52 protein-coding genes are annotated in these 43,599 nt (G+C 36.6%); 23 read left to right on the forward strand and 29 right to left on the reverse strand.

Going from position 1 to position 43,599, the window contains the following annotated elements:
- Positions 1–423 precede the first annotated feature (423 nt).
- Positions 424–1,104 carry an MgtC/SapB family protein gene (locus tag AC3WVA_RS06005; protein ID WP_048528454.1) on the forward strand — a complete coding sequence of 227 codons (681 nt, stop codon included), beginning with the start codon at positions 424–426 and terminating at the stop codon, positions 1,102–1,104.
- A 94-nt stretch (positions 1,105–1,198) separates the two neighbouring features.
- Entirely contained in the window at positions 1,199–2,194 is a 996-nt protein-coding gene (locus AC3WVA_RS06010; protein ID WP_048528452.1) for a potassium channel family protein, read from the forward strand.
- Here the strand turns inward: AC3WVA_RS06010 and AC3WVA_RS06015 are convergent.
- Positions 2,181–2,594, reverse strand: a complete 414-nt coding sequence (locus AC3WVA_RS06015; protein WP_048528449.1) for a YugN-like family protein — start codon at positions 2,592–2,594, stop codon at positions 2,181–2,183. The genes AC3WVA_RS06010 and AC3WVA_RS06015 overlap by 14 nt on opposite strands.
- Positions 2,595–2,703: 109 nt before the next feature.
- Positions 2,704–4,056, reverse strand: a complete 1,353-nt coding sequence (locus tag AC3WVA_RS06020) for a glucose-6-phosphate isomerase (protein ID WP_048528447.1) — start codon at positions 4,054–4,056, stop codon at positions 2,704–2,706.
- A 275-nt stretch (positions 4,057–4,331) separates the two neighbouring features.
- Between AC3WVA_RS06020 and AC3WVA_RS06025 the strand changes: the two genes are divergently transcribed.
- Complete coding sequence (locus tag AC3WVA_RS06025) at positions 4,332–4,565, forward strand: DUF378 domain-containing protein (RefSeq protein ID WP_000105789.1); 234 nt, start codon at positions 4,332–4,334, stop codon at positions 4,563–4,565.
- Between the two features lie 112 nt (positions 4,566–4,677).
- On the opposite strand, the gene yugI is transcribed toward AC3WVA_RS06025, so the two are convergent.
- The 3 genes from yugI to AC3WVA_RS06040 form a co-directional block, all read right to left on the reverse strand.
- Positions 4,678–5,022: a S1 domain-containing post-transcriptional regulator GSP13 gene (gene yugI, locus AC3WVA_RS06030; protein ID WP_000003767.1), complete on the reverse strand. Its 345-nt coding sequence runs from the start codon at positions 5,020–5,022 to the stop codon at positions 4,678–4,680.
- A 254-nt stretch (positions 5,023–5,276) separates the two neighbouring features.
- A complete protein-coding gene (locus tag AC3WVA_RS06035) occupies positions 5,277–6,467 on the reverse strand; it encodes an aminotransferase (RefSeq protein ID WP_098346637.1) in 1,191 nt (396 codons plus the stop codon).
- Positions 6,464–6,961, reverse strand: coding sequence for an Lrp/AsnC family transcriptional regulator (locus AC3WVA_RS06040; protein ID WP_048528438.1), 498 nt, complete (start codon positions 6,959–6,961; stop codon positions 6,464–6,466). Before AC3WVA_RS06040 ends, AC3WVA_RS06035 begins: the two co-directional genes overlap by 4 nt.
- 265 nt (positions 6,962–7,226) lie before the next feature.
- Between AC3WVA_RS06040 and AC3WVA_RS06045 the strand changes: the two genes are divergently transcribed.
- Positions 7,227–8,219: a 2-hydroxyacid dehydrogenase gene (locus AC3WVA_RS06045; protein WP_098881445.1), complete on the forward strand. Its 993-nt coding sequence runs from the start codon at positions 7,227–7,229 to the stop codon at positions 8,217–8,219.
- A gap of 108 nt (positions 8,220–8,327) precedes the next feature.
- Positions 8,328–9,167: an alpha/beta fold hydrolase gene (locus AC3WVA_RS06050; protein WP_048528432.1), complete on the forward strand. Its 840-nt coding sequence runs from the start codon at positions 8,328–8,330 to the stop codon at positions 9,165–9,167.
- A 29-nt stretch (positions 9,168–9,196) separates the two neighbouring features.
- Here the strand turns inward: AC3WVA_RS06050 and AC3WVA_RS06055 are convergent, their stop codons facing one another.
- On the reverse strand, positions 9,197–9,448 hold the full coding sequence (locus AC3WVA_RS06055) for a YugE family protein (RefSeq protein ID WP_000537642.1): 252 nt from the start codon (positions 9,446–9,448) through the stop codon (positions 9,197–9,199).
- Positions 9,449–9,565: 117 nt separating this feature from the next.
- On the opposite strand from AC3WVA_RS06055, the gene AC3WVA_RS06060 reads away from it, so the two are divergent.
- Positions 9,566–10,717, forward strand: coding sequence for a MalY/PatB family protein (locus AC3WVA_RS06060; RefSeq protein ID WP_098520311.1), 1,152 nt, complete (start codon positions 9,566–9,568; stop codon positions 10,715–10,717).
- A gap of 158 nt (positions 10,718–10,875) precedes the next feature.
- Here AC3WVA_RS06060 and sodC read toward each other — a convergent pair whose 3' ends face one another.
- Positions 10,876–11,415: a superoxide dismutase [Cu-Zn] gene (sodC, locus tag AC3WVA_RS06065; RefSeq protein WP_048528426.1), complete on the reverse strand. Its 540-nt coding sequence runs from the start codon at positions 11,413–11,415 to the stop codon at positions 10,876–10,878.
- Between the two features lie 68 nt (positions 11,416–11,483).
- Positions 11,484–11,660 (reverse strand): hypothetical protein, encoded by a 177-nt coding sequence (locus tag AC3WVA_RS06070; RefSeq protein ID WP_048528424.1) that lies wholly within the window; start codon positions 11,658–11,660, stop codon positions 11,484–11,486.
- Between the two features lie 168 nt (positions 11,661–11,828).
- Between AC3WVA_RS06070 and kapB the strand changes: the two genes are divergently transcribed.
- Positions 11,829–12,212, forward strand: a complete 384-nt coding sequence (gene kapB / locus AC3WVA_RS06075; RefSeq protein WP_048528421.1) for a kinase-associated lipoprotein KapB — start codon at positions 11,829–11,831, stop codon at positions 12,210–12,212.
- 41 nt (positions 12,213–12,253) lie between these two features.
- Here kapB and kapD read toward each other — a convergent pair whose 3' ends face one another.
- Complete coding sequence (gene kapD / locus AC3WVA_RS06080) at positions 12,254–12,877, reverse strand: 3'-5' exonuclease KapD (RefSeq protein ID WP_492321828.1); 624 nt, start codon at positions 12,875–12,877, stop codon at positions 12,254–12,256.
- Positions 12,878–13,166: 289 nt separating this feature from the next.
- On the opposite strand from kapD, the gene AC3WVA_RS06085 reads away from it, so the two are divergent.
- A complete protein-coding gene (locus tag AC3WVA_RS06085) occupies positions 13,167–14,492 on the forward strand; it encodes an ArsB/NhaD family transporter (protein ID WP_048528417.1) in 1,326 nt (441 codons plus the stop codon).
- Positions 14,493–14,550: 58 nt separating this feature from the next.
- On the opposite strand, the gene AC3WVA_RS06090 is transcribed toward AC3WVA_RS06085, so the two are convergent.
- A complete protein-coding gene (locus tag AC3WVA_RS06090) occupies positions 14,551–15,018 on the reverse strand; it encodes a hypothetical protein (protein ID WP_000390064.1) in 468 nt (155 codons plus the stop codon).
- A gap of 118 nt (positions 15,019–15,136) precedes the next feature.
- On the opposite strand from AC3WVA_RS06090, the gene AC3WVA_RS06095 reads away from it, so the two are divergent.
- Together AC3WVA_RS06095 and AC3WVA_RS06100 are read left to right on the forward strand one after the other, a co-directional pair.
- A complete protein-coding gene (locus tag AC3WVA_RS06095) occupies positions 15,137–15,850 on the forward strand; it encodes a DNA alkylation repair protein (RefSeq protein WP_098346633.1) in 714 nt (237 codons plus the stop codon).
- 346 nt (positions 15,851–16,196) lie between these two features.
- Positions 16,197–17,573 (forward strand): glycine--tRNA ligase, encoded by a 1,377-nt coding sequence (locus AC3WVA_RS06100; protein ID WP_000287154.1) that lies wholly within the window; start codon positions 16,197–16,199, stop codon positions 17,571–17,573.
- A 41-nt stretch (positions 17,574–17,614) separates the two neighbouring features.
- Here AC3WVA_RS06100 and AC3WVA_RS06105 read toward each other — a convergent pair whose 3' ends face one another.
- Positions 17,615–17,998: a hotdog fold thioesterase gene (locus AC3WVA_RS06105; protein WP_001140608.1), complete on the reverse strand. Its 384-nt coding sequence runs from the start codon at positions 17,996–17,998 to the stop codon at positions 17,615–17,617.
- 95 nt (positions 17,999–18,093) lie between these two features.
- On the opposite strand from AC3WVA_RS06105, the gene AC3WVA_RS06110 reads away from it, so the two are divergent.
- Together AC3WVA_RS06110 and AC3WVA_RS06115 are read left to right on the forward strand one after the other, a co-directional pair.
- Positions 18,094–18,837 carry a DUF3298 and DUF4163 domain-containing protein gene (locus tag AC3WVA_RS06110; protein WP_098346632.1) on the forward strand — a complete coding sequence of 248 codons (744 nt, stop codon included), beginning with the start codon at positions 18,094–18,096 and terminating at the stop codon, positions 18,835–18,837.
- A gap of 50 nt (positions 18,838–18,887) precedes the next feature.
- Complete coding sequence (locus tag AC3WVA_RS06115) at positions 18,888–19,481, forward strand: biotin transporter BioY (RefSeq protein ID WP_048528406.1); 594 nt, start codon at positions 18,888–18,890, stop codon at positions 19,479–19,481.
- A gap of 45 nt (positions 19,482–19,526) precedes the next feature.
- Here AC3WVA_RS06115 and galU read toward each other — a convergent pair whose 3' ends face one another.
- Together galU and AC3WVA_RS06125 are read right to left on the reverse strand one after the other, a co-directional pair.
- Complete coding sequence (gene galU / locus AC3WVA_RS06120; protein ID WP_048528477.1) at positions 19,527–20,414, reverse strand: UTP--glucose-1-phosphate uridylyltransferase GalU; 888 nt, start codon at positions 20,412–20,414, stop codon at positions 19,527–19,529.
- A 108-nt stretch (positions 20,415–20,522) separates the two neighbouring features.
- Complete coding sequence (locus AC3WVA_RS06125; protein ID WP_048528404.1) at positions 20,523–22,247, reverse strand: phospho-sugar mutase; 1,725 nt, start codon at positions 22,245–22,247, stop codon at positions 20,523–20,525.
- Positions 22,248–22,390: 143 nt separating this feature from the next.
- On the opposite strand from AC3WVA_RS06125, the gene cdaS reads away from it, so the two are divergent.
- Complete coding sequence (gene cdaS, locus AC3WVA_RS06130) at positions 22,391–22,996, forward strand: sporulation-specific diadenylate cyclase CdaS (protein WP_048528402.1); 606 nt, start codon at positions 22,391–22,393, stop codon at positions 22,994–22,996.
- A 108-nt stretch (positions 22,997–23,104) separates the two neighbouring features.
- Here cdaS and pepA read toward each other — a convergent pair whose 3' ends face one another.
- The 5 genes from pepA to AC3WVA_RS06155 all read right to left on the reverse strand — a co-directional run bounded on the left by pepA (position 23,105) and on the right by AC3WVA_RS06155 (position 27,583).
- The gene (gene pepA / locus AC3WVA_RS06135) at positions 23,105–24,589 is read right to left on the reverse strand and encodes a cytosol aminopeptidase (protein WP_048528401.1); all 1,485 of its coding nucleotides are present in this window, start codon (positions 24,587–24,589) and stop codon (positions 23,105–23,107) included.
- Positions 24,590–24,717: 128 nt separating this feature from the next.
- A complete protein-coding gene (gene spsC / locus AC3WVA_RS06140) occupies positions 24,718–25,344 on the reverse strand; it encodes a stationary phase survival protein SpsC (RefSeq protein WP_141539468.1) in 627 nt (208 codons plus the stop codon).
- 86 nt (positions 25,345–25,430) lie between these two features.
- On the reverse strand, positions 25,431–25,748 hold the full coding sequence (locus AC3WVA_RS06145; RefSeq protein WP_000027015.1) for a YuiB family protein: 318 nt from the start codon (positions 25,746–25,748) through the stop codon (positions 25,431–25,433).
- Positions 25,745–26,251, reverse strand: a complete 507-nt coding sequence (locus AC3WVA_RS06150; protein WP_098346629.1) for an NUDIX hydrolase — start codon at positions 26,249–26,251, stop codon at positions 25,745–25,747. The genes AC3WVA_RS06145 and AC3WVA_RS06150 overlap by 4 nt, the downstream gene beginning before the upstream one ends.
- Before the next feature lie 123 nt (positions 26,252–26,374).
- Positions 26,375–27,583 carry an NAD(P)/FAD-dependent oxidoreductase gene (locus AC3WVA_RS06155; protein ID WP_000856608.1) on the reverse strand — a complete coding sequence of 403 codons (1,209 nt, stop codon included), beginning with the start codon at positions 27,581–27,583 and terminating at the stop codon, positions 26,375–26,377.
- Between the two features lie 462 nt (positions 27,584–28,045).
- Between AC3WVA_RS06155 and AC3WVA_RS06160 the strand changes: the two genes are divergently transcribed.
- From AC3WVA_RS06160 to AC3WVA_RS06170, 3 genes are all read left to right on the forward strand, one after another.
- Complete coding sequence (locus AC3WVA_RS06160) at positions 28,046–29,035, forward strand: NAD(P)/FAD-dependent oxidoreductase (RefSeq protein WP_141539469.1); 990 nt, start codon at positions 28,046–28,048, stop codon at positions 29,033–29,035.
- Positions 29,036–29,161: 126 nt separating this feature from the next.
- The gene (locus tag AC3WVA_RS06165) at positions 29,162–29,638 is read left to right on the forward strand and encodes a GyrI-like domain-containing protein (RefSeq protein ID WP_098520312.1); all 477 of its coding nucleotides are present in this window, start codon (positions 29,162–29,164) and stop codon (positions 29,636–29,638) included.
- 175 nt (positions 29,639–29,813) lie between these two features.
- Positions 29,814–31,061, forward strand: a complete 1,248-nt coding sequence (locus AC3WVA_RS06170) for an MFS transporter (RefSeq protein WP_078418163.1) — start codon at positions 29,814–29,816, stop codon at positions 31,059–31,061.
- Between the two features lie 17 nt (positions 31,062–31,078).
- Here AC3WVA_RS06170 and AC3WVA_RS06175 read toward each other — a convergent pair whose 3' ends face one another.
- A complete protein-coding gene (locus AC3WVA_RS06175) occupies positions 31,079–31,960 on the reverse strand; it encodes a helix-turn-helix domain-containing protein (protein WP_098346626.1) in 882 nt (293 codons plus the stop codon).
- A 79-nt stretch (positions 31,961–32,039) separates the two neighbouring features.
- On the opposite strand from AC3WVA_RS06175, the gene AC3WVA_RS06180 reads away from it, so the two are divergent.
- On the forward strand, positions 32,040–32,501 hold the full coding sequence (locus AC3WVA_RS06180; protein ID WP_098346625.1) for a 2-thiouracil desulfurase family protein: 462 nt from the start codon (positions 32,040–32,042) through the stop codon (positions 32,499–32,501).
- 27 nt (positions 32,502–32,528) lie between these two features.
- On the opposite strand, the gene AC3WVA_RS06185 is transcribed toward AC3WVA_RS06180, so the two are convergent.
- The gene (locus AC3WVA_RS06185; RefSeq protein ID WP_098346624.1) at positions 32,529–32,882 is read right to left on the reverse strand and encodes a YxeA family protein; all 354 of its coding nucleotides are present in this window, start codon (positions 32,880–32,882) and stop codon (positions 32,529–32,531) included.
- 105 nt (positions 32,883–32,987) lie between these two features.
- Complete coding sequence (locus AC3WVA_RS06190) at positions 32,988–33,095, reverse strand: methyltransferase (protein WP_098346641.1); 108 nt, start codon at positions 33,093–33,095, stop codon at positions 32,988–32,990.
- A gap of 402 nt (positions 33,096–33,497) precedes the next feature.
- Between AC3WVA_RS06190 and AC3WVA_RS06195 the strand changes: the two genes are divergently transcribed.
- On the forward strand, positions 33,498–34,061 hold the full coding sequence (locus tag AC3WVA_RS06195) for a GNAT family N-acetyltransferase (protein WP_098346623.1): 564 nt from the start codon (positions 33,498–33,500) through the stop codon (positions 34,059–34,061).
- A 146-nt stretch (positions 34,062–34,207) separates the two neighbouring features.
- Here AC3WVA_RS06195 and AC3WVA_RS06200 read toward each other — a convergent pair whose 3' ends face one another.
- From AC3WVA_RS06200 to AC3WVA_RS06210, 3 genes are all read right to left on the reverse strand, one after another.
- Entirely contained in the window at positions 34,208–34,561 is a 354-nt protein-coding gene (locus AC3WVA_RS06200) for a HesB/IscA family protein (protein ID WP_000573828.1), read from the reverse strand.
- A gap of 41 nt (positions 34,562–34,602) precedes the next feature.
- Positions 34,603–35,469 carry a diaminopimelate epimerase gene (dapF, locus tag AC3WVA_RS06205; protein WP_492321829.1) on the reverse strand — a complete coding sequence of 289 codons (867 nt, stop codon included), beginning with the start codon at positions 35,467–35,469 and terminating at the stop codon, positions 34,603–34,605.
- A 244-nt stretch (positions 35,470–35,713) separates the two neighbouring features.
- Positions 35,714–35,953 carry a YuzB family protein gene (locus AC3WVA_RS06210; protein ID WP_000595026.1) on the reverse strand — a complete coding sequence of 80 codons (240 nt, stop codon included), beginning with the start codon at positions 35,951–35,953 and terminating at the stop codon, positions 35,714–35,716.
- Between the two features lie 352 nt (positions 35,954–36,305).
- On the opposite strand from AC3WVA_RS06210, the gene AC3WVA_RS06215 reads away from it, so the two are divergent.
- The 4 genes from AC3WVA_RS06215 (at position 36,306) to AC3WVA_RS06230 (ending at position 39,275) form a co-directional block, all read left to right on the forward strand.
- Positions 36,306–37,376, forward strand: coding sequence for an NAD(P)/FAD-dependent oxidoreductase (locus tag AC3WVA_RS06215; RefSeq protein ID WP_098346622.1), 1,071 nt, complete (start codon positions 36,306–36,308; stop codon positions 37,374–37,376).
- Positions 37,377–37,606: 230 nt separating this feature from the next.
- Positions 37,607–37,780: an aspartyl-phosphate phosphatase Spo0E family protein gene (locus AC3WVA_RS06220; RefSeq protein WP_048528376.1), complete on the forward strand. Its 174-nt coding sequence runs from the start codon at positions 37,607–37,609 to the stop codon at positions 37,778–37,780.
- A 54-nt stretch (positions 37,781–37,834) separates the two neighbouring features.
- The gene (locus tag AC3WVA_RS06225) at positions 37,835–38,494 is read left to right on the forward strand and encodes an ABC transporter ATP-binding protein (protein WP_098346620.1); all 660 of its coding nucleotides are present in this window, start codon (positions 37,835–37,837) and stop codon (positions 38,492–38,494) included.
- On the forward strand, positions 38,478–39,275 hold the full coding sequence (locus AC3WVA_RS06230) for an ABC transporter permease (protein ID WP_097843794.1): 798 nt from the start codon (positions 38,478–38,480) through the stop codon (positions 39,273–39,275). Before AC3WVA_RS06225 ends, AC3WVA_RS06230 begins: the two co-directional genes overlap by 17 nt.
- Before the next feature lie 92 nt (positions 39,276–39,367).
- Here AC3WVA_RS06230 and phnA read toward each other — a convergent pair whose 3' ends face one another.
- From phnA to AC3WVA_RS06255, 5 genes are all read right to left on the reverse strand, one after another.
- Entirely contained in the window at positions 39,368–39,709 is a 342-nt protein-coding gene (gene phnA, locus AC3WVA_RS06235; RefSeq protein ID WP_048528370.1) for an alkylphosphonate utilization operon protein PhnA, read from the reverse strand.
- Positions 39,710–39,944: 235 nt separating this feature from the next.
- Positions 39,945–40,739 carry a DUF2628 domain-containing protein gene (locus tag AC3WVA_RS06240; RefSeq protein ID WP_098346640.1) on the reverse strand — a complete coding sequence of 265 codons (795 nt, stop codon included), beginning with the start codon at positions 40,737–40,739 and terminating at the stop codon, positions 39,945–39,947.
- Positions 40,740–41,068: 329 nt separating this feature from the next.
- Entirely contained in the window at positions 41,069–41,746 is a 678-nt protein-coding gene (locus AC3WVA_RS06245) for a CPBP family intramembrane glutamic endopeptidase (protein WP_098346619.1), read from the reverse strand.
- A 94-nt stretch (positions 41,747–41,840) separates the two neighbouring features.
- Entirely contained in the window at positions 41,841–42,635 is a 795-nt protein-coding gene (locus AC3WVA_RS06250; protein WP_098346618.1) for a nucleotidyltransferase domain-containing protein, read from the reverse strand.
- Between the two features lie 53 nt (positions 42,636–42,688).
- A complete protein-coding gene (locus tag AC3WVA_RS06255) occupies positions 42,689–42,997 on the reverse strand; it encodes a YuzD family protein (RefSeq protein WP_000248595.1) in 309 nt (102 codons plus the stop codon).
- Between the two features lie 206 nt (positions 42,998–43,203).
- Here AC3WVA_RS06255 and AC3WVA_RS06260 point away from each other — a divergent pair, with 206 nt between their 5' ends.
- Positions 43,204–43,440, forward strand: coding sequence for a NifU family protein (locus AC3WVA_RS06260; RefSeq protein ID WP_000431159.1), 237 nt, complete (start codon positions 43,204–43,206; stop codon positions 43,438–43,440).
- Positions 43,441–43,599: the final 159 nt, after the last annotated feature.

Genomic DNA, 43,599 nt, shown 5'->3' on the forward strand with positions numbered 1-43,599 from the left:
AGGATCAAACTCTCCAATAAAGTTAGTTTGTCTAGCATCTAAAATAAAAATTGACGTTTCACGTTGTTTGTTTCGTTCAGTTTTCAAAGAACTACTTGGCCGCTCATTTGCGACTTCCTTATGTTAACATCTTCGTTTTTCGATGTCAACTAAGTTTTTCAATTTCTTTTTTGTCGTTTTCTGCGTTTCCGCATCAGCGACGGTTATTAATATATCATGGTAAAAAATGAAATGCAACACCTTTTGAAAACTTTTTTTAAATTAACTACATTTCTTTTTTAATATCATATACTTAAACGAAATATCTCTTTCATTTCTACGAGATTCCTACATATATTCTATATAAAGTCACTCTACCCAAAAACATTTCTTTCTATAATAAATGTTTTATTCATATACCATATCATACAAGGAGGAATACATATGGACTATACCGATTTATTAATCAAACTAGGTCTCTCGGCTATTTTAGGATTCGCCATCGGTTTAGAGCGCGAATTAAAACGGAAACCACTTGGTTTAAAAACTTGTTTAGTGATTTCTATTATTAGTTGCCTCCTGACGATTGTTTCTATTAAAGCAGCTTACAATTTACCACATACTGATCATATGAATATGGATCCCCTTCGACTTGCTGCTCAAATTGTATCAGGAATCGGTTTTTTAGGGGCCGGTGTTATTTTACGTAGAGGAAATGATAGTATTGCAGGGTTAACGACTGCCGCTATGATTTGGGGTGCTTCTGGTATCGGTATTGCTGTTGGGGCCGGATTCTATATAGAAGCAATTTTCGGGATGTGTTTCCTTATGATTAGTGTTGAACTTATACCACTAACAATGAAGTTTATAGGACCAAGATCATTTCGCCAACGTGATATCGCAGTAAAACTTGTTGTGCGAAATATGGACAATATCCCAATTGTAATTGAAGAAATAAAAGAAATGGATATAAAAGTTAAGAACATGAAGCTAAAAACATTAGAAAATGGCTCACACTATTTACATTTAAAATTATGTATCGATCAAAAAAGACATACCGCTGATGTTTACTACGCCCTCCAGCATCTTGAAAGTGTTCAACAAACTGAAGTGGAAAGTATGTAACGTAAAACAAACTCTCTTTTAAATTAGAGAGTTTTTCTTTTTTCTATAATGGTAACAATGAATGTAGCCCTGCAAAGTAAGGAGGAATAAGAGTTTGAAATCCCGTCCGAATTTAGTAGATACATTTCGTGATTCCATTATTTTTCGTTTAATTTTCTTTATTGTTGTACTTACTGCTTTTTCCGGCTTTCTTATACATAGATTAGAACCATCGCACTTCACTACATGGTTTGATGGAGTTTGGTGGTCAATCGTTACAATTTTCACCGTTGGCTACGGTGACTTTGCCCCGCATACAACGATGGGTAAACTTATCGGTATGGGTATTATTTTATTTGGAACCGGATTTTGTTCTTATTATATGGTGTTGTTCGCTACTGATATGATTAATAAACAATATATGAAGGTTAAAGGAGAAGAAGCTGCAACTTCTAATGGTCATATGATTATTGTCGGCTGGAATGAACGGGCAAAACACGTTGTAAAACAAATGCACGTTTTACAACCGAACCTTGATATCGTTTTAATTGATGAAACACTTTCTTTACTTCCAAAACCATTTCATCATTTAGAGTTTATAAAGGGGTGCCCCCATCACGATCAAACTTTATTAAAAGCTAATATTACAACAGCTCACACTATATTAATAACAGCTGATAAAGAAAAAAATGAAAGCTTAGCAGATACACAGTCCATTTTAAACATATTAACTGCAAAAGGGCTCAACCAAAACATTTACTGCATCGCTGAACTTCTTACTTCTGAACAAATACAAAATGCAACGAGAGCTGGTGCATCAGAAATTATAGAAGGAAATAAATTAACGAGCTATGTATTTACCGCTTCTCTTTTATTTCCTTCCATTTCAGGCGTACTATTCTCACTTTACGATGAAATCTCTGATAATAAGTTACAACTAATGGAGCTTCCTCCGTCTTGCACCGGACAAACTTTTGCAAATTGTAGCTATACCCTTTTAAAACAAAACATTCTCTTACTAGGTATAAAGCGCGACGAACAATATATGATCAATCCCGTCCATTCCTTTGTTCTCATTGAAAGCGACATACTGATCGTTATTCACCATTAAGAAAATGTTTTTCTAGTTCCTGCATGAGCACTTTCCCAATATTGATATATTTTCTTTTCACTTCTCCATCTGGATCTTTCGGCTCAGCAAATTGGTCCATTCCGCTCGTTCCGGCTGCTAGAGTATTTACATGATCATCTAGTTCGTCTTGATATACGTGCGAAAGAATATACGGCGTTCCAAGACGAACGATTACACCAGGTACATCTAGCTCTCCATCTACTGCTGTAAATGGCACTCGCAGAAATTGATAGCCATCTTCTTCATCGATTTTATAATCAAAGCATCCTTTATCATAATCCCAATTGCCACCAATGCTATATCCAAGTGGCTTCATTATCTCTTCTAACTTATATAACGCATATGTACGTCCTTCTAAATTTGATTGAATTGGAATCAAGCCCATCCCTCCTAGTCTTTTTCTTTAGCATACCCACTCTAGTTTGAATATACTGATGGACTTTTCGATAAAATAATAAAAAAGCGACCGGATTCCGGTCGCTTTTTTATTATTTTAAACGCTCTTCTAATTCTGCTTTTAACTCTTCAAATCCTGGTTTACCAAGTAAAGCAAACATGTTTTTCTTGTATGCTTCTACTCCTGGCTGATCAAATGGATTTACGCCTAATAAGTAGCCGCTCATCGCACATGCTTTTTCGAAGAAGTATACAAGGTAACCGAATGTGTACTCATTTAATTCAGGGATATTTACGATTAAGTTCGGTACTCCACCATCGCTATGTGCAAGTAATGTACCTTCGTATGCTTTTGTGTTTACGAAGTCTACAGTTTCACCAGCAAGGTAGTTTAATCCATCTAAATCGTTTTCTTCTGATTCGATTGTTAGTTCATGTGTAGATTTACCTACTTTCAGAACTGTTTCAAATAAGTCACGACGACCTTCTTGAACATATTGACCTAATGAGTGTAAGTCAGTTGAGAAGTTAGCTGAAGATGGGAAAATACCTTTTTGATCTTTTCCTTCACTTTCACCAAATAACTGTTTCCACCATTCAGCGAAGTATTGAAGTGCTGGCTCATAGTTAACAAGCATTTCAATTGTTTTTCCTTTATTGTATAACGCATTACGAACTACCGCATATTGGTAAGCTGGGTTTTCTTCTAGTTCTGATGCACTGAAGTCACCATGACCAGCAGCTGCACCTTTCATCATTTCTTCAATATTTAAGCCACTAACTGCGATTGGTAATAAACCAACTGGCGTTAATACAGAGAAACGTCCTCCAACATCATCTGGAATAACGAATGTTTCGTAACCTTCGTTATCAGCTAATGTTTTTAATGCACCACGTGCTTTATCTGTCGTTGCATAAATACGTTTGCGGGCCTCTTCTTTTCCATATTTCTCTTCTAATAACTTACGGAAAATACGGAATGCTAGTGCAGGCTCTGTTGTTGTACCTGATTTGGAAATAACGTTAATAGAGAAGTCTTTACCTTCTAATACATCCATTAAATCTTTCATGTAAGTGGAGCTAATGTTTTGTCCAACAAATAGCACTTGTGGAGTTTTACGTTGTTCTTTAGAAAGTGTATTGTAGAAAGAATGGTTTAACATTTCGATTGCTGCACGTGCTCCTAAGTAAGAACCACCAATACCTACAACAAGTAAAATGTCAGAGTCAGTTTTAATTTTTTCTGCGCATTTTTGAATGCGAGCAAATTCTTCTTTGTCATATTGAAGCGGAAGGTCTACCCACCCAAGGAAATCGTTCCCAGCTCCAGTTTTTTCGTGGATTGCGTGATGTGTTACTTTCACTGCATCACGTAAATAAGTGATTTCATGTTCACCGATGAAGGATAACGCTTTAGAATAGTCGAACGTTACATGTGTACTCATCTTTTTCCCTCCAATTATGGATATGTATTTCTGTATTCACTTTAGCGAAACTGAAGTTGTAAATCAAGCGATTCAAACATTGTAAACGTAACCAATATATATTTTTTAGAAAAAGTTCATTTTTTGCATAAAAATTCGCATTTTTCGGTATAGATGTATATACATCCTTTTTCTTATATTTTTTATGTATAAAAACAACATAACTACACCATTCTATAAAAGAGTTAATTAACTCATCGCTTGCTCATGCTTCACAATTAAGGGGGGGCTTTTTCATGAGTACACTACAACGTATCGCATTAGTCTTTACTGTAATTGGCGCTGTGAACTGGGGACTAATCGGGTTCTTCCAGTTTGACTTAGTGGCAGCCATTTTCGGTGGACAAAACTCAGCTCTTTCACGTATTATTTACGGCATCGTCGGTATTTCTGGGCTTATCAATCTTGGTTTACTCTTTAAACCATCAGAAAATCTTGGCACTCACCCAGAAACGAACGAAATTCGCTAGTCAGTATGTCCTTACTCCACCTCCGACATACGAATATGATTGCATGCAATCATATTTGCAAATATATATCATAAGAAAAAGTAAAAGAGGAACGCTCATATGCGTTCCTCTTTTACTTTGTTAACTCGGACTCTTCAATCCATTCTGTTAGCTTTTCTCGCAGCGTATTAAATCCGTCCTTAGATGGATTCGGTATAAGAATCCGTCCTTGTTTTCTTTTCGCCGCTTTTAACGATAAACTCATTTTTCTGTGTTCTTCATCAATTGAAAGTACTTTTACTTCTACTGTATCGCCGACTTTTAAAAAGTCATGAATATCCTTTACATATCCATTTGTAATTTCAGATATATGCACAAGCCCTTGTGTTTCTGCATCTAACGCTACAAATGCACCGTAATCTTGAATCCCAGTCACTTTCCCTGTTACAACCACTCCTGTTGTATATTGTTCTGACATATGAAACACTCCCATACGTTTACCATTTTCTCTACAATTGTAGATAGCAAAGCAGATGATTTATTGTTAAATATCCGATTAGTTAATACGTACCCTAAGTAAAGCGACTCAGGATACGCACACCTTATATTAGTAAATTATACCACTATGACAGAACTCATTCAAAATTCATGAAAAAAATTTCCTTAAGTAAGTATAATTCTCCAATATTGGGATAGAATACTAACACATGGCTTTCTAGTATTCCCCCCCTTTTATGGACAAAACGTATTGTGTTTTGTCCTTTTTTTATTCTCTATAAAACGTTCCATTCTTTTCATTGCTTCCATCAGCTGTTCAAGCGATGTTGCATACGAACAACGAATAAATCCTTCACCACTTTCGCCAAATACACTTCCAGGTACAACAGCCACTTTTTCTTCTAATAATAACTGTTCTGCAAATTCCGCCGAAGATAGTCCAGTTGAAGAAATAGAAGGAAAGACATAGAATGCTCCGCCAGGCACATGACATGTTAATCCCATTTCATTGAAAGATGTCGTCATAAAATTACGGCGTTTCTTATAACTATCTCTCATCCGAATTACTTCATCATTCCCAGCCCGTAACGCTTCAAGCGCTGCGAACTGAGACATCGTCGGTGCACACATCATGGAATACTGGTGAATTTTGAGCATTAATTCTGAAAAATGAACAGGAGCTGCAATCATACCGAGGCGCCATCCTGTCATCGCAAATCCTTTTGAAAATCCTGAAATTAAAATCGTATGCTCGCGCATATTTTTCATACTCGCAAAACTTGTATATTTTTCGTCGTATACAAGCTCTGCATAAATTTCATCAGATAATACGATTAAATTGTACTTTTCAACAATCACTGCTATTTCTTCAAGCTCGGATTTATTTAACATTGCACCTGTTGGGTTATTTGGTGAACAAAGCAAAATCGCCTTTGTTTTCGCTGTAATAGCTGCTTCAATTTGCTTTGGTTGTACTTTAAACTCATTTTCTAAAGTAGTCGCCACAGGAACCGGAACTCCTCCAGCTAATGTTACAAGCGGTGCATAAGAAACGAAACTCGGTTCAATAATGAGTACTTCATCATCAGGATTTATAATGGCACGCATCGCTACATCTATCGCCTGACTCGCTCCAACTGTAACAATGATTTCATCGTTTGGATCATAAGATACTGCAAATTGTTTTTTTAGATACTTTGCTATTTCTTGACGGAGCTCCAATAATCCTGCATTTGCTGTATATGACGTATATCCTTGTTCTAAAGAACGGATACACGCTTGCCTCACATTCCAAGGTGTAACGAAGTCTGGCTCTCCTACTCCAAGAGAAATAACACCTTTCATATTTGCTGCTAAATCGAAAAACTTTCGAATACCTGATGGTTGTAATGATTCTGCTGCTCTAGATAGTTCAAATTGCTTCATGGTGTCACCACAATTCGCTTATCATCATCGTTTTTTTCATAAATAATTCCCTCATGCTTATACTTCTTCAAAATGAAATGCGTTGTTGTAGAAACGACAGATTCAATTGTTGCTAATTTCTCAGAAACAAACATCGCTACTTCTCCCATTGTCTTTCCTTCTAATGTAATAGAAAGATCATATGTCCCTGACATTAAATACACGGACTTTACTTCTGAATAGCGATAAATTTGTTCAGCAACCGCATCGAACCCAACGCCGTGCTTTGGCGTAACTTTCACATCGATCATCGCCGTTAAACCTGTATGTTCTTTCACCTTCGTCCAATCGATATGTGTTACATAATCCACGATAATCTTTTCCGCTTCTAATTTTTCAACCATTTTCTTTATTTCTTCTACTTCTATATTTAACAGCTTCGCTAATGTATCTACAGTTAATCGACTACTTTTTTCAAGACAAGCTAATAATTCTAATTCCTTTTCTGTCACCATATAAATCATCCTTCCTATTCGTTTGTGTCTAAATTATACAAATACCCTTTCCAGTTTGAAAAGAAGATTTTTTTAGTGAATTATGTCAAAATAAAGTGAAACTTTAATCCATGGAAAGGTTCACCCCATGGGTTATTAGCCCGCACCAATCGGGCTTTTACGAGCAGTTGATCTCCCACCTCACTTCTTTATCTCAATCATCTTTTAGGTGGGAGTCTTACTGCTCGTTAAAGCGGGGCAAAGTGAAACTTTAATCAGCAGAAAAATGCGTGATAAAGCGAAAGGGGATGGAACCGTGAAACCAAAAGTTTATATTGCCGAGCCAGTTCCAACATTTGTAGAAAAATATTTATCAGAACACTGTCATTATGAAAAGTGGGAGAAAAATGAGAAGGTACCTCGTGATGTCCTATTAGAGAAAATACAAGATAAAGATGGTTTATTAAATTTTGGATCTGCTATTAATGAAGAATTATTAGAGGCAGCTCCTAACTTAAAAGTAGTGAGCAACATTTCTGTCGGTTACGATAATTTTGATTTACAAGCGATGGAAAAGCGAAATGTCATCGGAACGAATACACCATACGTACTAGATGATACAGTAGCTGACCTCGTTTTTGCTCTTATGTTATCTGCCGGTCGCCGTGTTTGTGAACTTGACTCCTACGTAAAAAACGGTGAATGGAATGCCGAAATTGGAAAAGAGCACTTCGGGCTGGATGTACACCATAGTACAATTGGCATTATCGGTATGGGCCGAATTGGAGAAGCTGTTGCAAAACGAGCAAAATTCGGATTTGATATGGATGTTCTTTATTATAACCGTCGCCGTAAAGAAGAAGCGGAGCAAAAATTCGATGCTACATATTGTGATTTACAGACGCTACTAAAGCGATCTGACTTTATTGTTCTTCTTACTCCATTAACAGATGAAACGTATCAGCTTATCGGAGAAAAAGAATTTTCATTAATGAAAGAAACAGCAATCTTCATTAATGCTTCTCGCGGGAAAACAGTCGATGAAGAAGCGTTAATTCATGCCTTAACAGAAAAGAAAATCTTTGCAGCAGGCATCGATACTTTTACACAAGAGCCGATTCAAAAAAACAATCCGCTCTTATCCTTACAAAATGTCGTTACTTTACCACACATCGGATCTGCAACATTAAAAACGAGGCAGCAAATGGCTATGACGGCCGCTGAAAATTTAGTTGCAGGGTTACAAGGAAAAACACCGCCTAATATTGTTCGCGGATAATAATGAATAAGTGAAAGGCAAGATGACATCGTCATCTTGCTTTTTTTGTTAACATATTTTTTTCTGCCTTGGAGATGATATGAACAAAAATCAATGGAGTGACAAAAAATGAATCACGAATATACTTGTCCTTATTTCACTTTTTCCACTCGCGGCACTACTGTTCATTACGAATTGTATGAACATGAAAACAAAACAGAACGTCCTACTTTCGTACTCGTTCACGGCTTTTTATCTTCTTCATTCAGTTACCGCCGTCTTATCCCCTTACTATCGAAGGAAGGAACAGTAATTGCTCTTGATTTACCACCGTTCGGAAAAAGTGATAAGTCGCATCTATTTAAATATTCTTATCACAATTTAGCAACGGTTATTATCGATTTAATTGAACACTTATCTCTCTCCAATATTGTATTAGTTGGACATTCTATGGGAGGTCAAATTTCTCTTTATGTAAACCGTATACGTCCTGAATTAATCTCAAAGACAATTTTACTATGCAGCTCTAGCTATTTAGCACGCGCAGCTTTGCCTTTACTGTATTCTTCTTATTTACCGTTCTTTCATTTATACGTAAAAAACTGGATTATCCGGCGCGGCATCGTTCATAACTTAATGAATGTCGTTCATGATCACTCATTAATTGATGATGAGATGAAGGAAGGTTACTCCGCTCCTTTTTATGACAACCGTATCTTCCCTGCTTTGACTCGTATGATACGAGATCGTGAAGGTGACTTATCTTCAACTGAATTACAAAAAATCGAAACACCTACACTACTCATTTGGGGTGAAAAAGATCGCGTCGTCCCTCTAGATGTAGGTCATCGTCTACACAAAGATTTACCGAATTCGAAATTTATTTCTTACGAAAACACAGGACATTTACTACCTGAAGAAAAACCTGAACACGTTTATGAAGAAATCATCTCTTTTTCTGCACAATAATATGAAAGGCTGTCGGAAATTCCGACAGCCTACAATGAACAACTTCCGCCTTCTTTTATTACAAGTAATTCTACAGCTAACTTCTCACATTTTTCAAGCGCAGGTACTTCCTCAAAAGACATAAAGTATATATGTTGAATCTTCTTTGCGATGTATTTTGGATCATCGAACACACTTACGACGTTCACGACATCGCTCGCTTCTGTTTCATAAAACTCCGGTCCCATTTGAAACGGATCCCAATTCTTCACAACCTCTATCATCTTTTCATATGTACCCATTCGCTTCCCGCCTTTTCACTTTTTAATACTTTTCTTTATCCTATCACATCAGCTATTCTATAAGAAGAGAGAGTACTTTCATAACTTAACGGTTTTACAGAAGAAGGGGGCAAACTTATGCAACTATTTCATAAAACAGTCAATCGACGTGGAACTCATAGTACAAAATGGGATACATATAAAAACGAAGAACTTGTCCACGCTTGGATTGCTGATATGGATTTTGAAGTACCACAACCAATTCAAACTGCTTTAAAGAAACGTATCGAGCATCCTATTTTCGGCTATACACTTCCTCCCGAAAATATTGGAGATATTATTTGTAACTGGACAAAAAAACAGTACAACTGGGATATTCAAAAAGAATGGATTGTCTTTAGCGCTGGAATCGTTCCAGCTCTTAGTACGAGCATACAGGCCTTCACAAAGGAAAATGAATCCGTTCTCGTACAACCACCTATTTATCCCCCATTTTTCGAAATGGTTACAACAAACAATAGACAATTATGCGTGAGTCCATTACAGAAACAAAATGATACATATGCAATAGACTTCGAGCATTTAGAAAAGCAATTCCAACAAGGCGTCAAACTTATGCTTCTTTGTAGTCCTCATAATCCAATCGGGCGTGTTTGGTCAAAAGAGGAACTCACACAGCTTGGCGCGTTATGTACGAAATATAATGTAATCGTTGTAGCGGATGAAATTCATTCCGATATTATTTATGCAAATCATACACATACACCGTTCGCTTCCTTATCAGAAGACTTAGCAGCACGTACGATTACTTGTATGGCTCCGAGTAAAACATTTAATATCGCTGGATTACAAGCGTCGATTATTATCATTCCAAACGAAAAACTCCGTCAAGCCTTTACGTCTATCCAATATAGACAAGGTTTCCACGGATTAAATACATTTGCCTATACAGCGATGCAAAGTGCCTATACAGAATGTAACGATTGGCTAAATGAAATTCGATTATATATAGAAGATAATGCTCAATTTGCTTGTAAATATATTAAAGATCACATACCTGCTCTTTCTGTAACGAAACCAGACGGTAGTTTTTTATTGTGGATTGATTGTTCTGCTCTAAACCTTTCTCAAGACGAGCGCACTAAATTACTTGAGGAAAAAGGAAAAATTATCGTTGAGCCTGGTGAAAAATACGGATTAGGCGGCGAGGAACATATTCGAATTAACATCGGCTGTCCAAGATCTGTTTTAGAAGAAATTTTAAATAGACTGCGCCACACATTTTCATAATAAGAAAGGAGTTTATTTGGGACAGACTCTTTTGTCATATTTTGTCGGTAAGTCGATATATTTTAAAAACCGCTGATATATTTCGAGTTACGGTCGATATATTCCAATAATCGCCGATATAATCGTTTCACAAAAAAAGCTACCGCGCACGGTAGCTTTTACTTTTTCTTCATATCCGATGCTTTTTTTACAATAACACCACAAGCAATTCGATCACCTGATTTACCTGTCGGTTGTGTCATCCCATCATCAGCGTTTTCTGTAATAATAATAGACGCTCCATCTTTTCTATGAATTGTCGTTTTTCCTTCTTCAAGCGTTATGTGCGGCGCATCGATTTCTGCTTTAATCTTTCCTGAACCGTCTGCGATTACGTTCGGTAAATCACCGTTTTCTGCACCCTTCGGATTAAGAAGACCATGCTTTTTATCATCCGGATTAAAATGATTCCCAGCTGATTCAAAACGTGGTGCTTTACACTCTCCAATTTCATGTACATGTAGTCCGTGTGGGCCAGGTGTAAAACCTTCCCCTTTAATCGTAATTTTCACTCCGCTTGTTTGCTGCACTACTTTCGCAGTCCCCACTTCATCGCCTGAAGCATTATGTAATTTCACGTCAATTTCTTTCGGCTTTCCTTGGTCACAACCAGCCATCAGAAATAATAAACAACAACTGAAAAAAAGCCGTTTTTTCATTCTATTCCCTCCAAAATACATTCTGCTCTTAGATTGTCCGAGCATAGAAGGAAACATACAAAAATGAGTTACTGTTTCTTTTCAGCTAACAGTTTTTCTTCAACTTTCTGTAATTGCTCTGCTTCTCGTTTTGATACGCGAATGAACATGCGCCACGTAGCAACGGCACCAATGATAAATAGAACACAAACAATCCCTGGAATAATATATTCTGTTTTATCTTCCGGAAAATATAAAGGCATCATACGGAACACCACTCCTTATTATAGGATCCAAAAACCATCAGAATTTTCTGTTATATTATTTAAAATTATAGTTGAACCGATTCATATTCTCAAGGGGTCGTTCCGAAAGCGAATGATTTCTTTGACTCCTCCTCTTACTTTCCTTACTATAAACTTGAGGTGAAAAATATGAGAGAAACATTTGAAATTGGCGAGATCGTTACTGGTATTTATAAAACTGGAAAATACATCGGCGAAGTTACAAATAGCCGTCCTGGCAGTTACGTCGTAAAAGTATTAGCTGTTTTAAAACATCCAGTACAAGGTGACTTACATAACGTAAAACAAGCTGACGTACCATTTTTCCATGAAAGACGCGCTTTAGCTTTCCGTGAACAGACGAATATTCCAGAGCAAATGGTGAAGAAATATGAAGGAGAAATTCCGGAGTATACAGCGTCACTCAAATTGGCATTAGAAACTCAAATGAATTCATTTTCTGAAGATGATTCACCTTTTGCGGTTCGTAGTCTAGAAACATTAGAGCAGTTAAAAAAAGACTACAAACTTTAAAAAAACAAAACGACCAAATTACATACTGTGCAATTTGGTCGTTACTGTGTACTCACTTTCTTTAACACTTTTGAAAAATCAACGAGTTCTCCTAATGTTGGAGGTGCTGGTTTCACTAAATACTCTTTATCTTTTTCTACTAATTTAAAAATATTATACGTCGTCATCGCATCATCTAGCGCACAATGATGCTTACCTGTTCCTACTTTTCCATACGCCTCAATTGCTTTCCACAATCCTGTTTGATTTCTCTCACCAAAAAACTTCTTATACTCCATTGATAAATCACGGCACTGTCCTAAGAAAGGAAAGTCGACTCCCGCCATTTCACAATTATGCTTCAACACTTTCATATCCATATTTCCCCACGTAACAATGGTTGGTTTACATCTCTTTTCATATTCTACAAGTTTTTCAACAAGTTCTAGAAACGAAATTCCTTTATCTACAGCTTCTTGTTTAATCCCTAAAAATTTCTTACATCGATCCGTTAAAGAAGGAAAAGTTTTCGGCCTAACATGAGCTGAATATGTGTCTTCTACCTTACAGCCAACAACCGAAACGAGTCCTACTTCAATAATTTCCGGGAAAAATCCTTTTGGTTTTTTTCTGTGCTGGGGCATCGTAAACTCAAAATCCAAAAATAAAAATTGTTGTTCATCCATACGATCCCTTCCTTATCATCTTTGTCATTCCTTTCTATTTGACACTCCTACACGAACAAGCTCGAATGCTAATTCCATTTTAAATATTCAGATTGGATGTATCTTATATATATGTCAAATGCCCGCAAATATTTTTAAAAATACGAAAAAATGACCTTTGCAGAAAATATAACAAAATACGCCCTTTCATTTACATCCGACATTTTTCTAATTTATAATGACTTTATGTGTGTTTCATCTAGTTCATTTTTGACACACTAAGAAAAGTGAATGAAAGGAGATGAGAGTTTTGCACGAAACAACGCAAGAGCTCGCAAACTGGCAGTATTATTTTGCTATCGCAGTCTTTTTAATTACATATGCCATTATTATTTCTGAAAAAATCAATCGCGCTGTCATCGCACTTCTTGGCGCAGCACTCATGGTAATTATGGGGGTCGTTGATTTACACAACGCCTTTACGAAACATATTGAATGGGGGACGATTACACTACTCATCGGTATGATGATTTTGGTGAACATTACGAGTAAATCGGGTGTCTTCCAATACGTTGCCATTAAAGCAGCAAAAGGAGCCCAAGGAAATCCAATTAAAATTTTAATTTCCCTTTCCTTACTTACTGCGCTTGGTTCCGCATTTTTAGATAACGTTACAACTGTACTTCTTGTTGTTCCAGTTACTTTATCAATTACGCGCATACTGCAAGTAAATCCTGTTCCTTATTTACTTTCTGAAATTATTTTTTCAAACATTGGAGGAACAGCGACATTAATTGGTGATCCACCTAACATTATGATTGGTTCTGCAAATAAGCATTTAGATTTCAATGCATTCTTATTCAACTTAGCACCTATCGTAATCATTATTATTGGTGTGACAGCGACAATACTTTACTTCATGTATCGTAAACAATTAATTGCTGATCCTGTACAAGTTAAGAAATTAATGAGTTTAGACGAAAAGCAATATATTAAAGATCCAGTATTAATGAAAAAATCTTTAACAGTACTTGGACTTACAATTGTAGGTTTCATGACTCATTCGATTTTCCATGTTGATGCAGCTATCATCGCTTTAACTGGTGCCACTATTCTTATGCTAATTGGTGTGAAAGAACATGAAATTGAAGAGGTATTCGCAAGTGTTGAGTGGGTAACAATCTTCTTCTTCGCAGGACTATTCGTACTCGTTGGAGGACTTATCGATATCGGCCTTATTAAAATGTTAGCTCAAAAAGTAATTGGCATAACGGGCGGAGATATTTCTTACGCATCTATCCTTATTTTATGGGTATCTGGTATCGCCTCGGCAACAATTGATAACATTCCATTCGTTGCAACAATGATCCCACTTATTAACGATATGGCAGTTGGGCTAGGATTATCACCTTCTGACGCACAAATCGACGTATTATGGTGGGCATTAGCATTAGGTGCTTGTCTAGGTGGAAACGGAACATTAATCGGGGCTTCTGCTAACGTAATTGTTGCAGGTATCGCAAGCCGCGAAGGACATAAGTTTAGCTACATGGACTTCCTAAAAGTCGGTTTCCCAATTATGATCGTTTCATTAATCATTTCTCATATTTATATTTATGTACGCTACCTTATGTAGTAGAAAAAGCGCCCAAATAAACAGGGCGCTTTTTTCATTACACATATTTAAAATAAACTTACTCGTTATACCTTACCGGCTCATTCCGAATAATAAATAAGTGAATCGGTAAGAAAACCGAAAACGTGATTGTATGAATAATCGTAAACAATATAGAATTCGTTCCGTATCTATCTAAAATTGCGTAAATAAGATAAATAGATAGCACAATCGATACAGCTGTTGCTATTAAATATAGAATTGGTACGAAGTTAAAAATGAAACATGCGACATATATGCCGAATACTTTCCATCCTGCTTCTTCTTTCAAAAAGTCTGGTAATTTATCTTTCGCTAAATCCCCCCATATCTTACTATTTAAAAAAGGAATAAACGCAAGAGCACCATCCGTTGCACCATCATTTTTCGCCATCGTATACAGTGCAAAAGCCGTTAATAAATACGCAATAATTGCCCAAATCAATACAACAAGAATAAACGCAAAACTAAGAGCAAAGAAACCCGCTAGTACGCCTTGATCTTCCATCTTATCCTCTCCTCTCTACTCTCAACATATTTCATTACTTTACAAGTTATGTTTTAAAATTTATCCAAACTCTCTGTATAATAATATGAGCGAGATAATAAGAGAGGAGAACGCACTTATGCATCCATTTGTACAAGCATTACAAGAGCATTTCACAGCTCATAATAATCCTGAAAAAGCAGAACCGATGGCACGTTATATGAAAAATCACTTCCCGTTTCTCGGTATTCAAACTCCCGAGAGAAGACAGTTGTTAAAAGACGTTATTCAAATACATACTCTCCCAGATCCAAAAGACTTCCAAGTTCTCATACGTGAGCTTTGGGATTTACCAGAACGTGAATTTCAGGCAGCAGCACTTGATATTATGCAAAAATATAAAAAGCATATAAACGAAACGCATATCCCCTTCTTAGAAGAACTCATTGTCACAAAGTCTTGGTGGGATACTGTTGATAGCATCGTCCCTACCTTTTTAGGCAATATCTTTTTACAACGTCCAGAATTAATTTCTGCCTATATTCCGAAATGGATCGCATCAAATAACATATGGTTACAACGTGCCGCTATTTTGTTCCAGCTAAAATATAAACAAAAGATGGATGAAGAACTTCTTTTCTGGATTATTGGACAACTACATTCTTCAAAAGAATTTTTCATTCAAAAAGCGATTGGCTGGGTCCTTCGTGAATATGCAAAAACAAAGCCCGATGTAGTATGGGAATACGTGCAAAATAACGAACTTGCCCCGCTCAGTAAACGTGAAGCAATTAAGCACATTAAACAAAATTACGGAATAAATAACGAAAAAATAGGCGAGACTCTATCATAGATAGACACGTTCCTCTATTGAGATTTAAAAAAGAACGTGTTAGAATATGTTCATTATTATTAATATAAGTAGCGATGACGGACTTATAAGTACTTGCACAAAAAGCGATTCAGGGATAGTGAAAGCCTGAAGTTGCAAGGAAACGGCAGTCTCGAGCAATACGTGATAAAGTGGATGCACCTTTTGTGTATCAACTAGGGTGGAACCGCGGGCAAACGCTCGTCCCTAGGCAATTAAGCCTTGGGATGAGCGTTTTTTTATGTTTTTCAAAGCATATACCGCTCGTTTCACTAGCATCTGAGCACGTCATCGCCAATACGTTAACTTTCAAAAGGAGGATTTTATTATGTATTCAATGGAACAAGTTGTAAACTTAGCGAAACATCGCGGTTTTGTTTTCCCTGGTTCTGAAATTTACGGTGGTCTTGCAAACACTTGGGATTACGGTCCACTTGGAATCGAATTAAAAAATAACGTTAAAAAAGCTTGGTGGAAAAAATTCATTCAAGAATCTCCATACAACGTTGGTTTAGACGCAGCTATTTTAATGAACCCAAAAACTTGGATCGCTTCTGGTCACGTTGGTAACTTCAACGATCCAATGATCGACTGTAAAAAATGTAAAGCGCGTCACCGTGCTGATAAATTAATTGAAGATGCATTAGATGCAAAAGGCATCGAAATGGTTGTTGACGGTCTTACTTTCGACCAAATGGCTGACTTAATGAAAGAGCATGAAGTAAAATGTCCTGATTGCGGTAGTGAAGAATTCACTGAAATCCGTCAGTTCAACTTAATGTTCAAAACATTCCAAGGTGTTACAGAGTCTAGCACAAACGAAATCTTCCTTCGTCCTGAAACAGCACAAGGTATTTTCGTAAACTTCAAAAACGTACAACGCTCTATGCGTAAAAAACTTCCATTTGGTATTGGCCAAATCGGTAAGAGCTTCCGTAACGAAATCACGCCTGGTAACTTTACATTCCGTACACGTGAATTCGAACAAATGGAACTTGAATTCTTCTGTAAGCCTGGTGAAGATTTAGAGTGGTTCGCATTCTGGCGTGAAACTTGTAAAAACTGGTTACTTTCACTTGGTATGACTGAAGAAAGCATGCGTCTTCGTGACCACGGTGAAGAAGAGTTATCTCACTACAGTAACGCAACAACTGATATTGAATTCAAATTCCCATTCGGTTGGGGCGAACTATGGGGCGTAGCATCTCGTACAGACTTCGATTTAAAACGTCACATGGAACACTCTAACGAAGACTTTAACTATATTGATCCACAAACGAATGAGCGTTACGTACCATACTGCATCGAGCCATCTTTAGGTGCTGACCGCGTAACATTAGCATTCTTATGTGATGCATATGAAGAAGAGCAATTAGAAAACGATTCTCGTACAGTTCTTCGTTTCCACCCTGCTTTAGCACCATACAAAGCGGCTATCTTACCATTATCTAAAAAGCTATCTGAAGGTGCTACTGAAGTATTCGCAGAATTAGCTAAAGACTTCATGGTAGACTTTGACGAAACTGGTTCTATCGGTAAACGTTACCGTCGTCAAGACGAAATCGGTACACCATTCTGTATCACTTACGACTTCGACTCAGTTGAAGACAAAGCTGTTACAGTACGTGACCGTGACACAATGGAACAAGTTCGTATGCCAATTAGCGAACTAAAAGGTTTCTTAGAGAAGAAAATCCAGTTCTAATTATAAGAAAAAGAGGCAGCTCATGAGAGCCGCCTCTTTTTTTACTTTTCACGTTTTTCTTTAATTGCTACTGTACATCTTGAAATACATAATAAATCGTCATTCTCATCAATGATACGCACATCCCAAACCATCGTTGAATTTCCTCTATGTATCGGTGTTCCGATTGCTGTTACAATTCCATCTTTCTTTGAGCGAATGTGATTTGCATTAATTTCTAGACCAAAACAGATGCATTTCTCTTGATCAATTAAATTGTATGAGCCAACGCTTGCTACTGTTTCTGCTAATGCAAGCGATGCACCACCGTGTAAAAAACCAAACGGCTGATGCGTACGCTCATCAACAGGCATCGTAGCAACCACCTTATCTTCTGTCATCTCTAACAACTCAATTCCAAGTGAATCCATTAAAGTTTTTGCCATATCGCTTCCCCCTTCTCTCACTGCAATTAAATGTATAATTTTACCTGTTTATTTTCAAACTACGTATAACACTTATATAAGGAGGTTTCACCTAAATGAAACAGAAATTTTATATACTATTACTTATGTTCTCCTTGCTGACTATTGTACCAAATTGTGCACTAGCAGCCAAAACATCTAACCTGACAATCGATGTTCAGACTGTAACGCAAAAAGGTAAGAAACCTTATATAGAATATCAAATTAACAGACCTTCATTTCATAACTTTTCCGATTCTAAATTTCAAAATAAGCTCAATCTCTACTACAAAAAATCTACTGACAAATTTAAAACTAGATTAGAAAAAGACGCAAAAAAATATTATAAAGAAACAGAAGGATCTAGTACGCCATTTCATCCGTACGTGGCGAATGTTGATTATAAAGTCTCCTTAAATAAACCACCTTTTCTCAGCCTATATTTGAATTACTATCAATATACAGGCGGTGCGCACGGTCTTTATACGTGGAAAGCAAACACATTTGATTTAAACGAAAAAAAGTTACTACGCTTAGACGATCTATTTCAACAAGAAGACAAATATAAAGAAGTAATTCGTGCTGAGATTGTAAGACAAATTAAACAAAATGAAAGTATTTATTTTCCCGATGCAACTGAAAAGGTCATGAGCACGAAAAAGTTTCACTTCTTTTTAGAGCCGAACAATCTCGTCATTTATTTCCCTCTATATGAGATTGCTCCTTATTCTAGCGGAATTCCGCAATTTCGTATTCCGTATACGTTGCTAAGAGACTATTTGAAGCCTTCTTATCAAAATATTTTGATTGACAACAAGTAAATATTTTCGCTACGATAATGTTAACCTAAAAACAACAGGAGGTTAACATTATGAGAAGATTTCATGTTTTAGACTTAGCATTAGCTGCCATGTTCGTTGCTCTTATGGCCATTGGTGCAAATATTGTATCTTGGGCACCATTCCTGCAAGTAGCGGGTATCCCATTATCTATGCAACCATTTTTCGCAATTTTAGCAGGTCTTCTTCTTGGAAGTAGACTTGGCGCATTATCAATGACGGTTTACATGCTTGTTGGATTAGCAGGCGCGCCCATCTTCGCTAACTTCAAAGCTGGATTTGGAGCACTTTTAGATCCTACTGGTGGTTTTATTATCGCATTTATTATCGTTGCTTACGTATCAGGAAAACTCATAGAACAAAAGGAAAAACCAACATTTCCTACATTTGCAATTGCCTCTTTCACAGGAATCATTTTAACTTATATTATCGGCACTACTTATATGTACGGGGCAGTTAATTTCTTCATGGGTGGTAATATGAGCTATAAAGCTGCTTGGATGATTATGATGTGGTTCGCAGTAAAAGATATTGTATTTACAATTATCGGTGCTATTATCGCACCTCGTATATATTATGCTGTACGTCGTTCCGCTTATCAGCATTCTCATTCGACGATTTCATAATAAAAAGGAGTTATTTCAGCGCACTGAAATAACTCCTTTTTTATATTAAGACTCTTGATTCGTTTGTTCTTCTAAAATTTTCTTCATCATTACAACCATGTCATCACGTAATTCTGGGTGTTGCAGGGCCATTTCGATTGTCGTTTGAACGAATCCTAACTTTTCACCTACATCGTAGCGCTTTCCTTCGAAATCGTAAGCGAATACACGTTGAATTTCGTTTAAGCTTTGAATAGCATCTGTTAACTGGATTTCGCCACCAGCACCAACATGTTGCTGTTCTAAGAACATGAAAATTTCAGGTGTTAAAACGTAACGTCCCATAATTGCTAAGTTTGAAGGTGCTGTACCTGCTGCTGGTTTCTCAACGAAATTACGAACTTGGTAACGGCGTCCTTCTTGCTCTAATGGGTCGATAATTCCGTAGCGGTGTGTTTCATTTTCTGGAACTGTTTGTACACCAATAACAGAAGAAAGCGTTTTATCATATTCTTCAATTAATTGACGTAAACATGGTTTTTCAGCTTGAACGATATCATCACCTAATAAAACAGCGAATGGCTCATCACCGATGAATTTACGTGCACACCAAACAGCGTGTCCTAATCCTTTTGGTTCTTTTTGACGAATATAGTGAATATCTACCATTTTTGAAGAAGCCTGTACTTTTTCAAGTAACTCATACTTTTTCTTCTCTAATAAGTTTTGCTCTAACTCAAATGCATTATCAAAATGATCTTCAATAGAACGCTTCGTTTTACCAGTAACGATAATAATATCTTCGATTCCTGATTTTACTGCTTCTTCTACAATGTATTGGATAGTTGGTTTATCTACTATCGGTAACATTTCTTTTGGCATTGCTTTTGTAGCTGGTAAAAAACGTGTTCCTAATCCAGCTGCTGGGATTATCGCTTTTCTTACTCTTTTCATCACAAAATACCCTCTCTTCTGTCAGAATCAATAACAATCATTTCCTTACATAGAACAAAAGGGAGGTTTCACTCCCTTTCGTTCCCTACTACTTAAAATTACTTTATATTATAAACGATTCATAATATCTTCTTTAATAGTAAGTAACTTTTGTTCACTATTTTGTAAAGAACTATCTTGTACACCAAAGTAGAATTTGATCTTCGGTTCAGTTCCAGATGGACGTAGGCAGAACCAAGAACCATCTTCTAACTGATATTTTAACACATTTGATTTCGGTAAGTGAATCTCTTCTTTATGTCCATCTTGTAAAGATGTAACGATGCTCGCTTTATAGTCTTCAACTGCTACAACTGTTAAGCCCGCTACTTCTTTCGGAGGATTTTCGCGGAATGTTGCCATCATTTCTTGAATTTGTTCCGCTCCATCTTTTCCTTTTAGTGTTAACGATACAAGATCTTCACGGAAGAAACCGTACTTCGCAAATACTTCTAACAGACCATCGTATAACGTTTTACCTTGTGATTTGTAGTATGCAGCTACTTCACATGCGAATAGAACAGATTGTACTGCATCTTTATCACGGCAGAATGGACGGATTAAATAACCATAGCTTTCCTCATAACCGAATTGGAATTCGTATTGTCCGCTTTCTTCATACTGTTTAATTTTCTCACCGATAAATTTAAATCCAGTTAACGTATCAACTGTATCTAAACCGTATGCTTTCGCGATTGTACGGCCAATTTCAGACGTTACGATCGTTTTTAATACAACACCGTTCTCTGGAAGTGTTCCGTTTTCTTTCTTTTGAGATAATAAGTAATCAAGCATTAATGCACCTGTTTGGTTACCAGTTAATACTTGGAACTCACCATCGTGATTACGAACTGCCACGCCAAGGCGGTCTGCGTCAGGATCCGTTGCGATTAACACATCTGCGCCTACCTTCTCACCGTCACGAATTGCATACTCAAACGCTGCATGCTCTTCTGGGTTCGGTGATTTTACTGTAGAGAAGTTCGGATCTGGTAACTCTTGCTCTTTTACAACTGTTACATCCGTAAATCCAACTTCTTCTAAACCACGGCGTACAGAAATATTTGATGTTCCGTGTAGTGGTGTAAAGACGATTTTTAAGTCTTTCCCAACGTTTTGTACCATTTCTTTATTAATAATGACATTGTTCAATTCTGCAGCATATGCATCATCTACTTCTTGTCCAATAATATGTAATAAACCATCAGCTTTTAATTGCTCCACATCAGCAACCTCAACTGTTAATTCATCTTCTACTGCGTTTACGTAGCTAATTAATTCATCAGCTTCTTTTGGAGGCAATTGCCCACCATCTTCACCATATACTTTATAACCGTTATATTCCGGTGGATTGTGGCTTGCCGTAAGAACGATTCCACTCACTGTATGTAAATGACGAACTGCGAAAGAAAGCACTGGCGTTGGACGTAAGCTTTCAAACACATATGTTGTAATACCGTGTGCACCAAGTGTAGCAGCTACTTCCATTGCGAACTCAGGTGATTTATGACGAGAATCGTACGCAACAACAACACCGCGCTTCTTCGCTTCTTCACCTAATTTTTCAATAAACTTCGCTAATCCTTGCGTTGCTTTACGAACTGTATATACGTTCAAACGGTTCGTACCAGCACCAAGTTCACCACGCATACCACCTGTGCCGAATTCTAGATTTTTATAAAAGCTGTCCTCAATTTTCTTTTCATCTTGCTTCATGTTTTCTAACTGTTCTTTTAGTTCTGCGTCTAACTCTCCATATGAAAGCCAGCGACTAAATTCTTGTTTCCAGTTCATACTTCTATCTCCTCTCACTTGTCATACCTTTATTATATGAAAAAAACAACCTGTATCTCAATATTTTTTACAATCTAACAGGATTTTACTAGTAATATTTGTATACACTATGGTTAAATACTCCACTAAAGGGAATGAGGATTATGCAAGAATGGGGCTTGTCAGAAGAGCTCAAAATACAAACAAAGCAAATGATTGAAATTGCCGAAAAAGAATTATCCATTATGAGGCAAGCAATTGATAAAGAAGATGAATGTATTTTGTGCAAAATGGAAGATATTCATCATATGTTAGCAAACGTACAAACATTGGCAGCTACATATTATATTCAAGCGTATTTATCACCTTATACGGAAAGTTCACATTCTATTACAACAACTGTCCAACATTTAAGCGCCCGAAAACACGGGGCTCTTATTGTTGTGGAAAGAAATGAGCCGCTTGAATCTCTCATTCAAACTGGAACAACATTACATGCTCATTTAACCTCACCGTTACTTGAATCCATTTTCTATCCGGGTAACCCTCTTCATGACGGGGCCGTTCTCGTTAAAAATAATCATATTGTTTCAGCTGCCAATATTCTTCCGCTGACGAAAAGCACAGAAGTCGATCCTGAGCTAGGAACACGTCACAGAGCTGCCATTGGCTTATCAGAAAAAAGCGATGCACTTATTTTAGTTGTCTCTGAAGAAACAGGTCGTACTTCATTCGCCTTAAATGGGACGTTGTATACGATTTCGTTATAAAGTGCAACTATATATAGTTTGCGGGCAGTTCATATAGGATAAGACAACCAGAGTCATACCAATAAAAAAGGCTGTTCCAAAATATCGGAACAGCCTTCTCTTATGATCTTATTCTTCTCCGAAACGTTCAACAAGTGTTGCAAGTGTACGTACCATTGCACCTGTTGCACCAGCTGGCCCTAAATCATGCGCTCCTGATGATTCAGATGTTCCAGCGATGTCTAAGTGTACCCACGGTGTATCTTCAGCGAATTCACCTAGGAATGTACCTGCCATAACCGCATGTCCTTCGCGGCCTGGTGAGTTATTTAAATCAGCAAACTTACTGTTTCTCACGCGTTCTTTATCACGATCAAAAATCGGTAATTGCCAAATTGATTCATCTGTTTCCATAGATGCCTCTAGCACTTGCTCAAACAATTCTTCATTATTTGTCATTGCGCCTGTCGTATGATTTCCAAGTGCAACAATTACTCCACCTGTTAATGTCGCAACATCAATAAGGTAGTTTGCACCTAATTTTTTAGCATACGTAATACCGTCAGCTAACGCTAGACGCCCTTCTGCATCTGTATTTAATACTTCAATTGTTTTTCCGCTCATAGATGTGATTACATCGTCTGGCTTAAATGCTGTACCACTTACAACGTTATCCGTTGATGGAATAACAGCAATCACATTTTGCTCTGGGCGGAGTTCACCGATAATTTCCATCGCACCTAATACAGCAGCTGCACCGCCCATATCACCTTTCATACCGACCATGCCTTCACGTGGTTTTAAAGAATAACCACCTGTATCGTATGTGATTCCTTTTCCAACGAATCCAATAACATCTGTCCACTCTTCTTTTCCTTTATAAATAAGAGCGATCATTTTTGGCGGCTCTACACTACCTTGGTTTACTGCAAGTAACGCACCCATACCAAGCTCTTCCATCTCTTCTTTCTCAAGAACTTTATAATCCATATCATACTTCTCTGCTAACTCAACAGCATACTCAGCAAGCTTTGTCGCTGTTAATACGTTTGGCGGCATATTTACAAGTGTACGAGCTGAATTTGTTGCATGTCCATGTACGTAACCAACTGTTAATGCAGCTTCAATTTCTTGTGCATCTTCCGCTGTAATAGCCGTGAACTTCTCTAATTCCACACGATCCTTTTTATCTGATTTATACGTTTCTAATTCATATGTACCAAGACCTTGTACTTCTGCTGCAATATGAGCTACATCAATCGCATCTAATTTCTCTGTTACGAAAGAATCCAGTAAGATTGCTGCATCTTGTACTTTTGCTGCTTGTAACGTTTTAAACGCCTTACCAAGAGCTGCACGTAACGTTTCCGTCGTATAAGATTCTTTCTTACCTAAACCAACGAAATAATAACGTTTCACATTTGTTTTTCCTAAACTATGTACTTTTGAAATAGCTTTCTTCTTAGTAGAAAGTTCTTTCTCTTCTAATAAAACTTGTAATTGTCCTTCAAACGCTTTGTCCAGTTCTTGTACAAAACTACTTGTTTTCTCTTCTTCAAATAAGGCAACAATTACCGCTTCATGGCTTGCTAATTCTTTTTGTACTTGAAACATGTTCAGACCCCCTAAATTTCTCTACTCTACCTTTATTATAACTTTATTTTCGATAAAATGCGATAATTCTAACTTCTACTACTACCTCCATTATGAAATAAAAAAAGTCTAGCGTAATTACCACTAGACTATCTTTGTTTTAAATATTGACCACGGAACACTTGCATCGTTTCGTCTTCATTTAACATCGTTAACTCTTCTTCTGTAAACTTACCATTTCCTATTTTCACTACGTATACATTTACTTTTTTCTTACCCCATTGGCTATAAACATCTTTCACCGTATCATAATATAGATCCAGACGGTTTCCTTTTATAGCACCGCCCTTATCAGCTACTACACCATACCCATAATCTGGAACGAAGAGAATCGTTCCAATCGGGAATACGCGTAAATCCGCAGCGATTGTGGAATATAAATCCCTTTTCGCCTTAACACCTGAATATGTAATACCATACTCTGGATGTCCCGGCCTCTTGCCAGTTGACTCAATTCCCGACGTATAACCTGTTGCGGTCATTTCAATTGAACGATATTTAGACCAGTCGTTTGCCTGCTCTAAAGCATTTATCACTTCTTTACTCGGAGCAACATTTCTCCTAACTTCTGCTGCATGTACTTCTTTTGCACTCGTTCCCTCATATTTCTTTACAATCTCTAATAAAGAAACTCCTGTGAAAGCATTCCATGTTACGCATAATGCGGATACAAGTAAACAAGTCATCATAATGCGAATACAATATCGTTTTAACATTTTTATATTCCACACTCCTTCATCGTTAATCATTCCCTATACAATGATGGAATATGCAAAAAAATAATCTCCAAATGAATTGGAGATTAAAACATTTGATATCCGCTTTTTCGAAGTTTCTTAATTACGATTCCTGCTAATGCAGCACCTACTAATCCAGTCGATAAAATAAATACATCCGCTTGTCCTAAATGCGATACACTTGTCCCAAATGAAGAGAATGTTTCTTTTGGCTTTGAAAAGTAATCCCACATACTCGCCTTATTAATAATAAGCATACAAACAATCGGATACACAATAACCATTACCCATGTTGCTCGCAATATCATGTTGAGTAAAAATCCAATTCCAAAAAACAAAATGAAAAATAACATCATTGAAATAAGTAGTACCGGTATACTCACTCTTTCTCCCTCTCCTTCGTATGCGCCGTAAATACATGATAGGCTGTATAACCAAAGTGCTCTCCTGGATCTAATGTTTTGTCCATCTCAAGATGTAATTCTGATTTTCTTTCTAACAAGTATTTAATAAGTACAGACGTATTTGGGTCGTCCGCAATCGTATTTGGATGTAGAAATGCTACTTCAGACAATTCCTTCTCCTGTACAATAATATCTTCCCCTTCAGGTTCCAAAAGGAAAATAATCATATTATCACTAATCTCATTTCGAATCACGCCCGATCGAACACCAATGATCCCCTTCACATGAGCGACAATGCCTGTCTCTTCTAACACTTCACGTTTCACAGCTTCATCAACCGTCTCACCTTCATTTACAAAACCAGCCGGCAAAGACCATTTCCCCTTTAATCCACTGTATTTTTTCTTAACGAACAGCCACCTGCCATCTTTTGTAGCTACTAAGCCGCCGACAGCTAGCCATACTTTCCCTCGTTTCTCCATGATGTAATACCCTCCTCCACTAGAACGGACAGAATATTCTTTCTTTTTTATATATTATACTATATTTTTTAAATGAAAAAAGCAGAAACAGCTCTTAGCCGTTTCTGCTTTTTCTACTATATATTAAAAGAACTTTAATTTACCTTTTTTAAGAACTAATAAAGGTCCACCTAATAAGAATAGGTAACGGTTATCGATTACTTTCTTCATGAAGGAAGCTTTCCAACCTGTTAACTTTTTGCCCATAACAACGCCCATTGCATCGTCATGACCTAAAGAACATACAGATCCTTTATTATCGAATGCGAATTTTTTCATTTCGCCCTTGCCACGAACTAACACAGTTAAGTTATGTGCAATGTTGTAACCTTGTTGAATTGCGATTTGTGCTGTTGGTGGGTATGGACGATTAATTTCTTCGTTAATGATTAACGCTGCGTCACCAACCATGAATACATCTTCGTATCCTGGAGCGTGCATGTACTCATCAACTTTTACACGTCCGCGCATTGCTTCAAAGCCAGACTCTTCCACAATACCGTTACCACGAACACCCGCAGCCCAAACTACTGTTTCAGACTTAATTAATTCAGTGTCATCGCCATTTGCAACGATAATACCTTCTTCAGTTGCTTCTTTAATTGCTGTACCGATGCGGAATTCTACACCTTTTTTCTCAAGTTGTTTTACAGCGTATTCTACTAACGCTGGATCGAAACCTGGAAGTGCTGTTGGAGCAGCTTCTACACAGATGATACGTGCTTTTTCACGTGGTACATTGTACTCTTTGCAAAGTTCAGGAACACGGTTTGCAAGCTCACCTACGTACTCGATACCAGTAAATCCAGCACCACCAACAACGATTGTTACTAACTCATCGCGTTGTTCAGTTGCATATTTAGCAAAACTAGCTTCCATATGCTCACGAATTTCACGAGTTGCATTAATGTTAGCGATTGAGAATGCATGCTCTTTTAATCCTGTAATTCCAAATGTTTCTGATTCGAAACCAAGACCAATTACTAAGTAGTCATACTCTAACTCGCCGTCTTTTAAGATAATGCGTTTTTCAGCAGCTTTAATTTCTACTACTGTGTCTTGTACAAAGTTCACTTTATTTGTATCAATAACGTCTTGAATATCTAGACAGATTTTTTCATCTTGTAATGTACCAGCTGCGCTCTCGTGTAACCAAGTCGCTTGGTAGTGATAGCTGTTGTTGTTTACTAACGTAATTTCAGCTTCATTTACAGATAATGCTTTTTGCAGACGAACAGTCGTAATCATCCCGCCATAACCTGCACCTAAAACTACGATTTTTGGAGTCTTCACCAAATCACAACCCTTTTCTTTATATAATAGTAATAAAAAATAATACCAAGTACTAAAAACTCTATTTGTCAAGAATGTGGAATTTATCACATTCTATATCATAACAAAACGCAGTCAAAAAATCGTACGAATTTTGTCATAGAAATTTAACATAATACTTCCCTATATTAGTCGGTTTTATTCCAGAATTCAAGCGTCTGGAGAATTATCAATATTTTAAAATAACATAGCGTTTTCAAGGGTTTTTCAACCTTTTTTTCATGTATTTTCCTTTCACCATATTTTATACAATTAAAAAAGCATCTATGCGAAAACTTACACACAATTCAGTCGTTTCTAGAAGTATTATGAACTCAAATATGCTATCATTTATTTGAAAGTGTCATCATTTGCAGGATTTTCGTGTACATATGAACAATATATGAAATCAATATCAAAATTCCATCTATAGGGGGAATGAAAGTGGCAGAAAATCAAAAAGTTTACGACATAACAATTATTGGTGGTGGTCCGACAGGGCTGTTCACAGCATTTTATGGCGGTATGAGACAAGCAAGTGTAAAAATCATTGAAAGCTTACCTCAACTTGGAGGACAATTATCCGCACTCTACCCTGAAAAATACATTTATGATGTAGCTGGATTCCCAAAAGTGCGCGCACAAGAATTAGTTGATAACTTAAAAGAGCAAATGAAGAAATTTGATCCAACCGTTTGTTTAGAAGAAGCTGTTGATACGCTTGAGAAACAAGCTGACGGTATATTTAAACTTGTTACGAATAAACAAACTCACTATTCTAAATCAGTTATTATTACTGCTGGCAATGGTGCTTTCCAACCACGCCGTTTAGAATTAGAAGGTACAGCAAAGTATGCAAAGAAAAACTTACATTATTTCGTTGATGATATGAATAAATTCGCTGGTAAGCGCGTCGTAGTATTTGGCGGCGGCGATTCAGCTGTTGATTGGACAATGATGTTAGAGCCGATCGCTGACAAAGTTACAATCGTTCATCGCCGTGATAAATTCCGTGCGCATGAACATAGCGTAGAAAGCTTAATGAATTCTCGTGCAGAAGTAAGCACACCGTACGTTCCAGTAGAACTCATTGGTGATGACAAAATTGAACAAGTCGTTCTTCAGCATGTAAAAACGGAAGAAAAAATTATCATCGATGTTGATGACGTAATCGTAAACTACGGCTTCGTTTCTTCCCTTGGGCCAATTAAAAACTGGGGCTTAGATATACAAAAAAACAGCATTCTCGTGAACTCGAAAATGGAAACAAATATTCCTGGCATTTACGCTGCTGGTGACATCTGTACATATGAAGGAAAAGTAAAACTCATTGCTTGCGGCTTCGGTGAAGCACCAACAGCAGTAAACAATGCAAAAGCTTACTTCGATCCAAGCGCAAAACTGCAACCGATGCACAGCTCTAGTATGTTTTAATATAGAAATGAAAAGAACTCCTTTTACGCGAAGGAGTTCTTTTCTTATTGTGCTACCGTATCCTTCCAAAATATGTTACAATAAAACAAGAACAAACGTTCTATTTAATAAGGGGGATATTTTAAGATGAAAGAACCTATCATCGTAAAAAAAGAAGCTTTCCAAGCAATCGGCATTTCGATTACGACGACAAATGAAATAGAGACATCTACTAAAGGAAAAATTCCAGGGCTTTGGAACCAATACTTTCAAGAACAAATTATGCATCACATCCCAAATCAACAAACGAAAGAAACATTCGCTTTCTACTCAAATTACGAATCAGATGAAACTGGTACATATCAATTTACAATCGGCATGCCCGTTTCTTCATTAGAAGACGTTCCTGAAAATATGACAACTTTAACAATACCTGCTGCTACGTATGCGGTATTTACAACGAGAAAGGGACCAGTTGCTGAAGTCGTTTGCGAGGCTTGGGAATATATTTGGAAATGGTCAAAAGAAAACAAACGTGCTTTTACAACAGACTTTGAGCTTTATGATGAAAAAGCGTCAGATCCAAACAACGTACAATTGGATATTTATATTGCATTAGCCTGAACGACAAAAAAGAAGATACCATTTGGTATCTTCTTTTTTGTCGTTAAATAGCCACTGTGCAAATTCAATATTATTGTCTACAATGAGAAAGTGCAGTATAGAAATATTAGAAACTGTATAAAGTGATTGTTAACAAGTTTTTTAGTTTAAATTTGTCACATAGAAAGGAAGCAATATGGAGGAACTACAACAAAATAAATCTGCTTTAGAGGGAAGCGGAAAACCGTTATTAAAAAATACGAATTTCCTTTTTCTTTGGGCAGCTACACTCTTTTCAAGTTTTGCTTTAGCCTTTTTTACTTTTTCACAAACGTGGTACATAGCAAAAACATTAAACCTTGAGGCTTCACTCGGTGTTGTTTTCGTAGCTCTTAGTGTTCCAAGGCTTATTTTTATGATTATCGGCGGCGCTGTAGCTGATAAATTCCCGAAAAAAAACATTATGTTTTATTCTAATATTATTCGTGCTATTCTCGTCGCGACCATTCTTACATGGTTCATCGTAGGTGATGTAACACTGTATACATTTGCTTTATTCGCTTTATTCTTTGGACTTGCTGATGCTTTTTTCTGGTCAGCTGACGGATCTATCTTACCTGAACTTGTAGAAAAAAGCCGTTTAACACAAGCAAACTCACTTACACAAATGACAAACCAAGCATCGGTCATCTTAGGTCCTGTACTTGGCGGCATTCTTATCAAATTTACGAACTATGAAACGATCTTTTCGATCACGATTTTATTACTGATCGTCGCAGCCATACTCGTTCAAAAAATACAATTTACGATGCCAGAACAGGAAAATACAGACAAAGGCATGTTCACTTCTATTAAAGAAGGAATCTTATATGTAAAAGAATCACCATTCCTTTCAACTTTCCTTCTTTGTAGTGCCTTTTTAAACTTATTTTTAATTGGTCCGATGCAAGTCGGTTTCCCGCTTTTCGTTAAAAATGTTCTGCACGGTGATTCTCTTCAGTTTAGTTACTTAGAAGCATCTGTAGGTGGCGGAATGGCAATAGGTGCTATCATTGTCGGTTTAAAAAATATTAATCGTAGACGTGGTCTATTTTGCATTATCATGATGCTACTGTCTGGTGTGTTCTTCTTATCCATTAACTTTAGCACCGTACTTTGGCAAGCATTATTAGCTGGCATGTTTTACGGTATTACAATCGCAATGGCTATCGTTCCGCTTATGGCGATGATTCAATCGACAGTAAAAGAAGAAATGATGGGACGCGTAATGAGTCTACTTATGCTATCATCAATGGGCTTTATCCCGCTTTCTTATGCATTCACATCAATCGCACTTGCAATAGGAATTCCAATCGTAACCGTTATGAAAAGCGGTGCAATCGCCGTTATCGTCTTCGTACTATTTGTAGCGATTCGTGTTCCAGTTGTAAGAAAGTTTGATTAACGACTTGGAGTCATGTGTTATACGCATGGCTCCTTTTTAAACGGATCAAATAACGGTATCCCCTTACTTCTTCTCATAGCTGCTCCCCATTCTAGTCCAACCTCTAAAAATAGATCCCGCACTGTACTATATAAAAGCGCCTTAACATTTTTACGGATTTCCCCATATTTATACGCTCTCACGACACTCTTCACTCGCCAGATGAAATTTCCATACACTTCTTCATCAGCTAATATTTGCTCCAGTAAAACACCTTGTTCTAATAATCCGCTCTTTTTATACGCAAGTTCCACCTTACTCCAAAATATATTAATCTTCTTCGGATTACTCGTCATCGGTACAAGTGCGTATATAAAAGGCTTCGGTATATCGTGGCGGCAATACGTCTCATCAAGTTCGTACGTTTCTTTTCTATTCTCTTTTATTTGTGGAATGTTTTTATAAAGAATTGTTTCCCCCTCATTTTTTTGCACATTTTTACTACAGCCAGCTGCACGATCCTCACTTTCACATGCGGACATTTTCATACGGTCATCCATGCGGTCAATTGCAGATATAAGAAATACATATAAGTTCGCACTATACCCGCCGCGTTTATGTCTTTCTTTTGTCGCAACACGCTTTATAATTCCTAGTTCCTCTAACTTTGCAATAGAGCGGCGTACTGTACGAATACTTTTTCCAACATTCGTAGCAATCGTCTCCATTAACGGACAAGCAACTCCCACTGTGTTCTGTTTCTCATTCACCGCATATTTTCCTAAAAAATGAATAATAGTAGCATCCGTTTTATTTAATTGAACTCGATAATATTTCAAAACTTGTTTTTGGTATGTATTAAACTCTTCTTTACTTCGAAATTCACTATATGGTTTCATTAAATTATATAAGCTTCCCATTTTTATCACCTCACTTATAAATAAGAGGCAGGAAGAGAAATTGGCGTGATAGTTAATATTTTTTATTGGAGATGAAAATATGATTGTAATTAGCGCTTGTTTAGGTGGCATCGCTTGTCGGTATGATGGAAATGACAATCTCGTTTCAAAAATAGAGGAGTTATTACAAAGAGAAGATACCTTACTTGTTTGTCCTGAAGTATTAGGAGGACTGCCAACGCCTCGTCCCTCAGCTGAAATTATTGGCGGAAATGGCGATGACGTTTTAGATGGTAAAGCGAAAGTGATGACAAAAGACGGTGAAGATGTTACAGACGCTTTCGTGAGCGGTGCTTATAAAGCTCTAGAACAAATGAAAGATTTACATCCAGAATATATTATTTTAAAGGAACGCAGTCCATCTTGTGGTAGCTCTACAATTTACACTGGAGAATTTAACGGGAATAAACAAACTGGTTACGGGGTAACAACTGCTTTATTCAAAAGATACGGATTTAAAGTCATTTCAGAAGAGGATTTTGAGAAAGAAAAAAGGAATTGACCCTGTTCGTCAATTCCTTTTGCTTTCTTATTTCGCACCTAATTTTTCTTTCACTTTCGTAGGAAGCTCGTCTTTCTTCACTTCTTCCCAAGCTGTTACACCTTTTTTATCTGAGTGATATACACGTAAGAATGCTTCTTTACGAAGATTTTTTTGTGCATTAAATTCTAATTCTTTTTCTTTTCCGTCTTTATCAAAACCATTTAGTTTATATTCGTAATTTTTATACGGCTCACCATTATCAGATTTACCATTATACTCTTTTCCATCTACTGTAATTTGAACGTAATACTCGTCTTTACCCATACGATTTAAATCACAGCCAACTAACAGGCTTGCAAATACAACTAAAATACTAAAAAGTGCAATATATCTTTTCATTTCCTTCACCTCATGTGTTTTTCTTATATTGTTATCTTAAGGCCTAAACTTTAAAGAAGAAATTCAAAAACATGACATGAACATTACACTTTTGTAAGATAATAATTATTTCTTCACTTTAGAAACAGTCATCCCGTCACCGATTGGAATGAGTACGGATTCTAAACTTGGATGAGTTGCTATTACTTCGTTATAAAAAGCCTTAAGGGAAATGAATTAATCATCTCCCTTAAGGCTTTTTATCCTCTATCTCTTTACTGCCAATTTTTTATGTACCTATTACCGCCAATAACGTCTTTCACGCCAGTTTCGCCACTTATCACGTAATCTCCTTATACCGTTTATTACACCTTCTATTATGCATTCTATTATAATATCTATCACAAGGTATCTTATAAATCTAAAAATAGGACCTATAACGTACTTCAATATAAATTCAAAAATATCTTCCAGCATATATCCCCTCTTTCTATCCTTCAATTATAACTGGAAAACAGAGAACTTGAAGCTCAAATAAATGATAAAGAAATTAGAAGTCAATAGATGAAAAAGGATTTCTAAGTGATGAATGGAATATATATTTATTATTTTCTAGCTTTTGAAGGGAGAAATAATATGAATCCTATTTTATTAGATGTTCCGTTACAAATAGAAACAGACAGACTCATTCTTCGAGCACCACTTCAAGCTGGTGAAGGGAATGTAGTACACGAAGCTATTAAAGATTCCATTCGTGAATTAAAGCAATGGTTGTCTCTATTCCAGTCCATTCCTACTGTTGAAGAAACGGAAATTCTCCTGAGAAATGCACATATAGATTTTTTGAAAAGAGAAAGCTTTCGCTATCTTATCTATCATAAGAAGACGAATGATTTTATTGGAACTGCTAGCCTTCACGCAATTGATTGGAAGGTTTCTAAATGTGAAGTTGGATACTGGATTAACACGCAATGTAGTGGCCATGGATATATGACGGAAACAGTAAGTGCGTTAATAAACTTTGGATTTCAGTTATTCAAATTTAGAAGGGTTGAAATACGATGTGAACGTAATAACACGAAAAGTCGTGCGATTCCTGAAAAATTAGGTTTTGAGCTTGAAGGGATATTACGTAATGAAGATCTTACCGCTGACGGCAAACAACTAACTGATACTTGCATCTATGCAAAAATAAATTAGATTTCAACATTCGTTATGCAACATATCTTAAGGTCGGTTTCTACATTTGGAAATTGAAGTTTTTGATTTTTTACGAAAAAAGAAAAGACCTCCTTAACGATTTTATTTCATCGCTAAAAAGGTCTTTCTCTATTTCTGCTAAAAACTTAGCACTCTTCCGGCTTACCAGCATTTGTCGCTGTACGGAAAGATGATCCACATCCGCATGATGCGATTGCGTTCGGATTATCAATTGTAAATCCGCCGCCAAGCATAGATTGTTTATAATCAATTTTTACTCCTTTAACAATTGGAGCACTTTCTTTATCAATAACAAATTCAACACCGAAAAATTCAAGAACTGTGTCGTCTTCTTTTGGTTCTACTTCAAATCCTAAGCCGTAAGAAAGACCAGTACATCCGCCGCCATGTACAGCAAGGCGCACGTACTTCTCTCCATCTTCAGCATCTTTTAACATATCTTTAATTTGAAAAGCTGCTTGTTCTGTAACTTCAATCATGAAATACACCATCCTTTCCGTTCTCATTCTATTATACATCTTTACGCTTCTATCTTGTACTCATACACTCCGCGGCAAATTACTTCCGCTGGTCCTTTCATTAACACATTGCCTTCCTCTGTCCATGCAATCATTAAATCGCCGCCAGCTAAATGAACTGTAATTTCCTTACCACGTTCCATTTTTCCATTTAAAATAGAGGCTACAACTGCAGCACACGCCCCTGTTCCGCAAGCTTGTGTTACACCAGATCCACGTTCCCAAACGCGGAAGTTCATCTCTTCCTCATTCAAAATCTCAATGAATTCAACATTTACTCGCTCTGGGAACATTTCATGTGTCTCAAGAACTGGGCCAAGTGTTGTAAGAGGTGCTTGTTCTACATCATCCACAAAAATAACCGCATGCGGATTCCCCATTGAAACAGCTGTAAATGCATAACGATGATTATTGTATAAGAAGTTTTCACGAATAAATGGTGTTTCACCTTCACCAAGCATCGGTATTTCTTCACGCGTTAAACGCGGTGCTCCCATATCGATTTTCGCTAACGTAACTTTCCCTTCTTCTACCGTTACTTCCGCTGTTACAATGCCAGCTAACGTTTCAATTGTGAAAACTGTATCTTCTACTAGTTTATGCTCATACGCATATTTCGCTACGCAGCGTAGACCGTTACCACAGCTCTTTCCTTCTGATCCATCATTATTAAACATGCGCATTTTCACCGGAGCTACGTCAGATGGACAAATTAAAATCATTCCATCTGCTCCAATACCAGTATTAATATTTGAAACCTTTTCCGCCACAATAGCTAAATCTTCTTCCGGAATTTGTTCTTCAAACATATTTACATATATATAACTATTGCCAAGACCATGCATTTTTGTAAAAGAAAATTGGCTCATTTGTATTCACTCCAAAAATAATTTGTTATTTCAAGTATAAAATGCATGCTTTTAGAACACAATATGAATGTCCCCCGTTTCTCATATTTGACAACATTTGGCGATGAGCCATTCTTGCACAAGTTGTGTAAGAAAAAAGCCCTTCTAAAAGGGTCTTTTTTTATTTATATACAATATTATCCTCTCCTGCGAAACAAAATTTTATCTAATAGAAAAAGAAAAAGGTGCTGCCGATTGCAACACCTTAAAACATTGGATTTTCATCCAAATACTCATATACGTTATTAACAAGTTCTTCTACTGTAGCACCTTGTACTACTTCACCATTTACAAGTGCAAATGGTCCTTCAAAACAAATACCACAATAACCTAAACAACCATACTCCATTACATCTAAATTCGGATCTTTTTCTAATTTCTCTAAAGCTGCTTGTGAACCACTTGCAAGGTTACCTACACAAAATTCAATTAATGGTTTAATCAAAATTCTCCCCCCTGTACTACAAAACAAATTACTTTCTGACTTCATCTATAAGAAGAAAACTAAGCTGTTTCTTGTTGTTTTTGTTATACATTCCAAACTATTTAGTTACTTCACTATTTCACTTCAAAGTAGATGGTTTTATTTTATATAACATGCTATTTCCGATGAAATGGTAACTAAAAAATGACAACAGTTTACTCTACTTTTCTTCTTATTGTACAACAGAGTATTCATTCATGCATTGTTATTTGTTCACAAATTCGATATAATTTGATTGAGTAAAGTCAAAATATTTTATTAATATAAAATTTTATGATTAGGGGATATTTCAACAGAAAAGGGGTAATCCATCATGAAACACCTCGTAATATTAGGTGGCGGCTACGGTGGAATGAGAATTCTGCAGCGGCTACTTCCAAGCAATCAACTTCCAGATGATGTACAAGTGACATTAATCGACAAAGTACCATACCATTGTTTCAAAACTGAATATTATGCATTAGTTGCGGGTACTATTTCAGAAACGCATATTCGTATACCGTTTCCTGAACACCCACGCCTCAATATTCAATACGGCACAATAACAAATATTGATCTCGAAGAAAAAGCTGTTCATCTCGATAGCGGCGAAGCGATCCAATATGATGATTTAATTATCGGTCTTGGCTGCGAGGATAAATATCATAACGTTCCTGGGGCGAAGGAATATACACATAGCCTACAATCGATTGAACAAACACGTAAGACATATGAACAATTAAATAGTCTAGAACCAAATGCAACGGTAGCTGTCGTTGGTGCTGGACTAAGTGGCGTTGAAGTTGCAAGTGAACTTCGCGAAAGCCGGTCTGATTTAAAAATCCACTTATTTGATCGAAAAGATAGAATTCTATTCCCATATCCAGAGAAATTAAGTAGATACGTAGAAGAATGGTTCGTAAAACATAAAGTTACTATTATAAGAAACTCTAACATTACAAAAGTAGAACCAAATATTGTGTACAACCACGATGAACCACTTGAATGTGATGCAATCGTCTGGACAGCTGGTATTCAAGCAAATGAAGTTGTTCGAAACCTTCCAGTTGAACAAGATGGTAGCGGACGGGTTGTTTTAACAAAATATCACAATATTCCAAATAACGAGCACGTTTATGTTGTAGGAGATTGCGCAGCACTTCCACATGCTCCATCTGCACAACTTGCTGAAGGTCAAGGAGAACAAATTGTCCAAATATTATTGAAACGTTGGAATAATGAACCACTTCCTGACGAACTACCTGTTATTAAATTAAAAGGTGTTCTCGGCTCTCTTGGTAAAAAGCACGGCTTCGGTTTACTAGCAAACCAACCATTAATGGGACGTGTACCTAGATTATTAAAATCCGGTATCCTCTGGATGTACAAATATCATAATGGTTAATACTTTACAGGCTGTCTACTAAGTAGGCAGCCTCTCTTATTCGTTACAATATAATTATCAGACACATCTTTCTCAATATGAATAATAATTTATTTTTCATTTTTATATTAAAAACTACCGATAAACAGTGTATGCTATTTATAAGTTGTTTTATTTCCTTCAAGGCCGAATTCATTCGGTCTTATTTTTTGTGTTGTAAATACTTTTATAGGAGGCATTTCATTTCACTTATGAACGTAACGAAACTAAACGATCGAATAGAAGCGAAGAAGAAAGAGTTGATTCATCTCGTTGAACAATATGGATTCACTCATCATAAAGTGATTTCTTTCAGCCAAGAATTAGATCGTTTACTTAACTTATTAATAAAACTCAAGACGAAGAAAAAACGTTGCTCTTTATAACCTTTATCTTCTCTTTTTTGATACGATATAACTAGAATCAGAAAGGAGCCATTTATGTTTATATTAAAAGACGTTACATATAAAGATATACTACACATTCCTTATTTACAGATTCAAAAAGAAAAAATCACATGTATTATCGGTGAGAGTGGGAGCGGAAAAAGTACATTGCTCCGCATGCTAAATGATTTGCAATCTCCAACATCCGGTACAATTGAATATAATGGAAAATTAATTTCCGACTATCCCCCTATTCAATTACGACGTGACGTAATCATGCTTGGGCAAACACCACCTATTTTTGAGGGAACGATTAAAGACAATTTATTAATGGGACTTCGTCTTTCTGAAAAACCATTTCCAAATGATGATGCCCTGCGAAGTGCATTAACGACTGTTAGCTTAGAAAAAAATTTAGAAGACAACGCTGATTCCTTATCAGGCGGGGAAAAGCAACGACTTGCTTTTGCACGTATCGTACTTATGGATCCACCTGTTTATTTATTAGATGAACCAACCTCAGCGCTAGATAGCGATACAGAACGCCGTGTTATGAAACAATTTACTACGCTAGCAAGAGAGAAGAACAAAACAGTTATCTTCATCACACACTCACAACAACTTCCAGAAGAAATTGCAGACGATATTATTGAAATTAGTAAAGCAAACGGTGCAACTAGAAAGGAAGTGCTCTCATTTGAAGGGCGTTATTGAACTCCAAATCTGGCAACTTGCCGCTGCATATATTTTCATTCTTATATTAATTGGACTTGTGAAATTAAAAGGAATACCACGCGAAAAACAAATTGCGCTCGCAACGTTCCGTATGACGATTCAGCTCGTACTTGTTGCATATGTCCTTACATACGTATTTGAAAATAGTAATCCATTTTATACAATTGCTCTCATTACTTCTATTACTACCTTTGCAATTTTTAATATTTATAAACGAGTTAACATCCCAATGTCAAAAGACTTAAAACGAGTAGCCGCGCTTTCCATGGTTGCTGGATCAATTGGGCCACTTCTATTATTTATCTTTGTTATTATCGGGCATGATCCTTGGTATGCGCCGCAATATATCGTTCCGATTACAGGAATGTTAGTTGGGAATGCCATGACTGGTGTTTCTCTCGGTGCAAATACGTTCTTAAACAATATGAAATCACAAAGAGGTCAAATTGAAGGGGCACTTATGCTTGGTGCAACACCGAAAGAAGCAACTGCTCCACTCATACGCGACGCTTTTGACTCTGCCATTTTACCAACGATCAATTCTATGGTCGGAATGGGGATTATAAGCCTACCAGGCATGATGACAGGACAAATCTTATCTGGTGTATCACCGTTCACAGCCATTCAATATCAAATTGCTATCATACTTGGGATTTCAGGAAGCACTGCTTTTGCTGTGATTATCTTTTTACAGCTTGGATATAAGACCTTCTTTAATAAGCGTTGTCAGTTGAAAGAGGTCGACTATAGTGCACGGTAAATGTTTCACTGTTCATGGTAAATGAAATTATATCGACTGACCGACAAAAAATGACAATAAAAAAGAGGAGGCTACTCGCCTCCTCTTTTTACTTACGCCTTCTTAACGAATTGTGATTTTAACTTCATAGCACCGAAACCGTCGATTTTGCAATCAATATCGTGATCGCCATCAACTAGACGGATACTCTTTACTTTCGTACCGATCTTCACAACGGAAGAAGTTCCTTTTACTTTTAAATCTTTAATAACAGTAACAGCATCGCCGTCTTGAAGAACGTTTCCGTTCGCATCTTTTACAACTTTTGCACCATCATTATTTTCAGTTTCTGCTTCTTGGCCCCACTCATGAGCACATTCTGGACATACGAAAAGAACGCCATCCTCATACGTATATTCTGAATTACATTTTGGACAATTTGGTAAAGTAGCCATAAATTCATTTCCTCCGTTCATTATTTATACGTAAAAATCAAAATTGATGTTTACATCTCGATAAATAAAATTTGTACAGCATTTCTTTATAGTGCCATAGTCTCACGTTATTGACAAGCCTACCTCAAATTCTCATTTTTTATTTTATTTTACAAAATTTCAATTCGTATGGTGTTTCTAAGTAAAAAAGAAGAACCTTCATAAGATTCTTCTTTTCAAAATGAACGAGTTCTGACTAGAATCCCCAATCATTTTCTTCAATGTAAAATTGATACTCTTCTAACTCATCTTCGCTTAACTTCTTATTATCCTCATATACTTCTTGCCATTCAAAATAGTCTTCACTGAAATAAACAGCAAATTTAATTTTCACGTTTTTCTTCTCTGTATAATCATAACCAGTAAACTCTACTACATCATAATCTTGTTCTTTCTTCACAAACTTCCAAGTTGGATTATCCGTCATAATCTCTAAAGTAATACCTTCACTACTTGAACGAACGACATTTTTAATATTCGGCTCAGTTGGTAAAAGTGAGAGTCCGAACATAACTCCACCAAATACTATCATCACTATAACCTGTAAACCAATCATGCCAGCAAAACTAGCGTTGCCCTTTGATTGTAAGTAATATGCCTTCTCATGATCAGGCGTACCTTCTCCCTTATGTAGAACACGAACAGCATGCTTATAATATAAACGGTTTCCTTGCCATCCAGTAAATATCATCGTTCCTAACTGAAGAACTAAACTACATGTTAAATAAATCCCATCTGGAATATCTATAAAAGGAGTTACAACGATACTAGGTACCGCCAATAACGTAAGTATAATAAACAACTTATACATTTTACGATAAGCTAACCAAAAAGTTGGGAAGAAAAATGCCACCCAATTCCACGTATTCCCTTGCGCTGAATTTTCTACTTTGCCCCATTTAAAGTCATAATAAGCTGTATTCTTTTGAACAACTTTATGTAACTCTTGCGGGGAATTTATTTCTTGTAAAACAGTTTCCTTCACGCACATCATCCTTTTCTTCCTTCTACATACATGTATTTTATAGAAAGAAAAAGAAGGAATCTAACAAAAAGTACATATATTTCATAAAAATGAACAGAAATCGAATATATTCCTACAATTACCCGTTAATTATTCCATTTTACTTTTTAATATATTAAAATACTTATGAATGATAGGTTTAATACACTAAGTTAAACATTTTACATATTTGATAATAAAAATGTTTCACATGAAACTATTTATATTTTGTATTACCTTGCCTCTACACAATGCTTGTAAAGCCCTTTCTACTTACTCCGAAATAGGAAAGACGCCCTTTTCAAAAAGGCGTCTTTTTACAGTTGAAAATTCAATAATAAATAGAATGAATTGTTTAATACATGAATCCCAATTGGAACGAGTAAATTATTTGTTTTCTTATATGTATAGGCTAAACATACACCTATACCAAAAATATATAAAATACTACCTACTGTAAGGGGGTGACCTAAAGTAAATATGAAAGCACTTATGACGGCACTACTAAGTGTAGAAAAACGCTGAGATAATTTCGCGAAAAACATACCTCGAAATACAATTTCTTCCCAAATAGGCGCAAAAATTGTGAGCACAACTACGTATAAAATGAGTTCACTTATAGTAGGCTCTATTACTCTATTAGACTCATCCACACCAAGCCCATGTGGTAAAACTACATTTAATACCGCAAGATATATAAGCAGTACAATCGTTGTTATTACTATCGTTACATAATATTTAAAATTATTGAATTGTAATGATTTTATTAAATGTAAACAGTAATTTCTCGCTGGTGCATACATTAAAATAATTACAAAAAATGTAAAAGGTGAAATGAGATGGTTTACATACCACGGATATAATGAGGAGTCATATAAAAAATTCAAAAAACCAATTCCATACATGACCCCAAAAATAATTACTATCATACTGATTACTTCGAGCATACTCATTTGTACATTCTTTTCTTTATATGTAACTAATTCCGTGTCCATCATATCCCCCCCAGTATAATTAAACCTTTTAAACCATTATATACCAATTTTAATTTAAAAAAAGACGATACAATCTACTGTATCGTCTTTTTCCCTACCATTTCTCTCTACACGTTTCAATTAAATGCAGTAAGTACTTCCTCGTCATATCTGCTCTTCTCCATCTTGAGAGCATTCGCTTTTCTTTTGGATTCTGCCTTATTCTCGCTACTTCTTTTAACAAAATCCCCCATTCTTCCCCTGAGCGTTCTGACAAGTATTGCAATCCTCTATCTTTTGAAACGATTGTTTTATGATCCAGTGTATATAAAATACGTCCCATCGTAACGACAGCTGATTCTACCCACTCTTCTATAAAAAATAAATACGGCTGCTTCGCCTTTCCACTCCAGTACTGTTCTACGTTGTATTTCATCGTATTGACTACATCATCCCACCTTATTTGAAACGAAAGATCTTCCGCTTCTTTCCCGATTACTGTAATACCTTGATTTTTCAATGTCCACCATGTGACCGCATTAATATCCCAATGACCTATATTCGCTTTACCATCTGCACAATACACGTACTCATTCATTTCATCATTGTATTTCCCTAAATCAGCAAGCGGAATATACATACCGTCCATTCTTTTGCCTAACGTACTACTACTAAGCTTCTTATGAAGTTCGACAAGTTGCTGTTTTTCAGCTTCATTCACAGAATCATTTATTACCGTAACAAAATCAACATCGCTCGTTTCTGCATGAAATGCACCGAGTGCGATGGACCCGTAAATATATACCCCGACTATTTTTTCATCCAAAAAAATTTCTTTTAATTCTACTGTGTACTGCTTCATCAACTGTTGTACTTCTGTCGGTAACGCATGCTTCACTCCATTTTTCACATCTATCCCTCCAATAAAAAAGAGCCTTTGCAAATTCGCAAAGGCTTCCTGCTTTATAAATATTTCTCGATTTCTTCGTAAACATCCTTCAAACGAGGATTTCCTTCCCCAACAATTTCTCCATTTACAAGAACGACCGGATAAAATAAATCTTCCTCCACTACGCGCTCTGCGAATGCTTTTTTATTTTCATCTTCTTGTTCTTCTTGGAAATCGATATACTCGAAATTAAATTTATTTTCTTGTCCTTCATATTTACGACCAATCGCCGCTTGTAACCACTCAAACGTTTCTGTTGAAGATGGCATTCCAACGCAGCTCGCACAAATTACTTTCGTCCCATACACTTGCACATTAACCATTTCTTCTCCCCCACTTCTTGTTTCAACAGTATATTCAGATGTCTTAGTGCATAAGCACATCATTTTACAAACTTATTCCATACCCCTATACTGAAAAAACACGTTGTAAACATGATAAAAAATTTCGACATTAAAACAAGAACAGAAAAAATAGATTTTCCCCTCTATCTTGATTATAATAAAACTGATGAAAGGAGTCGATAAAAATGGAAAACCCACATATGCAAGAACAAGTACTAGAAGTATTAGATAAATTACGTCCATTCTTACTTCGCGATGGCGGAGACGTTGAATTAGTAGACATTGAAGAAGGTATCGTAAAATTACGCCTTATGGGTGCATGCGGAAGCTGCCCAAGTTCTACAATCACACTAAAAGCTGGTATCGAACGCGCATTACTAGAAGAAGTACCAGGCGTTATTGAAGTAGAACAAGTATTTTAATTAAAAGCGGAAGCGGCTCGTTCAGAACAGGAGGTCATTGGAGCTCCTGACGAAGAGGCGCTTTTTGCCTCACAGGAAGGCGCGAAATGGCCGACTGTTCTAGCCGCTGGAGCTGGATATTAATAAAAGCGGAAGCGGCTCGTTCTAAATGTGAGGAGG

It is taken from the genome of Bacillus sp. EB106-04-02-XG92 (assembly GCF_058791995.1).

Coding starts and splice junctions, on each gene's coding strand:
- AC3WVA_RS06040 (WP_048528438.1), bottom strand. CDS start 6,961: ATGGTGACAGAAAAGGAATTAGAATTATTAGCTTGTCTTGAAAAAAGT.
- AC3WVA_RS06245 (WP_098346619.1), bottom strand. CDS start 41,746: ATGGACACGGAATTAGTTACATATAAAGAAAAGAATGTACAAATGAGT.
- phnA (WP_048528370.1), bottom strand. CDS start 39,709: ATGGCTACTTTACCAAATTGTCCAAAATGTAATTCAGAATATACGTAT.
- AC3WVA_RS06220 (WP_048528376.1), top strand. CDS start 37,607: ATGAACGTAACGAAACTAAACGATCGAATAGAAGCGAAGAAGAAAGAG.
- AC3WVA_RS06095 (WP_098346633.1), top strand. CDS start 15,137: ATGCATCCATTTGTACAAGCATTACAAGAGCATTTCACAGCTCATAAT.
- AC3WVA_RS06165 (WP_098520312.1), top strand. CDS start 29,162: ATGAAAGAACCTATCATCGTAAAAAAAGAAGCTTTCCAAGCAATCGGC.
- kapB (WP_048528421.1), top strand. CDS start 11,829: ATGAGAGAAACATTTGAAATTGGCGAGATCGTTACTGGTATTTATAAA.
- AC3WVA_RS06195 (WP_098346623.1), top strand. CDS start 33,498: ATGAATCCTATTTTATTAGATGTTCCGTTACAAATAGAAACAGACAGA.
- AC3WVA_RS06150 (WP_098346629.1), bottom strand. CDS start 26,251: ATGGAGAAACGAGGGAAAGTATGGCTAGCTGTCGGCGGCTTAGTAGCT.
- kapD (WP_492321828.1), bottom strand. CDS start 12,877: ATGGATGAACAACAATTTTTATTTTTGGATTTTGAGTTTACGATGCCC.
- AC3WVA_RS06200 (WP_000573828.1), bottom strand. CDS start 34,561: ATGATTGAAGTTACAGAACAAGCAGCTTTTCAAATTAAAGATATGTTA.
- AC3WVA_RS06215 (WP_098346622.1), top strand. CDS start 36,306: ATGAAACACCTCGTAATATTAGGTGGCGGCTACGGTGGAATGAGAATT.
- AC3WVA_RS06005 (WP_048528454.1), top strand. CDS start 424: ATGGACTATACCGATTTATTAATCAAACTAGGTCTCTCGGCTATTTTA.
- AC3WVA_RS06090 (WP_000390064.1), bottom strand. CDS start 15,018: ATGGAAGATCAAGGCGTACTAGCGGGTTTCTTTGCTCTTAGTTTTGCG.
- yugI (WP_000003767.1), bottom strand. CDS start 5,022: ATGTCAGAACAATATACAACAGGAGTGGTTGTAACAGGGAAAGTGACT.
- AC3WVA_RS06115 (WP_048528406.1), top strand. CDS start 18,888: ATGAGAAGATTTCATGTTTTAGACTTAGCATTAGCTGCCATGTTCGTT.
- AC3WVA_RS06175 (WP_098346626.1), bottom strand. CDS start 31,960: ATGGGAAGCTTATATAATTTAATGAAACCATATAGTGAATTTCGAAGT.
- AC3WVA_RS06035 (WP_098346637.1), bottom strand. CDS start 6,467: ATGAAGCAATTTGAACTATCTAGAGCAGCAGAATCATTACAACCATCA.
- AC3WVA_RS06185 (WP_098346624.1), bottom strand. CDS start 32,882: ATGAAAAGATATATTGCACTTTTTAGTATTTTAGTTGTATTTGCAAGC.
- AC3WVA_RS06055 (WP_000537642.1), bottom strand. CDS start 9,448: ATGGGTACATATGAAAAGATGATAGAGGTTGTGAAGAATTGGGATCCG.
- AC3WVA_RS06260 (WP_000431159.1), top strand. CDS start 43,204: ATGGAAAACCCACATATGCAAGAACAAGTACTAGAAGTATTAGATAAA.
- AC3WVA_RS06050 (WP_048528432.1), top strand. CDS start 8,328: ATGAATCACGAATATACTTGTCCTTATTTCACTTTTTCCACTCGCGGC.
- AC3WVA_RS06125 (WP_048528404.1), bottom strand. CDS start 22,247: ATGAACTGGAAACAAGAATTTAGTCGCTGGCTTTCATATGGAGAGTTA.
- AC3WVA_RS06045 (WP_098881445.1), top strand. CDS start 7,227: ATGCGTGATAAAGCGAAAGGGGATGGAACCGTGAAACCAAAAGTTTAT.
- AC3WVA_RS06225 (WP_098346620.1), top strand. CDS start 37,835: ATGTTTATATTAAAAGACGTTACATATAAAGATATACTACACATTCCT.
- AC3WVA_RS06105 (WP_001140608.1), bottom strand. CDS start 17,998: ATGGCAAAAACTTTAATGGATTCACTTGGAATTGAGTTGTTAGAGATG.
- AC3WVA_RS06240 (WP_098346640.1), bottom strand. CDS start 40,739: ATGTGCGTGAAGGAAACTGTTTTACAAGAAATAAATTCCCCGCAAGAG.
- AC3WVA_RS06020 (WP_048528447.1), bottom strand. CDS start 4,056: ATGAGTACACATGTAACGTTCGACTATTCTAAAGCGTTATCCTTCATC.
- AC3WVA_RS06100 (WP_000287154.1), top strand. CDS start 16,197: ATGTATTCAATGGAACAAGTTGTAAACTTAGCGAAACATCGCGGTTTT.
- AC3WVA_RS06180 (WP_098346625.1), top strand. CDS start 32,040: ATGATTGTAATTAGCGCTTGTTTAGGTGGCATCGCTTGTCGGTATGAT.
- pepA (WP_048528401.1), bottom strand. CDS start 24,589: ATGTTTCAAGTACAAAAAGAATTAGCAAGCCATGAAGCGGTAATTGTT.
- AC3WVA_RS06070 (WP_048528424.1), bottom strand. CDS start 11,660: ATGATGCCTTTATATTTTCCGGAAGATAAAACAGAATATATTATTCCA.
- AC3WVA_RS06255 (WP_000248595.1), bottom strand. CDS start 42,997: ATGGTTAATGTGCAAGTGTATGGGACGAAAGTAATTTGTGCGAGCTGC.
- galU (WP_048528477.1), bottom strand. CDS start 20,414: ATGAAAAGAGTAAGAAAAGCGATAATCCCAGCAGCTGGATTAGGAACA.
- AC3WVA_RS06170 (WP_078418163.1), top strand. CDS start 29,814: ATGGAGGAACTACAACAAAATAAATCTGCTTTAGAGGGAAGCGGAAAA.
- spsC (WP_141539468.1), bottom strand. CDS start 25,344: ATGTTAAAACGATATTGTATTCGCATTATGATGACTTGTTTACTTGTA.
- AC3WVA_RS06060 (WP_098520311.1), top strand. CDS start 9,566: ATGCAACTATTTCATAAAACAGTCAATCGACGTGGAACTCATAGTACA.
- cdaS (WP_048528402.1), top strand. CDS start 22,391: ATGCAAGAATGGGGCTTGTCAGAAGAGCTCAAAATACAAACAAAGCAA.
- dapF (WP_492321829.1), bottom strand. CDS start 35,469: ATGAGCCAATTTTCTTTTACAAAAATGCATGGTCTTGGCAATAGTTAT.
- AC3WVA_RS06025 (WP_000105789.1), top strand. CDS start 4,332: ATGAGTACACTACAACGTATCGCATTAGTCTTTACTGTAATTGGCGCT.
- AC3WVA_RS06110 (WP_098346632.1), top strand. CDS start 18,094: ATGAAACAGAAATTTTATATACTATTACTTATGTTCTCCTTGCTGACT.
- sodC (WP_048528426.1), bottom strand. CDS start 11,415: ATGAAAAAACGGCTTTTTTTCAGTTGTTGTTTATTATTTCTGATGGCT.